At 28.3% G+C, this 57,671-nt stretch carries 53 protein-coding genes and 2 tRNA genes (1 of these 55 running past the window's edge); 22 read left to right on the top strand and 33 right to left on the bottom strand.

Going from position 1 to position 57,671, the window contains the following annotated elements; genetic code table 11:
* The 3 genes in view from J0H68_05580 to J0H68_05570 are tightly spaced (at most 3 nt apart) and all read right to left on the bottom strand, a layout consistent with a single transcriptional unit that may run on beyond the window.
* Window positions 1-63, bottom strand: partial view of a hypothetical protein gene (locus J0H68_05580; protein MBN8828159.1) — the start only. The gene continues 711 nt to the left of window position 1, outside the view; only the first 63 of its 774 coding nucleotides appear in the window; the start codon lies at window positions 61-63; its stop codon lies off the left edge, out of view.
* A 3-nt stretch (window positions 64-66) separates the two neighbouring features.
* Window positions 67-1,806: a secretin N-terminal domain-containing protein gene (locus tag J0H68_05575; protein MBN8828158.1), complete on the bottom strand. Its 1,740-nt coding sequence runs from the start codon at window positions 1,804-1,806 to the stop codon at window positions 67-69.
* Complete coding sequence (locus tag J0H68_05570; GenBank protein ID MBN8828157.1) at window positions 1,807-2,565, bottom strand: prepilin peptidase; 759 nt, start codon at window positions 2,563-2,565, stop codon at window positions 1,807-1,809.
* Between the two features lie 60 nt (window positions 2,566-2,625).
* On the opposite strand from J0H68_05570, the gene J0H68_05565 reads away from it, so the two are divergent.
* From J0H68_05565 to J0H68_05535, 7 genes are all read left to right on the top strand, one after another.
* A complete protein-coding gene (locus J0H68_05565; protein ID MBN8828156.1) occupies window positions 2,626-3,594 on the top strand; it encodes a type II secretion system protein in 969 nt (322 codons plus the stop codon).
* A complete protein-coding gene (locus J0H68_05560) occupies window positions 3,591-4,517 on the top strand; it encodes a type II secretion system protein (GenBank protein MBN8828155.1) in 927 nt (308 codons plus the stop codon). The genes J0H68_05565 and J0H68_05560 overlap by 4 nt, the downstream gene beginning before the upstream one ends.
* Before the next feature lie 46 nt (window positions 4,518-4,563).
* Window positions 4,564-5,694, top strand: coding sequence for an alanine racemase (alr, locus tag J0H68_05555; GenBank protein ID MBN8828154.1), 1,131 nt, complete (start codon window positions 4,564-4,566; stop codon window positions 5,692-5,694).
* Window positions 5,695-5,809: 115 nt separating this feature from the next.
* Complete coding sequence (locus J0H68_05550; GenBank protein ID MBN8828153.1) at window positions 5,810-5,977, top strand: hypothetical protein; 168 nt, start codon at window positions 5,810-5,812, stop codon at window positions 5,975-5,977.
* 113 nt (window positions 5,978-6,090) lie between these two features.
* Window positions 6,091-6,705 carry an orotate phosphoribosyltransferase gene (locus J0H68_05545; GenBank protein MBN8828152.1) on the top strand — a complete coding sequence of 205 codons (615 nt, stop codon included), beginning with the start codon at window positions 6,091-6,093 and terminating at the stop codon, window positions 6,703-6,705.
* The gene (locus tag J0H68_05540) at window positions 6,698-7,582 is read left to right on the top strand and encodes a septal ring lytic transglycosylase RlpA family protein (GenBank protein MBN8828151.1); all 885 of its coding nucleotides are present in this window, start codon (window positions 6,698-6,700) and stop codon (window positions 7,580-7,582) included. The genes J0H68_05545 and J0H68_05540 overlap by 8 nt, the downstream gene beginning before the upstream one ends.
* Before the next feature lie 22 nt (window positions 7,583-7,604).
* Window positions 7,605-8,723 (top strand): D-alanyl-D-alanine carboxypeptidase, encoded by a 1,119-nt coding sequence (locus tag J0H68_05535; protein ID MBN8828150.1) that lies wholly within the window; start codon window positions 7,605-7,607, stop codon window positions 8,721-8,723.
* Window positions 8,724-8,818: 95 nt separating this feature from the next.
* Here the strand turns inward: J0H68_05535 and J0H68_05530 are convergent, their stop codons facing one another.
* From J0H68_05530 to J0H68_05500, 7 genes are all read right to left on the bottom strand, one after another.
* A complete protein-coding gene (locus J0H68_05530; protein ID MBN8828149.1) occupies window positions 8,819-9,913 on the bottom strand; it encodes a hypothetical protein in 1,095 nt (364 codons plus the stop codon).
* 318 nt (window positions 9,914-10,231) lie between these two features.
* Window positions 10,232-10,603 carry an Mth938-like domain-containing protein gene (locus J0H68_05525; protein MBN8828148.1) on the bottom strand — a complete coding sequence of 124 codons (372 nt, stop codon included), beginning with the start codon at window positions 10,601-10,603 and terminating at the stop codon, window positions 10,232-10,234.
* A gap of 3 nt (window positions 10,604-10,606) precedes the next feature.
* Entirely contained in the window at window positions 10,607-12,139 is a 1,533-nt protein-coding gene (secD, locus tag J0H68_05520) for a protein translocase subunit SecD (protein MBN8828147.1), read from the bottom strand.
* 2 nt (window positions 12,140-12,141) lie between these two features.
* Window positions 12,142-12,549, bottom strand: coding sequence for a preprotein translocase subunit YajC (gene yajC, locus J0H68_05515; GenBank protein MBN8828146.1), 408 nt, complete (start codon window positions 12,547-12,549; stop codon window positions 12,142-12,144).
* 18 nt (window positions 12,550-12,567) lie between these two features.
* Window positions 12,568-13,011, bottom strand: coding sequence for a dUTP diphosphatase (gene dut, locus J0H68_05510; GenBank protein ID MBN8828145.1), 444 nt, complete (start codon window positions 13,009-13,011; stop codon window positions 12,568-12,570).
* Between the two features lies 1 nt (window position 13,012).
* Entirely contained in the window at window positions 13,013-13,879 is an 867-nt protein-coding gene (locus tag J0H68_05505; protein MBN8828144.1) for a DMT family transporter, read from the bottom strand.
* Between the two features lie 46 nt (window positions 13,880-13,925).
* The gene (locus tag J0H68_05500) at window positions 13,926-15,779 is read right to left on the bottom strand and encodes a heme lyase CcmF/NrfE family subunit (GenBank protein ID MBN8828143.1); all 1,854 of its coding nucleotides are present in this window, start codon (window positions 15,777-15,779) and stop codon (window positions 13,926-13,928) included.
* Window positions 15,780-15,951: 172 nt separating this feature from the next.
* Between J0H68_05500 and J0H68_05495 the strand changes: the two genes are divergently transcribed.
* Window positions 15,952-16,818 (top strand): pentapeptide repeat-containing protein, encoded by an 867-nt coding sequence (locus J0H68_05495; protein ID MBN8828142.1) that lies wholly within the window; start codon window positions 15,952-15,954, stop codon window positions 16,816-16,818.
* A gap of 11 nt (window positions 16,819-16,829) precedes the next feature.
* A complete protein-coding gene (locus tag J0H68_05490; GenBank protein MBN8828141.1) occupies window positions 16,830-17,699 on the top strand; it encodes an aminotransferase class IV in 870 nt (289 codons plus the stop codon).
* A gap of 16 nt (window positions 17,700-17,715) precedes the next feature.
* On the opposite strand, the gene J0H68_05485 is transcribed toward J0H68_05490, so the two are convergent.
* The 10 genes from J0H68_05485 to J0H68_05440 form a co-directional block, all read right to left on the bottom strand.
* A complete protein-coding gene (locus tag J0H68_05485) occupies window positions 17,716-18,015 on the bottom strand; it encodes an integration host factor subunit beta (protein ID MBN8828140.1) in 300 nt (99 codons plus the stop codon).
* A 16-nt stretch (window positions 18,016-18,031) separates the two neighbouring features.
* Window positions 18,032-18,931, bottom strand: coding sequence for a signal peptide peptidase SppA (sppA, locus tag J0H68_05480; GenBank protein MBN8828139.1), 900 nt, complete (start codon window positions 18,929-18,931; stop codon window positions 18,032-18,034).
* 1 nt (window position 18,932) lies between these two features.
* Entirely contained in the window at window positions 18,933-19,652 is a 720-nt protein-coding gene (fliP, locus tag J0H68_05475; protein MBN8828138.1) for a flagellar type III secretion system pore protein FliP, read from the bottom strand.
* Window positions 19,645-20,544, bottom strand: coding sequence for an EamA family transporter (locus J0H68_05470; GenBank protein MBN8828137.1), 900 nt, complete (start codon window positions 20,542-20,544; stop codon window positions 19,645-19,647). Before J0H68_05470 ends, fliP begins: the two co-directional genes overlap by 8 nt.
* A complete protein-coding gene (locus tag J0H68_05465; protein MBN8828136.1) occupies window positions 20,541-23,072 on the bottom strand; it encodes a valine--tRNA ligase in 2,532 nt (843 codons plus the stop codon). Before J0H68_05465 ends, J0H68_05470 begins: the two co-directional genes overlap by 4 nt.
* Window positions 23,056-24,861, bottom strand: a complete 1,806-nt coding sequence (dnaG, locus tag J0H68_05460) for a DNA primase (protein MBN8828135.1) — start codon at window positions 24,859-24,861, stop codon at window positions 23,056-23,058. The genes J0H68_05465 and dnaG overlap by 17 nt, the downstream gene beginning before the upstream one ends.
* Window positions 24,862-27,867, bottom strand: coding sequence for a hypothetical protein (locus tag J0H68_05455; GenBank protein MBN8828134.1), 3,006 nt, complete (start codon window positions 27,865-27,867; stop codon window positions 24,862-24,864). It lies immediately after the preceding gene.
* 19 nt (window positions 27,868-27,886) lie between these two features.
* On the bottom strand, window positions 27,887-28,582 hold the full coding sequence (locus J0H68_05450) for a hypothetical protein (protein ID MBN8828133.1): 696 nt from the start codon (window positions 28,580-28,582) through the stop codon (window positions 27,887-27,889).
* Complete coding sequence (locus J0H68_05445; protein MBN8828132.1) at window positions 28,579-29,058, bottom strand: hypothetical protein; 480 nt, start codon at window positions 29,056-29,058, stop codon at window positions 28,579-28,581. Before J0H68_05445 ends, J0H68_05450 begins: the two co-directional genes overlap by 4 nt.
* Window positions 29,059-29,120: 62 nt before the next feature.
* On the bottom strand, window positions 29,121-29,759 hold the full coding sequence (locus J0H68_05440) for a COQ9 family protein (protein ID MBN8828131.1): 639 nt from the start codon (window positions 29,757-29,759) through the stop codon (window positions 29,121-29,123).
* A gap of 63 nt (window positions 29,760-29,822) precedes the next feature.
* Here J0H68_05440 and J0H68_05435 point away from each other — a divergent pair, with 63 nt between their 5' ends.
* A complete protein-coding gene (locus tag J0H68_05435) occupies window positions 29,823-30,050 on the top strand; it encodes a 30S ribosomal protein S21 (protein MBN8828130.1) in 228 nt (75 codons plus the stop codon).
* 338 nt (window positions 30,051-30,388) lie between these two features.
* Here J0H68_05435 and J0H68_05430 read toward each other — a convergent pair whose 3' ends face one another.
* From J0H68_05430 to J0H68_05400, 7 genes are all read right to left on the bottom strand, one after another.
* Window positions 30,389-30,910, bottom strand: coding sequence for a hypothetical protein (locus J0H68_05430; protein MBN8828129.1), 522 nt, complete (start codon window positions 30,908-30,910; stop codon window positions 30,389-30,391).
* A gap of 345 nt (window positions 30,911-31,255) precedes the next feature.
* Window positions 31,256-33,340: a hypothetical protein gene (locus tag J0H68_05425; protein MBN8828128.1), complete on the bottom strand. Its 2,085-nt coding sequence runs from the start codon at window positions 33,338-33,340 to the stop codon at window positions 31,256-31,258.
* A gap of 93 nt (window positions 33,341-33,433) precedes the next feature.
* Window positions 33,434-34,348 (bottom strand): methionyl-tRNA formyltransferase, encoded by a 915-nt coding sequence (locus J0H68_05420; GenBank protein ID MBN8828127.1) that lies wholly within the window; start codon window positions 34,346-34,348, stop codon window positions 33,434-33,436.
* Between the two features lie 11 nt (window positions 34,349-34,359).
* Window positions 34,360-34,872 carry a peptide deformylase gene (locus J0H68_05415; protein ID MBN8828126.1) on the bottom strand — a complete coding sequence of 171 codons (513 nt, stop codon included), beginning with the start codon at window positions 34,870-34,872 and terminating at the stop codon, window positions 34,360-34,362.
* Window positions 34,873-34,965: 93 nt separating this feature from the next.
* Window positions 34,966-36,717: a hypothetical protein gene (locus J0H68_05410; protein ID MBN8828125.1), complete on the bottom strand. Its 1,752-nt coding sequence runs from the start codon at window positions 36,715-36,717 to the stop codon at window positions 34,966-34,968.
* Window positions 36,714-38,744 carry a hypothetical protein gene (locus tag J0H68_05405; protein MBN8828124.1) on the bottom strand — a complete coding sequence of 677 codons (2,031 nt, stop codon included), beginning with the start codon at window positions 38,742-38,744 and terminating at the stop codon, window positions 36,714-36,716. Before J0H68_05405 ends, J0H68_05410 begins: the two co-directional genes overlap by 4 nt.
* Before the next feature lie 49 nt (window positions 38,745-38,793).
* Entirely contained in the window at window positions 38,794-39,147 is a 354-nt protein-coding gene (locus J0H68_05400; protein MBN8828123.1) for a TrbC/VirB2 family protein, read from the bottom strand.
* Window positions 39,148-39,355: 208 nt separating this feature from the next.
* Here J0H68_05400 and J0H68_05395 point away from each other — a divergent pair, with 208 nt between their 5' ends.
* The 7 genes from J0H68_05395 to J0H68_05365 all read left to right on the top strand — a co-directional run bounded on the left by J0H68_05395 (window position 39,356) and on the right by J0H68_05365 (window position 48,616).
* Window positions 39,356-40,459, top strand: a complete 1,104-nt coding sequence (locus J0H68_05395) for an efflux RND transporter periplasmic adaptor subunit (GenBank protein ID MBN8828122.1) — start codon at window positions 39,356-39,358, stop codon at window positions 40,457-40,459.
* Between the two features lies 1 nt (window position 40,460).
* A complete protein-coding gene (locus J0H68_05390) occupies window positions 40,461-43,625 on the top strand; it encodes an efflux RND transporter permease subunit (protein MBN8828121.1) in 3,165 nt (1,054 codons plus the stop codon).
* Window positions 43,622-45,208 (top strand): SurA N-terminal domain-containing protein, encoded by a 1,587-nt coding sequence (locus tag J0H68_05385; protein ID MBN8828120.1) that lies wholly within the window; start codon window positions 43,622-43,624, stop codon window positions 45,206-45,208. The genes J0H68_05390 and J0H68_05385 overlap by 4 nt, the downstream gene beginning before the upstream one ends.
* Window positions 45,208-45,777: an aminodeoxychorismate/anthranilate synthase component II gene (locus J0H68_05380; GenBank protein MBN8828119.1), complete on the top strand. Its 570-nt coding sequence runs from the start codon at window positions 45,208-45,210 to the stop codon at window positions 45,775-45,777. Before J0H68_05385 ends, J0H68_05380 begins: the two co-directional genes overlap by 1 nt.
* Before the next feature lie 107 nt (window positions 45,778-45,884).
* A complete protein-coding gene (locus J0H68_05375) occupies window positions 45,885-47,273 on the top strand; it encodes an ABC transporter permease subunit (GenBank protein MBN8828118.1) in 1,389 nt (462 codons plus the stop codon).
* Entirely contained in the window at window positions 47,270-47,977 is a 708-nt protein-coding gene (locus J0H68_05370) for an amino acid ABC transporter ATP-binding protein (protein ID MBN8828117.1), read from the top strand. Before J0H68_05375 ends, J0H68_05370 begins: the two co-directional genes overlap by 4 nt.
* A 36-nt stretch (window positions 47,978-48,013) precedes the next feature.
* Window positions 48,014-48,616, top strand: a complete 603-nt coding sequence (locus tag J0H68_05365; protein MBN8828116.1) for an adenylyltransferase/cytidyltransferase family protein — start codon at window positions 48,014-48,016, stop codon at window positions 48,614-48,616.
* A 30-nt stretch (window positions 48,617-48,646) separates the two neighbouring features.
* Here the strand turns inward: J0H68_05365 and J0H68_05360 are convergent, their stop codons facing one another.
* Window positions 48,647-49,282, bottom strand: a complete 636-nt coding sequence (locus J0H68_05360) for a ParA family protein (GenBank protein MBN8828115.1) — start codon at window positions 49,280-49,282, stop codon at window positions 48,647-48,649.
* A 34-nt stretch (window positions 49,283-49,316) separates the two neighbouring features.
* Here J0H68_05360 and J0H68_05355 point away from each other — a divergent pair, with 34 nt between their 5' ends.
* On the top strand, window positions 49,317-49,940 hold the full coding sequence (locus tag J0H68_05355) for a threonylcarbamoyl-AMP synthase (GenBank protein ID MBN8828114.1): 624 nt from the start codon (window positions 49,317-49,319) through the stop codon (window positions 49,938-49,940).
* Here J0H68_05355 and J0H68_05350 read toward each other — a convergent pair.
* From J0H68_05350 to J0H68_05340, 3 genes are read right to left on the bottom strand one after another with little or no spacing between them, the layout of a single operon-like run.
* Entirely contained in the window at window positions 49,903-50,436 is a 534-nt protein-coding gene (locus J0H68_05350) for a chorismate lyase (protein ID MBN8828113.1), read from the bottom strand. The two genes, J0H68_05355 and J0H68_05350, sit on opposite strands and share 38 nt — an antisense overlap.
* Window positions 50,402-51,532, bottom strand: a complete 1,131-nt coding sequence (dapE, locus tag J0H68_05345; GenBank protein MBN8828112.1) for a succinyl-diaminopimelate desuccinylase — start codon at window positions 51,530-51,532, stop codon at window positions 50,402-50,404. The genes J0H68_05350 and dapE overlap by 35 nt, the downstream gene beginning before the upstream one ends.
* Window positions 51,525-52,343 carry a 2,3,4,5-tetrahydropyridine-2,6-dicarboxylate N-succinyltransferase gene (locus J0H68_05340; GenBank protein ID MBN8828111.1) on the bottom strand — a complete coding sequence of 273 codons (819 nt, stop codon included), beginning with the start codon at window positions 52,341-52,343 and terminating at the stop codon, window positions 51,525-51,527. Before J0H68_05340 ends, dapE begins: the two co-directional genes overlap by 8 nt.
* An 80-nt stretch (window positions 52,344-52,423) precedes the next feature.
* Between J0H68_05340 and dnaE the strand changes: the two genes are divergently transcribed.
* Window positions 52,424-55,879 (top strand): DNA polymerase III subunit alpha, encoded by a 3,456-nt coding sequence (gene dnaE, locus J0H68_05335; GenBank protein ID MBN8828110.1) that lies wholly within the window; start codon window positions 52,424-52,426, stop codon window positions 55,877-55,879.
* A 2-nt stretch (window positions 55,880-55,881) separates the two neighbouring features.
* Here dnaE and def read toward each other — a convergent pair whose 3' ends face one another.
* Both def and rlmB read right to left on the bottom strand, forming a co-directional pair.
* Window positions 55,882-56,397 (bottom strand): peptide deformylase, encoded by a 516-nt coding sequence (gene def / locus J0H68_05330; GenBank protein ID MBN8828109.1) that lies wholly within the window; start codon window positions 56,395-56,397, stop codon window positions 55,882-55,884.
* Window positions 56,398-56,401: 4 nt separating this feature from the next.
* Window positions 56,402-57,127 carry a 23S rRNA (guanosine(2251)-2'-O)-methyltransferase RlmB gene (rlmB, locus tag J0H68_05325; GenBank protein MBN8828108.1) on the bottom strand — a complete coding sequence of 242 codons (726 nt, stop codon included), beginning with the start codon at window positions 57,125-57,127 and terminating at the stop codon, window positions 56,402-56,404.
* A 168-nt stretch (window positions 57,128-57,295) separates the two neighbouring features.
* Here rlmB and J0H68_05320 point away from each other — a divergent pair.
* From J0H68_05320 to tuf, 3 genes are all read left to right on the top strand, one after another.
* A tRNA-Tyr gene (locus J0H68_05320) sits at window positions 57,296-57,381 on the top strand.
* Window positions 57,382-57,414: 33 nt separating this feature from the next.
* Window positions 57,415-57,488 (top strand) — tRNA-Gly (locus J0H68_05315).
* A gap of 54 nt (window positions 57,489-57,542) precedes the next feature.
* Window positions 57,543-57,671: elongation factor Tu (gene tuf / locus J0H68_05310; GenBank protein MBN8828107.1), on the top strand; the 129-nt coding region annotated here is incomplete at its 3' end.

Here is a 57,671-nt window from a genome sequence, read left to right as displayed (position 1 = left end):
TAAACCTAAAATAAATTTATCTCTTATTATTGAGTAATAAAAAAAACGTAATATCGAATTCATATTTTATTTTAAACTAAATGGGTTAGGGTCATGTGCAAATGTATTATAAAAGTCTTTATCACTTTGTGAATAACTATTTCCACCCGGAATTATAGTTGCTTGAATAAATATTACTGTTTGAATTGTTTTCTTAACTTTACCATTTGATTTAAATAAATTGCCGGCTATAAACATATCTTTTAGTAAAGGAATTCCACTCTCATTTGACATGAATCTGTCTTCCATCATTCCACCAATTACCATTATATCGCCACTTTTAATTTTCAATACTGAATCAAGTTCTTTTACCTCCACAACTGGAACGTTACTTTCGAGACCAGAATCAGAGAGGTCAGTACTACTCGTTGCCAATACATAGGTAACACTTGGGTCAGACTTAAATTCGGTTATACGAGAAATTGTTGGTCTAATACTCATTGTTATTTCATTAGTATCTGTGTTTATTGAAGGTTGTAAAGTTAGTATTATCCCAATAGGTACAGTTTTAAGATCAGAAGTAACGTTAGTTTGGCTTGTTGTTGTTGTGGCGCTACTATCATTATTTGTTTCGATATTTAATTTAAAGTATACATAATTTTGTGCAAAAGATAGAACTGCTTGTTGATTATTCATTGCATGTACACGTGGGCTTGAAAGAGTACGCGTAACACCAAATAGATCCATTAAATTGACAGCAGCTATAAGAGAACTTGCATTAGTTGTTGGATCAAATTTTTTACCTAATGTATTTTTTAACCCATTTAATACTCCTATAGTAATACCTCCTGGATTTGCAGTATATTCTCCTAGAACATTGGTAAAATCATTTTGTGCTCCAAGTAAACCATTTCTATCAAGTACATTCCAGTTTATTCCAGTTTTATACTCTTCGTTAAGGCTTACTTCAACTATTTTTGCTTCTATTAATGCCTGAGCAGAAATGCTTGTACGTACTTTAGCGAGGTAACTTTTTATATTAGTATGTGCCCTTGAATTTGTTACAACGTTAATAATACCAGCTTGCTTATTAATTGTTACGTAAGGCGCTGAACCAGTTGCAGTATAATTAACTGATTCAATCATTTGTTTAATGTCTTTAGAAATAGTATCCCATAGATCTTCTTTTTGTTCTGAGGTTATTTCAGTATTAGAACCACTACCGATAGAAGAGCTACCACTTGAACCTGAACTGCCATCTAATGATACGCTTACTTTATAATTAGATTTGTTATTTCTAACTAGATTTAAAAAATCTACAGGATAGCTTACCATGTATGGAGTATCTGGCTCAACATGTAATACATTATTAGTTATAGTATATCTTAAATATGCAAGTTCAGTAACCCTATCTATTACCTCTGTTAATGGACGATCGCTTACTTTTAAAATAATGCCACCTGAAACTTTCGGATCTATTTCCACATCAATTTCAGCAAGCCTTGCAAGTTCTAATAAAACATCTTTTACATCAACATCATTGCTAATTGATAAAGTTACTAGTTTATCTTTTTTAAATGATGGTGGGATAGGAGGTGCTATAAAAGGTTGAGGTTCAAATGATGAATCTAATTTATCTTCTGATAACGCTTTTTTACTATTTTTAAATAATTTTTCTTTATATTCTTCTTGGGAAAGTTTTAATTCAGGGTCATTATATTTACCTGTTATTCTATCAAATTTCTCGCGCATTCTCTCAGGATGAGCGCACGTAGTTGTAAGTAAAATAACAATTAATAATATAAACGGCTTTACCAAGTTTAACATTTAAAGAGCCATAATAATAAGATTCTGAACTATATTACAATTATTTAAACATATTAACAAAGAAAATGCAAGTGCTGGAATGAAAGGAAATCTTTGTTTTTTAAAAAAATATTTCCAAATGCCCCCTAACATAATTCCTAACAAACCAGAAAAGAAAAAAAACTGAGGTATATAAAGGCTAGGAATTGCTAGTGCAGCGATTGCCATAAATTTTATGTCAGCCATGCCTAAAATGTCTTTTTTTCCTGTAAATTTTTTAAACCCTAAACATATTAAGTACATCATTAACACTACAAATAATGACGTAAAAAACTGTGAAATAAAATTAAGATTTTTAATATAAGTAACAATTAAAATAAGAGGGAGCAGAATGATTTGAAAAATATTTGGAACCGAAAGTGTTTCAAGATCCGTAATAATCATGCAAAATAATATTAAATATATAGTGCTATACAGTATAAAATATTCACCATTTATTTTATAGCTTAAAAACAATATGCAAACAGTAAAGATTTCTATAATTAAATATCTTAAACTTATACTTTTCTTACAATTTTTGCATTTTCCTTTTTGTAGCAGGAATCCTAAAATTGGAATTAGCTGAATAAAAGATAAATTCTGTTTACACTTCGGACAATTTGAGCGTTTAAAAGTTATTTCTTTACCTCTAGGCAATCTATAAGTAATTAAACTTATAAAACTTCCTAATATTGCCCCTGATAGAATTAGTAAAATAACAATAAAATTTTCATTAAGCATAAATATGTTTGAAATTTTAAATATTTTTTGATATTTTCATTTTTATGGGTAATAGTCAAGATGCTTAAAAAATTAAAAAATACAAATGGATTTTCTCTTAGCGAACTATCAGTAGTTCTAGCTATTATTGGAACTATTTTAGGTGGCTCAATTTCAGTAGTGCTTTATCAAACTGAAAGTATTAAAGAAGAGCAAACTCTAAAAAAAATGAAAATTATTGAAGAAGCAATTGCATCTTTTGTAGCTTTAAATAGAAGGTTACCATGTCCTGCCGATGGAAGTTTGGATATTAATACCGCGGGCTCAGTAACATATGGTCAAGAAGCAATGGTGGCAAATGTTTGTAATGGTAATTATTCATATACTGTTAGTACTAATTTACCATCAACTACTCCAGCAATTTCTAATGCGGACATAATAACAGGTGCTGTACCTGTAGTAAGCCTAAGGCTACCGAAGGAAGTAATGTTAGATGGATGGGGGAGGAAATTTACTTATGTCGTTAGTAGAGGTTTATCAAGTAATTCTACAACTTCACCTTTTGATAGTGAAGAAGACGGTGTTATAAAAATTAAAAACTTTACAAACCCTGCAGGTGCAAATTACGTTACGAACAGAGCTGCATATGTAATTTTAAGTCATGGTAAATCAGGAGCGGGTGGATGGAAATCTAATGGTGGGACTAGATTAAGTAGTGGAACGGATACAAAAAAAGTTGAAAATTCTCATACTTCTGGTGCTATAAACGAAGTGTTTGTATTAAATATAAGTAATAATTCTGCAAATACATTTGATGACATTATAAAATATAAAAACAAAGAACAAATATCTTTAGAAATAAATACAATTTTATCAGGTCAAGTATGTGATGATGCGGTTACTGCACTAAATGATTCTAATCAAACAGTCCTTACTGCTAAATTATGTGGAGGTACAGGAGGTACTGGTAAAATAGCTTCTAATCCTGATTGTGCAATATATTTAGCCAGTTTTGGAGAATTAATAAGAAAGAGATGTATTCAAAGATGAAAAAGAATGCTTTTACTTTAGTTGAATTATCTATTGTGCTACTTATAACCTCAATTATTTTAGGTATAGTACTAGCTTTTGTTGCAGAAAAAACTGATGCTGATAAACTAGAAGAAACAAGATATAAAATAGAGCAAATTGATAAAGCAATACGAGCTTATTTTATTAAAAATCAAAAAATCCCTTGTCCAAGTGATGGAACTTTAGCCTTTACAAATTCAAATTTTGGAGTGGCTCTTAGAGATACTGTAAATAATTATCAATGTAGCAATACGCTTATTACATCCGGCAGTATGAAATTAGGAATGGTTCCAGTAAGAACTTTGAACCTTGCAGATGAATTTGCTACAGATTCGTGGGGAAGAAGATTTACATATGCAATAATTGAAAGTTGTAATTGTAAATCAAATGAAGCAGGATGTGCTACTCAAAATTTTGAAAGTGATTTTTGTGGAGTAAATGTAGCAGATAGAATAACAATTCTAGGTACTTCAGGTGGATCTACAATTATGTCTGATGCAGTATTAGTTATTATTAGCCACGGAAGAAATGGTCATGGTGCTTTCGCGCAAAATGGCGGGAGTTCACGTATAGTTACTAAAAGCGGTGGAATAAGTAATGACGAACTAGAAAATTCACATTTAAGTGCGGTGGGAGCTAACTTAGGTTTTGATAGAACATTTGTTGCTAGAAACCAATTGTATAATGATACACCAGCAAGTAATTTTGACGATATCGTTTATTATAAAAATAGAATTCAATTAGTAACTAGTATTAAAGCATTAAGGACATCGCAAGATCCTATTTGTACTTATAAAAATACTTCAAATTTTTCTACCAATATATGTGGAGATAAGACTACAGCGAATTGTGTAACAATATACAATTCATTACTAAATAATATATTATGTTTTGATTTTTAACATAAGCTAGGCAAGAAATTATTTTTATGCTAGAAGGGTTTTGAAAATGAAGGCGATAAATCTATCAACCGAAAGCAATTATATGACAATTTTAGATAGCATAAGTAAAGAGATATACTCAGTATTATTTATTAATTTAAAAAATATTCAGGATAATTATCTTTATTTAAAAACTTTGACTGTTTCTGAAGTTGCAGCAGTCGTTAAAGCTAATGCATATGGTTTAGGTGAAATAGAAGTTTCTAAAGCTTTATATGAGGTGGGATGTCGTAATTTTTTTGTAACTCATATTAATGAAGGTATAAAGCTTAGAAATATTATGGTAGACGCAAATATTTTTGTATTAAAAGGAAATTTGTCTGGTAGTGAAAACTTTTTCAGTATTCATAACCTTATTCCAGTTATTAATAGTTATGAGCAATTAGAAAATTGGAATAATTATTGTAAAACTACTAGTTTACCTCCTTCGTGCGCAATTCAATTTGATAGCGGAATGCATAGAAATGGCATGGACGAAGAAGATGTTAGAAAGTTAATGAATAATATTGAAATATTAAGTGAATTAAATGTTGCATATTACATTAGTCATTTAGCATCAAGTGAGAATAAAGAAGATGAGTTTAATAATATTCAATTAAAAAATTTTAGAAATATTCTAAACAAGCTGCCTGAACGAAAGATATGTTTTTCAAATACAGGAGGAATTTATCTTGGGAAAAAATTCCATTTTGATATGGTAAGACCAGGAATAGGTTTATGGGGATATTTCAATGATAATAATTTAAAACCTTCAGTAAATTTATTTGCTAAAGTTAATCAGATACATAAAGTTAAGGCTGGTGAATCGGTTGGTTATAATCAAACTTTTAAAGTTCAAAAGAATTCAAAACTTGCAACTATTGCAATTGGATATGGTGATGGGTTTCCTAGATCTTTAAGTAATAAAGGTACTGTTGTAATTAATAATATAAAACTCCCAATTTTAGGCAGAGTTTCTATGGATTCAATCGTGGTAGATATCTCAAGTAATAAAGTTTCTAATATTAAAGAAGGGGATTGGGTAGAGATTATAGGAGAAAATAATACAATTTTTGATCTTGCGAACGAAGCTAATACAATTCCTTATGAAATCTTAACCTCATTGGGTGAAAGGTATCACAGAATTTATATTTCGTAGGTTTAAGTAGGTTTAAATGTTATACCTCGAAATATCGCATCCACTTTTTCTTTGTATTATTAATAAATTTATCATATACTAAATTAAATAAAGCTTTTAAATTTAAGGGTTTACCATGTATAAAATATTGATGTTAGTAGCAATTTTAGCATTAAGTGGTTGTATTGAAAAGAAAATGAGAGATCTTGAAACCCCATGCGTTGCAAATGAGTTTAATGAAAAAGAAGATTTGAATAATCCTTGTATTAGAATCCCAGTTAACGCCAAATGGTTATTTGGTTAATAAGTTAAAATATTAACTTATTGATTTCTAATAAATATTTCTACTTGATTAATTTTTAATTATATTATATACTCACGCCTAATAACTCATGAAATTAGGCGAGTATTTTATTTATGAAAGAAGAAGAAGTATTTAATATCTTTCAAAATTATCAAGCAATCCTAAAAGGCCATTTTATTCTTACATCTGGTCATCATAGTGAAATGTACGTACAATGCGCGAAAATCATGTCACATGCAAATGTTGCAGCCCAACTATGTAAGGAACTCGCAAATAAAGTTAAAGAACAATTCGGTGAAAATGCTTTCGATGTAATAGTTTCTCCTGCAATGGGAGGAGTATTAGTTGGTTTTGAAGTTTCAAAACATTTCGATATTCCAAACTATTTTTGTGAAAGAGTAAACGGTAAACTCGAACTTAGAAGAAATTTTAAAGTTAATCCTAACGATAGAGTGTTAATTATCGAGGATGTTATCAGTACTGGCAAATCTTCTCTGGAAACATTTGAAGTTGTTGAGGCATTAGGTGGAAATATTATTGCTGAAGCGTGTTTAGTTAATAGAAGCGCTGAAAAAAAATTAGCAGATAAACCTATAGTCTCATTATTAAATCTTTATATACCTACTTATGATAAGGATAGCCTTCCGGAACACTTAAAAGACATTCCTGTATTAAAACCAGGAAGTAGATTTATTAATAACCCCATAAGAGAGGTAGTTGATGCCTAATAATCAATTAAAACAAATAATTTCCCTATTCTTATTGCTACTCCTAACCTCGTGCCAAACTCCCAAAGAAGAAAAAAACGAACAAGATTACAGTTACCTAGATAAGCCGTATCAAGGCCATTATAAAATAGGTGAACCTTATAAAATTAATAATCAGTGGTATTATCCAAATAATAACATGAATTACACTGAAATGGGCGTATCTTCTTGGTATGGAACAACCTTTGATGGTAATAAAACTGCTAATGGTGATAAATATAATAAGTACTCATTAACTGCGGCTCATAGAACTTTACCATTACCAAGTATGGTTAGAGTAACTAATTTAGAAAACGGCCATTCTGTAATCGTAATGATTAATGATAGAGGGCCATTTACAAATGATAAAAATAGGATAATTGACGTTTCAGAGCGTGCTGCAGACCTTTTAGGATTTAAACATAAAGGGATTGGTAAAGTAAGATTAGAATATTTACCTAAGCAAACCGAAGAATTATTAAATAAATTAGGTTTAAAACCTTCAAATTCACCGCAATCAACTGAAGTAAAAACTGAATATTCTAAGAAAAAAGATGATGAACCTAAAAAACAAGATATAGAAATTCAAGTAACTGCTAAAGATAAAGTATATTCTGAATGTGATTCTAAAGATGAATATTTTATTCAAATAGCTGCGTATAAAAATAAGCTAACTGCAAATAAAATGGTAACAAAGTTAAAAAATATTGCTAATGCTAAGGTTACTAAAATTAGTAAAAAAGGCTTAGATTTATATCGTGTTCGACTTGGACCATTTAAAAATTTAAAAGACGCTCAAGAAACACTTGAACAACTTAAAGAAATCGACAATATTAAACCTATAATTGCTCAAAACTAAAAAATTTATTAGGTTTAATATCATGAAATATTGGCTTGCTTGTCTTGCGTCGATAATTACTTTAAATACTGCTCTTTCATTTGAAACTAAAGCTCCTTATGCTATTTTAATGGATTATGAAACAGGTAGCATTTTATTTGATAAAAATGCTAATGAAAAAATAGCTCCTTCTTCTATGAGTAAATTAATGACAATCTATATTGTCTTTGAAAAACTTAAAAAAGGTGATTTGCAACTTAGTGATAAATTTACTGTAAGTGCAAATGCATGGAGTAAGCAAGGCTCAAAAATGTTCATTCAAGTAGGTTCTCAAGTCTCTGTAGAAGATTTATTAAAAGGGATAATAATTCAGTCAGGTAATGATGCTTGTATCGCTTTAGCTGAATCCATTGCAGGTAGCGAAGCAGAATTTGCAAATTTAATGAATATTAAAGCTAAAGAGTTAGGATTAACAAATTCTAATTTTGTAAATTCTACAGGTTGGCCTGATGAAGGTCATTTAATGAGTATGTTTGATCTAGCTATATTATCTAAACGACTTATTACAGATTTCCCGGACTATTACCATTACTTTGCTGAAAAAGAATTTACGTATAATAATATTAAACAACAAAATAGAAATGTATTATTAAATCGTAATTTAGGTGTAGATGGTTTAAAAACTGGTCATACAGAAACAGGTGGGTACGGAATTGCTATTTCATCTCAACAAAAAAATCGTCGAATGATAGCTGTAGTTAACGGCCTAAATTCTCAAACTGAAAGAGCAGATGAAGTTGAAAAATTATTAAATTATGGTTTTATAAATTTTGCTAATCTAAAGCTATATGAAAAAAATCAAGTTGTAGGTAACGTTCCAATATGGCTTGGTAATAAAAAAGAAGTACCTGTATATATTAGAGAAAATGTATGGTTTTCAGTACTTAAACATGAAATTGATAAAGTGAAAGTTTTAATTAAACATGATGAAAAAGTACCTTCACCGATTGCAATTGATCAAAAAATTGCAGAATTACATGTAATATTTCCTAACGGTAAAATAGAAAAATTTGATTTACTTTCTAAAGAAGAAGTTAAGGAACTTTCATGGTTCAGTAGAGTAATTCATAACTTAAAAAATAAATTAGGGATTAACGACTAATTATTAAAAAAACCCCTTTATGATTTTAAAGGAGTTTTTTGTTCTAGATAAAAATTCAAAGAAATTATTATGAAGCATTATATAGTTATATATAATTAAGCCGTAACAGCTGCGGTTAAACCTTTACTATTACTTTTTAAATCTAACGTACTTCTAATATTCTTATTGCCAAGAGCTGCTCTTCTAGCTTGAGAATGGGGATTAACAGCTAATTTTTCTAAACCTGCTCTATAATTAACATTATTAACTTCTAAGGTAGGCAGAATTACATTTTTTTGACGTTTAGCTTTTTTAACTTTACCAGACTTTTTAACTTTACTAGCAGCTTGAATGATTTCACTATTAAAATCGTTTGATATTACTGTATTATCAACGACAGATTTAACATATCTAGCATCACTAGAGCCTAATAATTTTGTTTGATCATCTTTTGTAGATGAAGCTAATAAAGAATTATTTTTGATGTTATTATCAAAGTTAGCTTTAAGCTTATTAATATTATATTTTAATTCTAATAAATTTTGAGCTTGTAAGGATAAAGCTTTAAATTTATTAGAATTAGTATCAGTAATTTTATTAAGTGATTTATTAATATTATTAAGCATTGTATTGATCGTATTAACATCAAGAATATTATCAAACGTTTTTCTGACCTTTTTAGTAATTTCTAACATTTGTAATGGTTCATTAATAAGTAAGTTTTCAAATAATCCTTTACTTGCTAATGAATTACATATTTCTGGTACTTGAGTTTTAAAATGCTTTATAATCTCAGCATTAACATTGGCAAAATGTTGTGAGGTAGCAGTAATAAAATTAATAATGGTCTGCAACTCATCAATTTTAAATTCTTTGTTAGGTCTAGTTTTATAAGTTTCGATAATGTTATAAAACTTGACAAATTCTTCTTTTAAATTTTGTGCAAAATTATTATTAAGCACGTTAACGCGATTTACAAATTTTACAAATAAAGCTTGTTTAAATTTATATATTTGTTGTTTTTGTATGTCATTGGCTGAATGTAAAATATGCTCATTAAAAGACTCATTAGCCATGTTAAATAAGGTATCCTGTTCCTTAAAACTTGAAGTAAAACTAAAAGTAAAATCTTTTAAAAATCCTACTAATATTTTTTTAAGTTCTATTTGATTTATATTCGCTTTTTTAGAAGAAGCGTTTTTATTCAACATTTTATCACCTTTAACTTATTACTAATTTAAAATCTATTTTACCATTTATTAATAAAAATGCAATCAAAATCTTTTTTACTATAAAAAAAGCATAGAATACAATTGATTAATTTAAAATTATTATTTTATCCTGAATTTAAGTTTAATATTTAATCCATTAAGCAATTTTTAAAATTACCTTCTAAATAATATCTATAAATATTTTAAGTGTATTTTCTATTTTTAATTTTGTAGAAAACTATTCTTTACAGTAGTTTAAGCTTGAACACTAATTTAAGTATAAGTTAAATATAACTAAATTTCATTATTTTATAAAAGCTATAAAAGAGAGATTAAAGCTGCAACTTTTCGATCTTCAAGTGTAAGAATATTATAGGTTCTAATTGCTGCAGATGAGGGCATAACATCTATTGAAATATTTAATTCTTTTAACTTACTTTTTATATCAAAAGAGATTGAGGTAATTGAATTACCTACTCCAATTAAAATAATTTCTGTATCTACATGATTATTAAAAAAAACATTAAAGTCATTTTCAGATAAATTAGAAGATGAATTCTCTAAACTGATAACTTGATCATTAATTAATAATATTTTACTACCATAAACCTCAGTATTAATAGTAAAAGAGTTTTCATTATAACTATTAATTATCTTTTTATTTTTAAAAGCTAATGGAGTAATATCCATTGTTTATACTCTAATAGATTTCTTTTTAGTAATATCAACCCAAGTTAATAAAAGATTTTTAGTTAAAAGGATATTAGAAACCATTGAAGATAAAATGCCTATAGTAAGACTGACTGCAAACCCTTTAACAGGTCCGGAACCAAAAACATATAGTAATAATGCTACAATTACAGTAGTGATATTAGAATCTAAAATAGCTGAAAAGGCATTTTTAAAACCATTTACAATAGCATAATTAAGGCTAAAATTATTTTTAATTTCTTCCCTAACCCTTTCAAAAATGAGGATATTAGCATCCACTGCCATTCCTATAGTTAAAACTATAGCTGCAATTCCAGGAAGTGTAAGGGTGGCGCCAAATAAGCTTAATGAAGCCATTATTAGTAACATGTTCATAATCAAAGAAATATTAGCAAATATGCCAAGTGCACCATATGTTAATAACATAAAGATGCACACAAGAATTAAGGCAATTATTCCAGCTTTTTTACCTGATTCAATAGAATCTGCCCCTAAACTTGGACCAATAGATCTTTCTTCTAAAATTAGCAATTCTGCAGGTAATGCACCTGCTCTTAAAAGTAAGCTTAATTCGTTTGCAGATTCAACTGTAAAGTTACCACTTATTATACCAGCCCCAGATAGTATTGGTTCACGAATATAAGGAGCGCTAATAACTTTATTATCTAACAATATAGCGAATCTCTTACCTACGTTTTCTTTAGTAACTTCGGCAAATTTTTTGCCACCAAAGGTGTTGAATTTAAAGCTAACTACAGGCATGCCATGATCAAATATTGCTCGAGCGTCAATAAGGTCATTACCACTAAGTAATATTTCTTTTTTAACTATATATTCTCTTTGTTCATCGTCACCTTCAACGATTATAGAATCATTAGGAGCAACGCGACTTGCAGTTGATGCCTCATCATTAACAAGCTGGAGAGTTAATTTAGCAGTTTTACCTAATAATTTTTTTAAGTGTTCAGGAGATGAAAGGCCAGGAACCTGAAGATCTATTAAATCAGCACCTCTTGGTTGAATGCTTGGTTCAGTAACGCCAGTTTCATCAACTCTTCTCCTAACAATTTCAATAGATTGTTCTATTAAAGCTTTGCGCATTTTTATAATGGCATCGTCATTATAGGTTAAAATTAAATTATCATCTTGTTTATCAATAGATAAATCCGATGATATTTTTCTTACAATTTTTTTAAATTGAGAGTAGTCATTATTATTTCTTAAATCTATAGATATATGTTTAAGAGTAGATTTTAAATTAACATACCCAATTTTTTCATTTCTTAATTCTTTTCTAAGTTGAGATTGAACAATATCATATTGTTCCCTTAAATATTGATCAAAGTTAATTTGAAGAAGTAGCTGAGAACCACCTCTTAAATCAAGACCTAAGTTAATTTTTTGTTCAGGAAATCCAGGCAGTTTATTACCAAAAAAACTTGGCACTGCAAAATAGGTTGCAAGTACATATATTATTAGTAAAAATACAGACTGGAATTTCCTATTATTAAACATTGCTACTCTTTATTTTCTTCAATTTTTTTATCTTTAGCTTTTTCGTCTTGCATTACATCTGAAATTGCACTTTTAAGCATTCTTACTTTTACATTTTGTGCTATTTCAACTTGAACATAGTTTTTGTCATCTTCAATTTTTACAAGTGTACCAATCATTCCACTATTAAGCACAACTTTATCACCAGTTTTTAAGTTTCCAAGTAAATTTTGATGTTCTTTTTGTTTTTTCATTTGAGGGCGAATTAACATAAAATAGAATAAAACAAAAATAACTATTAATGGTAAAAAATTAGTAAGTGTTTGATCGATTGCAGGTTTTGGACTTTCTGCAGTTGGTTTCACTGTTGAAGGTGTTGCAGCGCCTATTTCTACAGCATCTGCATAAGCGTTTTTAATGATAAAATTCATAAGTAATCTCCTATATAATTAAATTCCAGTTGAACCAAACCCACCTGTTCCTCTTTCGGAATCAGCAAGTTCTAGGGCTTCTAAAATTTCTACTTTTTCATATTTGTTAATAATCATTTGGGCTATTCTCATACCTCTGGTAACAGTAAAAGCTTTTTGCCCAAGGTTAATCAACATAACCTTAATTTCACCCCTATAATCAGCATCTATAGTACCAGGAGTATTTAATACAGTTATCCTTTCTTTTAACGCAAGACCAGAGCGAGGCCTAATTTGCGCTTCATACCCTTCAGGTAATTCAATTGCAAGTCCAGTAGGAATTAATTCTACTTCACCAGGATTAATAACTATTTCGTTTGCAACTGCAGCCATTAAATCCATTCCGGCACTAGAAGGTGTAGCGTAGAATGGTAAATCTAATTCTTGTGCGTGATCTAATTTTTTTATATACAATTTTATCATATTAACCCTTTCTTCTTGATGCTATGTAACTTATAAATAATGTACTTGGAATAATTAATAATGAGCCAAGTAAGGTATTAAATCCAGGTATTTCTCCAAAGAATAAATATCCAAAATAACCTGAAAATAGAATTTCAAAATATCTAAATGGTACTAACGCAGAAGCATCAGCCATTGAGAAAGCTTTAAGCAAACAATATAGTAATAAGTTTGCACCGACTCCTAAAACTATAAGTAACAAGAAATCTTCATTACTAGGTGTAACAAATTCATTTATTATAAAAGGTACGCTACATAACATTGTTATTATGTTTGAATAAAATATCATGGCAATCATCGATTCTTTTACCACATATTTTTTATTAACTACATCAAGTAACGCAAACATAAACGAAGCTAAAAGTAGAACTACAGCTGTAATATCAATAGCTTCTGGTTTAAAAGCTACGATAAATACTCCTACGAAACCAATTAAGGTTGCAACAGCCCTTGCAGAACCAACTTTTTCATTAAGAATTATTTTAGCTAAAATAAGAACAAATATTGGAATAGTAAAATTTATGACAGTTGCAGTAGCTACGTGGATATTGTTTAAAGAATGAGTCCAAATCCAAATGCCTCCAAATAATAAAGTACCTCTAATTACATGAATAATTTTATTACTAGAATAAAGAGATTTTTTACCTACTTTTATTATAAAAGGAATAAGAGCAATTGTCCCAAAAAAGAACCTAAAGAATACGATCTCAAAGCTGTTTATATTTTTCCCTAATTTCTTAGTAACAATATCATTAGCAACACCAATAATTATGCTACAAAGAAACCAAAAGACGCCTATAAAATATTTGTTTGAAATTTTATCCATCATTTATCTCTTTAATAATTGAGTAAAAATATATAAACTTTTTTGAATATTAGGACAAGGTAAATTTATATTTCTTATTTTTAAATGATAAAATACCACTTATACCGAGTAAAATTACTGATAACCAAATAAAATTGATAAATTTTCTTTCATAAAATCTAATAAATAGAGAATTTGTAGTGGTATCATAACTACCCGTTACAATATACAGATCTTCAAATATATAATGTTTAATTGCAGCTTCACTAATAGTAGTTTTCTCAATAGGGTATAACCTTACTTCCGGTTCAAGAATAATAGATTTTACATCATTAGAAATTTTAATTTGAGCTATTTGGCTAAGATAATTTTTACCATGAGAATATTTGATGTTTAAAAACTTAATATTATTGTGATTAAAAGATGTTTCACTATGTAATTTTAAATTTGCTTCATAATATGTACTATATTTAAAAGCGATTATCGCAGCAAAAATAAGTAAACCAAACCCTAAATGCCCTAATATTAATGCATAATTTTTATTCTTAAAGGTTAAATATTTTAATAATGTAGTAATTATTAAATTTAAGGAAAATAATAGTCCTAATGTACCAAAAAAGGTAGTAGACCCATAAATTTCTCTTACAAGTAACAATAAAATGCTTGATAAAAATAGTGTAGAAATAAATTTAGGTAAATAAAGCTTAATTTTATTCTCTTTCCAAGCGATTATCATGCCAATACTTGCAAATAAAAGTATAGGGAGCATTAACGGTAAAAAGGTTTTTTCATAATATAATTCTCCAACTGAAACAGCTTGATTAAATACAATATAGCTAAATACGGGGTAAAGAATAGCCAGAGTTATGATAAGCGCTCCGGATAGTAAAAATATATTATTTAAAAAAATTAGTGATTCTCTCGAATTAACTTTGAATTTATCAGGCAAGGATTTATTTTTTGTTATATAAATCAGTAAAGAAAATAGAGAAATTAATGAGATCAAAATTATTAGATAAATACCTCTGTCTGGGTCTGTGGCAAAACTATGAACTGATGTTATAATGCCAGACCTTACTAAGAAAGTTCCTAAAAGAGAAAAAATATAAGTTAAAATTGATAGAAGTTTAAACCAGGAATCAAAAATTTTTCTTTTTATATTAACTATAACTATATGTAAAAGAGAAGTTGCAGCGAGCCAAGGAATTAATGAAATATTTTCTATAGGATCCCAAAACCAAAAGCCGCCCCAACCTAATTCACGATAAGCCCACCAACTTCCTAAACCAATGCCTAATGTAAGAAAAGACCAGGATATATTTATCCAAGGCTTTAGATTCCTTCCGAAGGTATTTGTGGAACTATTTATTAATAATGCAAGAGTAACAGCAAATGGTATAATAAAACCCCCATATCCAAAATATAAAATAGGAGGGTGAATGGCTAATGCAATATCTTGCAATAAAGGGTTTAATCCTAAACCTTCACTTGGAGTAGGGGAAATAATTCTAAAGGGATTTGATGTAAAGAAAATATAGCTAGTAAAGCTCATAATAATTATGTAAGCAATTATATTTGCGTACAATTTTATTTTTTCATCTATTTTTGAGAAGATATTAAAAAGATTTACGTAAATGATTTTTACAAAAATAATAAGAATTAGCGAACCTTCATGGTTACCCCATGATCCTGAAATTTTATATATTAAAGGTTTTAGCTGATGTGAATTTAAATAAACATTTTCTACGGAAAAATCAGAGATAATAAAACCGTAAATTAAATTTAAAAAACAAAATAAACCTGTAAAAAATAAAATTTTACTTGCAATTTTATAGATTTGAGGTTTAAAATATATTAAAAAAGAATTAATTAGGCAAATTAGTATTATTAATATAAGACAGCTATTGCCTATAATATTTATCATAATTGTATGTTCTAAGATATTGTTTTGCAGATAATAATCTATTATTTTGTTAACACAAGCTAGAATTTATGATATGTATATTATATAATTATATTAACCTTTTTCATCAATTCTCAAGTTTAAAATGATTGACCGTAAAAACAAAATTATAGAGTTTTACTCGAGTTTGACAATGGAGCAACGAAAAAAAGCTAATTTACTTCGTGACCATTTGGATGTGCTTATTACGGCTTACAATGAAGAAGATGATTTAATCAGAAATATGTTATCTGAAGATAACAAATTAGATTTATCAAATTTTAATATTGTTGATCAGGATCTAAGAGAAGTAAACTTTAGTAATTGCATTTTGAAGAACTGCAATTTTAAAAGAAGTAAATTTGATAATAACTCTATTAAAGAAATAATTAATAGAGCTTCAAGCGATCATTTACTTATAGAAGGTATTGATTTATCGAGTACTGATCTTTCAAGTAAAACAATTTATGAGAGAGCTTTAGGAGATAAAGTAAATATACCGTACTATTTTAAAGGATTAATGTTAGATAAATCAAGTTTTGAAAATTCTGATCTTACTAATGCTAATTTTGATGAGACATCTTTAAAATATGTCAATTTTTCATATGCAAATCTAACTGGTGCAACTTTTATTAAAAGTGACATTTTTCAAGCTAATTTTACTGATGCTATATTTTTCCCAAATCAATTAGCTCTTTCAACAAATTTTAACCAAGCGATTTTCTCTGAGCCTAAAATTATTGATGAAATATTGGAATGCTATAATGAAATTATAAATCCTGATAATCCATTAATTAAATTTATGAAAGATATAATACGATGGAATAAATTTGCTATTAAAAATATGCTTATTAAATTTATCAATAAAAGAAAAATTTCTGCAAAATCTCAGCGTCCTGTTCAAGCCTCAGCTAATATCGAAAATCAAACAGTGCAGTTTCAAAATTATGTGGCGGATAAATCATTTGTTGACTCTGTACAAGCCAAAAGTAATAATACAGATAAAATTATTAAAAAATAAGATCGATTGCTATGCAAGAAAACCAATATATTTGGTTTGATAACAAACAAATTTTTTTATCAGAAGCCAAAATTCCTTTATTAACTCATGGATTACATTATGCAAGCAGTGTTTTTGAAGGGATAAGAGTATATAACGGCACTATTTTCATGTTAGAAGAACATATTGATAGATTATTTATCTCTTCTCAACTCCTAGATATGAAAATTAATTTCTCTAAACAAGAAATTTTAACGGCTTGTCATAATATTGTGAAGGCTAACTTTATAAATAATGGCTACATAAGACCTTTCGTTTGGAGAGGAAGTGAAAGAATTCAAATAGCTGCTCCCCATAGTACAATTCATGTAGCAATTGCAGCATGGGAAGCTGGAGAAAGATATAAAGCACCTCTTGATTTAACAAAAGGACAAAGACTTATAACGGGTGATTTTAAAAGACCACCTGCAGAATGCATGCCATATAAAAGTAAGTGCGCTGGTAATTATACTATTGGTACAATCGAGAAACATAAGGCTATCGCTAAAGGTTATGATGATGCTCTATTATTAGATTACAGGGGTTATATAGCTGAGAGTACAAGTGCAAATATTTTTTTGATTATAAATGATGAATTGCACACTCCTATCCCTGATTGTTTTTTGAATGGTTTAACTAGACAAACGATCATTCAATTAGCTAACAAAATTGGAATAAAAATTGTAGAAAGACATATTATGGGTGAAGAACTAAAACAAGCTAAAGACGTATTTATTACTTCAACAACCCTTGAGATAATGCCTATTAATGCAATAAATAATTATATATTTTCGCGTCATCAAATTACTAATAATTTAATGAACGAATTTATTGCTCTCGCTTCTATCAAATTTGCTGTATAATAAAAAATTATCTAAACTATATTACTTGTTTAGGTTTTTTAGCATTAATACGCATTAAAAGTTCTTTGCTAGGACGGAAATAAACATAACCCATATCAGTAACATCAACCATGATATTTGTTTTTGGATTACGTGCTGTGCGAGCTTTACGTTTTCTGACAGAAAAACTACCAAAGCCTCTTATTTCAATTCTACGCCCTGTAAGTAAAGCGCTAGATATTTCATTAAAGAAAATATCAATTATATTTCTAGCTTCATCTTGAGTAATGCCCGCATGAATTTTTACTAATTCTAGGCTTAACATATGTTTATTCATAAAATAACCTCATTGCTTACGACTTAATCTTAAAACTAAAAACTTCTCTTACATAAGAAGTAATTTTGTTAGTGAAAGAATCCAAAAGTAGCTCTAATTCATTTTTGTCAGCTTCAATTGAATAATCTTTAACTTCCAAATCAAGTTTCTTTTCATTTTTGAGCCATTCGAGTGCTTCTTCTTCACCGCCGATAGCATCCGTAAGCCCTAATTTTATAGCATCACGACCAATAAATATTTTGCCGTTAGCTACTTGTGCTAATTGTGCGTCATTAAAATTTCTTCTCTTTTTGACAATATCCTTGAATACGTCAAAGGATGTCATTAAAGAGTTTTTTAATTCAGCTTCAATTTCCGGTTCTAATTTTTCAAAAGGCGATGGTGTTGCCTTAAATTTGGATGATTTAATAGCTCTTGGGGTAATACCTAATTTGCTTAACATTTCGGTAACCTCAAAACTTTCAAAAATCACTCCTATAGAACCAGTAATTGTTCCTTCATAGGTAAATATTTTATCACTCCCTAAAGCCACTAAGTACCCACCAGAAGTAGCAATATCACCCATTACAGCCACAATAGGTACTTTTTCACCTATTTTTCTTAAAGCTTTATAAATCGCCTCGCTTCCTACTAAAGTTCCGCCAGGACTGTTTATGTGTATAATCAAAGCTTTAACATGGCTATTATTTTTAAGTATAGTTAATTTTTTAACTTTTTCAAGATCATATCTTAAAATTTCAGCTATTTTAATTCTAGCAATATGATCACTTTGAAAGTTTGCTTTATTTTTCAATAAGATATTAGAAGTTTTAGAAAGAACGATAAATAGAAGAAGTATTGTGAAAATGCGCCAAATTAGTAAGTTTCGTTTTAATTTTTTACGCTCAATTAATAAATCATTATTTATAAATTGCATTTTAGCCACCGTAGCTTCTGATTAAACTCCCGCTTATCATATACCAACCATCTGAAATTACAAAGAAAATTAGCTTAAAAGGTAATGACACTACAACCGGAGGTAGCATCATCATACCCATAGCCATAAGAATTGAAGCAACAAGCATATCAATTATAAGAAAAGGTAAATATAAAAGAAATCCGATTTCAAAGGCTCTTCTAAGCTCACTTATCATAAATGCGGGGATTAATACTTGATAAGGAATATCTTCTTTTGTAATTTTTTTATCTTGATGCGTAAAGGTCATGAAAAGTTCAATATCTTTATCTCGTGTATGAGTAATCATAAATTTATGAAAGGGTTTGGCGATAATTGGTAATGCTTCCTTTTCAGTGATTTTTTCTTCAATAAGCGGTAAAATTCCATTGTTATAAGATTCATCAAAAACAGGTTTCATTATAAATAATGTTAAAAATAAGGCTAAGCTTATTAAAATAGTATTAGGAGGGGTTTGCTGTAATCCAATAGCACTTCTTAAAAAGGATAGAATAACGATAATTCTGGTAAAGCTTGTCACCATTATAAGTATAGATGGTGCTAAGCTTAAAATTGTTACCGCCAAAATTAATTGAATAACTTTAGCAGTAAATGCTCCACCTTCCATATCAAATGGCATATCCGCCGCCAAAGCATTAGGAGCTAAAAAAAATAATATTATTGATACAAATATTTTAAGCATTTGGTTTTATAAGGTTTCGTAGCTTATTAAATAATTTATTTATTTTTATACCTTTTACATTAATAATTGCAATACCTAAAATAGTAATTAAACCACCAATTGCAATATTCCAATTTAATTTTTCGCCTAAAAATATTATAGAACAGATAACTCCAAAGATTGGGGCAAGTAGAGAAAAGGGTGCAATTTGATGTACTGAATAGGTATGTAGCATTTGAGTCCATATACCAAATGCAATAATTGTTGTAGGAATAGCCATGTATAATATTCCTAACCAAACTGAAAAAGAAAAGTTTGGTAAATCTTGCAAACTTGTATCTTCTATCACAAGGCTCATTAATATTAAAAAGGGAAAACTAATTAATGAACCTACTGCTATAGTGGTATTAGGATTTACATAATGAACTTGTTTTAAAATAATATTATTTAATGCATAAAAGAAAGCAGCACTAATTGCGAGTAATACAAAAGCCATATTTACTTGGTTAACATTAGGTCCACCTACTACTATGATCATACCTATAAAGGCAATAATTAATCCTATTAATCTTCTTATTCCTAATGTATCTTTAAACAATAGAGATCCAAGCAAGCATGTAAAAGGAACTGACATTTGCTGACAAATAATTGTTGTTGCAACATCAAGGTTTTTGACAGCAGTTACAATTAAAGCTTGAAAGCCAAAAGCCATAATAAAAGCAGAAGCTACAATTTTTTTCCAGGGTAATTTCCATTTAAAGAAAAAGGGGCACATGATAGCAGCTACTATCATAAATCTAACCCCTGTTAACATTAATGGAGATGCATATTTTAATATAAATTTTGTTACTACATAACTTGAACCCATTAAAAAACTGGATAACGTTAAAAGTAATGCATCTCTAAGTATCATGTTAAAATAACCGCAAAGCTTATTGAATTATCAATTGATTCAATCATGTTCTCAATTGTACCGAAAGATATTTTCTCAGCTTGTGTTACATTTTGCAAATCTTTTATTATTTTAACATAATTTTCTTTTATGTTATTATCCTTAACATTAATAATAATTTCTTTTACAGGTGTTTTTAAAGATAAATTATTTTCTGCTTTAATACGTCTTACTTCCGCCAATATTTGAATAAAGTTCTCACCAATTACTAAAGCATTATCGTCAATAAATAATTCCTCTGAATTAGGCCAATTATTTTTTGCATGTATAAAGTTATTGGGATTATATATCGCACTATATAATTCTTCTGTAATGTGGGGAATGAAAGGTGCAAACAGCTTTAAAATATAATTAAGAGTAAAATAAAGGCTGCTAATAGCGCTTTTCTGACCTTCATTATCATCATTATTTTGATTATAAGCACGAGTTTTAACAATCTCTAAATAGTTATCACAAAATACATTCCAAAAGAAATCTTCTATGGCAGTTCTTGCAAAAGAATATTCGTAGTTTTCAAATTCTTTAGTAGCAAGTTCAACAGTTTGTTTTAATTTTGAAAGCATCCATAAATCAATTATATTAAAAATAATTTTATTATTTTTAGCTTCTAACAATGTTATATTATTTGGTTTGAAAATTTCAAAATATTGGGAAGAAAATTTTGCAGCATTCCAAACTTTATTTATTAGCTTACGGCCAATTTTAAATACTTCTTCAGAATAAGCTATATCTGCTCCAAGCCTAGAATTTGAAGCCCAATATCTAACTACATCCGCTCCCTTTTCTTCAATTAAATTTACAGGAGTTACAACATTTCCTTTTGATTTTGACATTTTTGTTTTATCTGCAGCCAAGCACCAACCACTAATCATTAAATTTTTCCATGGAACAGAATTTTCATGAAAATGAGATTTAACTAATGTGTAAAAAGCCCACGTACGTATTATTTCATGTGCTTGTGGTCTCAAATCAGCAGAGTAAAGTTTCGTGTGACGATCATAATCAATTGCAAGATCTTTATTAATAGCAAGACTATTAAGTTGTGGAGTTACAGAGCTGGTAGCCCAGGTATCCATTACATCTTTGTCAGGCTCAACCTCATCCCGTGAATATCCTTTTGGTAAATCAGTAAATGGATCTACTGGTAACTGGTCAGTGTCTGCTATGATTATTTTTCCTTCTTCGCCTTTACGTTTTGAATACCATGCAGGGAAGGGAACGCCAAAGAAGCGTTGACGACTAATACACCAATCCCAGTTTAAGCCATTAATCCAATTATCCATTCTATGCTTCATATACTCTGGATACCAAGTACATTCATTAGATTTCTTCAATAATTCTTCTTTATGATCGATAATTTTTACTGACCATTGTTCAGTAATTAAAATCTCTAAAGGTGTTCCTGATCTTTCAGCGCATTTTACCACGTGAAGAACTTCTTCGCTTTTTTGTAAAAGATTATTTTCTGTTAATAGAGTCACTACTTTAACTTTAGCATCTTTAACTTTTAAATCTTTTAATTCGTCTAAAAACTTTTTAGTAATATTTAAATCTAAAGCATCATTTGAGTAATCTAAATGTTCAAAAGTAAGTTTCCCATATCTATTAATGACTTGTCTAAGAGGAAGATTATGCTTTCTCCACCATTGAATATCAGTGATATCTCCAAAGGTACAACACATTACAAGTCCACTACCTTTTTCCATTTCAACTTTATCATCAAATATGACAGGAACTTTTATATTGAAAAGTGGAGTGATTAAATGTTTTCCTTTTAAGTGGCTAAAGCGAGCGTCATCTGGATGAGCAAGGACTGCACCACAAGCAGGTAATAATTCAGGGCGTGAAGTTGCTATTATATGATCATTATTATTTTCATCTTTAAAAATTATATGATGCATATAGCCTTTTAACTCTTGATCAACAATATCAGCTTGAGCTAAAGCAGTTTGATCGCTTGGATCCCATAAAGTGGGTTGGGGGCTACGGTAAACTAAATTTTTATTATATAAATCTATAAAAGATAATTGCGATATCTTACGAGATGTAGGACTTATAGTTTGGTATTCTTGTCTCCAATCAAAACTTAAAGCGGCTGATTTAAATAATTTTCTAAATTCTTCTTCTGCATCTTTCACGACTTCTTCGCAAATCTTAATAAATTCTTCACGAGACATTTGAGAGCCACGAATATTTCTACTTTTTTCAACTAATTTTTCAGTAGGTAATCCATTGTCATCAAAACCAATTGGGTAAAATACTTCAAATCCACGCATTCTTTTATACCTAGCTATAAAATCAGCTTGCGTGTAACTGAAAATATGACCCATGTGAAGCAATCCTGAAACAGTAGGAGGAGGAGTATCAATTACATAGCTTTGTTCACGTGATGCATTTTCATTCCAATGATAAACATTACTTGTAAACCATTTTTCTTGCCATTTTTTTTCAATTGTAAGGTGATCGTATTGATTAGGTAAATTTGTCATAAATATATTCCCACTCGTCATTTATAATATTGTATTTTTTTTGCTTTAAAAAATCTAAATATGAATGAATTTCTTCTCTTAATAATCTTTCACGATTTTTTCTAGCTAATAATTCCTCATTTAAGTTTCTTAATATTTCATGTAGGTTTTCAATTGACCCACTATTTAATTGAAATACTTTAATTTCATTAGTAATTTTATTTATTAAGTAATGATTTATTGCATCTTCAAATAATAGCTCACCATGGTAGTCATCTGCCACAGGTGGCAGTTTAACTAAATAAGGCGCTTTTTCTAAAAATGAGATATCTACACTTGTATCTCCACTTATAATTTGGTTTATTAAATTATCAAGTTCAAAATTATCTGTTTGAAGCATAATAATATGATCAAAATATTTATCTACTAAATGAGGTTGTAAAGTAAGAATACCAATGGTAAAGCCAATTTGTCTATCTAATTGAGCTTCTGGATTTAGATCAATTCTGTGCGTAACCGTATCTTGCGAATGTAAATTTGAGCGTTCACCGGGTTTAGCTCTATTGCTTTTTACTTCTTCCCAAAAACGCTGTTTAATTGCACTATAGAAATTGCTACAAACAATTCTATCTTTAATTTTACTAACTTCTTTAAATAGATTACTTTCTACTAGCGCTTTACCTTCATGATCTAAAGTTTTGGCATTAGAAGGCACAAACTTACGCCAAATCATATCTAATAAAGAAATAGGATTTTCAATCAATGAATGTAAAAGTTCAGTTTGTCCGCTCTGTACCATTTCATCCGGGTCTTTACCTTCAGGTAAGACTATAAATTTAACAGTAAAACCTGGGGTAATATTAGGTAAAATAACATCTTCAATAGCTCTATACATTGATTTCTGACCAGCGTTGTCGCCATCAAAGCATAAGATAGGTTCATTCGTAAATTGCCAAATAAGTTTTAATTGATTAATAGTTAGAGCTGTACCTAGAGGTGCTACAGCATAGTCTATACCTGCTTTATATAACCCTATTACATCCATGTAACCTTCGGTTACAATAATTTTATTTAGCCCCTGACTTTTGATGTAATTTAAATTATAAACTATATCTCCCTTTTTAAAAATGTCAGTTTCAGATGAATTTTTATATTTTGGTAAATTATTATTAGATTCAATTAACCGACCACCAAAAGCAATTGGTTGATTTTTAAGGTCAAATATTGGGAACATTACTCTATCAAAAAAGCTATCAAGGATTTTGCCTTTATCATTTTTCCAAGCAAGACCCACTGCTATAATATCTTCTTGTTTAAACCCAAGATTTAATAAATATCTATTGATTGAATCATTAGATGGAGCAAATCCAATTTTAAAATGTTCTTCAATCTCCTTAGAAATCCCTCTTTTTTGTAAATAATTTTTTGCATTAGTAGCTGATGATAAATTTTTTTGATACCACTTTACGGCTTGCACCATTATTTGGTTAAAAACATCAAATTTTTGAAAAAAACCTGGGCTATATTTTTCAGGAAGTTTGACATTAGTAAGTTTAGCTAAGTAACGTAAAGCTTCACCAAATTCCATGCGTTCAAATTGCATGATAAAATCAAATGCATTACCATGCGCGTGGCAACCAAAGCAGTGATAAAATTGTTTATCATCATTGACTGTAAATGAAGGTGTACTTTCTGAATGAAAAGGGCATAAGCCAGAATATTCCTTACCTTTACGTTTTAAAACTACTTTTTTGCTTATAATCTCGGATAGTTTTACCCTAGATTTAATCTCTTCTAAAATGTTGGACATTTAATTTAAAATGTTAGAAGTATCTAAATTATAATTATTTACTAAGTTTTTCTTATATTCTTCTAAGAAAAACTGTATTGTATCTAAACCCATGGATTTATCAATATCTCTTAAAGATAATAAGTTACTTTTTTCTAATATAAAATCTATAACTTTTTTATTAAAAGGGTTATTTAACTTATCATAGAATTGTTTTTTAATTACTTCAACCGCTTGTAAATTGCCAAGCATATTTTGAGCTACAGCTAATTTTATGACCAATTTTTCCTTTAGACTGTCTAAAGGTAACCCATTAGCAGCCCAAATTTCTGTTAACATATTTAATTCTTCTTTTAGCTTTGTCCAATTTTTATTTCGCCAATAAATTTCAGCCCTTACAGCACTTGCATCTGTGCTTAAATCTGCTTTAGTTAAATTTAAAGCATCAGTTTCTTTACCAGCATCTATAAGAGCTTTTACAAGAAGAAACATTCGTTCTCTTTCTTTCTCATAAGTTAAAGATGAATCAAGGGGTAATTTAAGAGTTTCAATAGCTTTTTCAGGTTTATTATCAAGAACATAGATAAATGCTAATTGTGAAATTAAATTTGTTCTAAAATCACCTTTCGTTCTATATTTTACTTGATGCTCTAATAAAATCGAGGCTTGATCTAATAAATCTAGGACAATCATTTTATTAATCATTGTTTGAACTATTTGATCCCCTGCTTTACCAATAGGAATTAACTCTCTGAATTCAAAAAAAATTGTAGTTAATTCTAAATCACTTAGTCCTTTTCCCATTTCGCCGTTAAATATATTAACAAAATTGTTACTTAATTCTGTTGCAATATTAATAGTACCAGGCCAATTTGGAAAATTATCTACAAGTGTTTGCCAAGCTTGAAAGGCAGGTACAAATTTTCTAGTCTCTAAGTTTAATCTACCAAATAATTCTAATATCTCAGCCTCAACAAAATCTCCTCTCCAAACCATATCAAGTTTTGAAAGTTTTTTTATTGCTTCCTCTTTAGTAATTTTGTTAGTTTCAATTTCAATTTTTGTTAAATCAAATATAGCTCTTGCTCTGTTTTTTGGATCTAATAATTTTTTATCAGTTAAAATTTTGAACGTCTTTTGTGCGCTTTCATAATCTTTTTGTTCTTTTGCAAGTAAACCAGTGTAATAAGTTAAATCATTTTTATATTGCGGAATAATTTCTTTATTTAGTACCTCAATCAAATTTTCAGCAGCTTTATAATCTTTATTATCAATTAAATCATTTAACTCAATTAGGGCTAATTGCTGTTTAATTAAATTAGGATATTTACTCATAAATAAATTACGGTTTTCTAAGTAATTTATTTTATATTTAGAAAACTCATCATTAAGCGTTAAATTTGCAGCGGTTATCCAGGATTTAATTTCATTATGAAATTTAGGATGAATTTCTGCTAAATTAATGTCATTCCACAGATTACGTGAAATAACATGTTCACCGTCAAGGAAATATAAAAGCGCTTCTAAAACTTTATATTCAATTTTGGAGGCAAGTATAGGTTCATAAAATCTTGCGTTTTTTAAAGCAGATAAAGCTTCTGTAGGCATGCCATTTGTAAGGAAAAAATCAACAATCTTAAGCCTTATCTTAGTTTTTTTAAAACTTTCTGCAAATGTTAGTTCAGAAAAAAGTTTTTCAAGATCTTTTTTAAAGTTTGGATTGTTTATAGTTCTCCAATTTCCAAAGTTAAAAAAACTATCTTTAGTTTGATAATCTAAATTCTTCTTTTTAAAACTTGGTGAATCTAAAATTATTTTATTTTTTTCTTGTAGTATTTTAACTGAATCATTTTTCTTTAAAACTACTATACCAAGGCTTGTTGGAATAATTTCAAAATCAGTTTTACTAATTTTTTGTTCTACGTTAATTGTATCATTATCCACTGTAAAAATGGTTAAATCATCTCCAACAATCTGATCTACATAATTTAAAGCATTGCTTAAGCCAGGAACTTGGTAAAAGATATTAAAATCAGATGAAATTTCTCCTTCACCCATTTCATAAGCATCAGAATTTACCTTGTCTGGTGTTAAAGTGATTATCCAAGAAGTTGATTCACGATTAATTTTTATATTTTTATCAGATTTAATTTTATAAATAGCAAAGTTATTCTTAACTTGGAAAGTCATGCCTATTGTATTTTCCGTTGGAACTAAAGGTATATTTTGACTTTCGTTAAAAACAATATAAATAAATCCTGATCTTTTAAATACTGCTGCACTTACAGGTTTATTCCATTCAAAAGTTAAAATATCATCTTTATTTAATGAAATTACTTTAACAAAATTTTCATTTAAATTAGTACTTTCAACATTTAAGATCGGGGCTTTTATAGTTTTGTCGATTACAATTTTTTTCTCAGTTTTTTCTATAACTTTTGGATTTTCAGCTTGATTAACTGTTTTAGATTTTTCTACAGAAGTAATTATTTGTTCAGCAAAATTATTAAACTGGTTTTTAGAATTACTTGTTATAGATTTTTTTGTTTCTTCCTTTATTTTTATTATTTTTTTCTCATTTTTTACTTTACTGTTTTTGCTTTCATGATTTATTTCTTTTTTAACTTCTTTCTTTTCTTTAACAGCTTTTTTTTCATCTTTGTTTTTAGTTTCTTTAGGGGCTGAAATTTTAGGTTTAGTATTTAATTCTTTAATTAAATCTAACCCAAGAAAATTATCGCTTAAAAATTTTCTATAACGATAATTCTCATCTTCTAAAATTATAATAATTTTATTATCTTTTATCTCAATATTTTTGATACCATTACCTGTAATAGAAGGTATTTCAACTTTTGATCCTGCAGGAATATTAATAATAATTTTACTATCTAACTTATAAACCTTTAAATCATTTGATTTAAAATTTGATAAAATTATTCTTGTTAGATTAGGGCTTACAATTTTTTTTTGTAAACTAATATTATTAGCTAAGCTTGTAAAACTAAAGCTAATTAAAATAAAGGTCAAAAATATAATTTTATAGAACTTAATCATTAATAATTATCTCAAAACTGTGCGTAGATTCATCTGCCGCTTTTCCTTTTAAATTAGATATTCCAAATTCAATATTATAATTATATTGAAAAATTCTCAAGAAATTTGCAATTTCTTTTGTTCTTTCAATTAATAGTTCAAAATCAGAATCTAAATTATCATTTGTTTCATAATTAATTCCTAAAATTCTTACATTGTCTTGAAATTTCGAAATACTATTTGCAATTACAGTTAAAAAAGCTGTTCCAAGTTCAGTTAATTTTTTACTATCAGGGTCAAAAATTATTTTATGAGGTACAAAGATTTTTATAGATTTATTATCATTGGTAAGTTCTAAAGCATTGAGTTCCTTAATTTTTTTAAATTGGTTTTTTAATACTTGCTCTAAATACACAGTTTTTATCGAGCTTTCTTTAACCTTAAAGTCAGAGCTTTTTTTAAATATTGACTCAATATCATTAAAATCCTTATGTGAATACTTCATATTAACTGAAGTAACGATATGTTGCCATAATTTTTCAACAGGAATTTTATCAATGTAAATTAAAATAAAAAATGCGAGTAATAATGATAATAAATCACCTAAAATTAACATCCATACTAGATTGTTTTCTGATTCTTCTTTTAATAATACAGAAAAATTACCGTATTTAATTTCTTGCTTTTCGTAGTAATTTAAAATTTTCATGAAGTTTTAATTCTAAAAAAAATAGTTATAAAAGGTTTTTCTTGAAATAATACAGTAAAGTTTTCTTTATCATTTATCACATGGTTAAAAAATTTATTTATGTACCAAATTCTATCATTAATTATATTTTTTAAACTACTGCCGATATAAATGTCTAAATCTATTATTTCTTGTTTCCTATTTAAATAATTTGCCAAAGTCTCAAAAAAAAGTTTTTTATCTTTTAAAAATTGAGCTTTGTTATCTTCAAAAATTTCTTCTTCTGGAATATCTATTCTTACAAAACTAGGTTCATTAGTAATTTTAAAATTTTTAATTTCAAATTGCGTTATTAGTTGGCGAGCATCTTTTTCAAGGGTAATTAATAAATGATTGGCTGAAGCCCAATTATTTATAGGGAGATTATGATTATGACTATTAGCATTTGGAATATAATCTACATTTGTTTTATTTAAGCGTGATTGAGCGATTATCATTATAAAAAAGCTATTTAAGAGTAGATATAAGCTTATAGTTACAATTAACCGATTTCCCATGTTTACCTGTTAAAAATTAGCCTTATAAATGGCAGTTTAGTAAACTTCAGTGGTAAGTTTACTATATTATTACTAAATTTACCAAATTTTAAAGCATCGTCAATTCTATTTTGTAAAAATATTATAGTATCTTTTTGAGCTTCTGAATAATCTTCGAACCAATATAGTAATGTTGAGGCGTAGACAGCAGATAAAATGATTCTTTTAGAGTAATAATTAAAATCTAATGAATTATCTCCAGCAAGTTTCCATATTTTATCGACTGATAACCATAATTTTTTTGAGCCACGGAGAGTGTTGCTTGGAAGTGAAAGAAGACTTGATCCTGTTTTTAAAGTTTCTTTATATTTTTTTGAAATTTCTAAACGTGTTTTTATCAAATAGAAAATTTTTTCTCTAACTTTCAAAGACTTAAGATATTCGAAATCAAGTGATGAAGTATGTTTATAATCAATTATTTCTAACAGTTTTTCATAAACTGAAATAAGTTTATTAGGGAAATAGATAGATATTAAATTTGGGTCAATATCTGCTTTTTTCATGGAAAGCTTTAAAGCATGTTCTGTCCATCCTTCAAATGGAATGATTGTAGTGGCAATTTCTACAATTTTCTGTCTTTCCCTCTCAATTTCTGCTTGCATAAATAAAACTATATGATTAGTATTAGGCTTTAAATTTAACATTTGTTATAAAAAATAGCAAATATTCTAGGAAATGAAAAGGGGGTAAGAAATTTGGTAGTAGTAGTTTTACGTGATAACAACGTTGATCAAGGCTTAAAAGCTTTAAAAAAGAAAATGCAACGTGAAGGTTTGTTTCGCGAAATGAAAAAGCGTCGTGACTATGAAAAACCTTCTGTAAAAAGAAAGCGTAAGAAAAATGAAGCTATTAGGCGTTATAGAAAATTAATGCGTAAGCGTGATAGCGAGTAAACCCTAAATAAAAAAGCGTACTATTAATAGTACGCTTTTTTATTATAATTCTTAAAATTATAGAATAAGTTATTTTTTTACTAATCATTTACTTATTTTATCTTAAATAAAAATTAATTTAAAATCGTATAATACACTTCCAGCCTATATTAGTAGAAGGGTTATAAGTTATAAATTAAGCATTGCGATTAAAAAAGGTTGTAGATTGATTTTGTTCAGTTGATTGTTCAATTTTTTAATCTAACTTAAGCCGAAACACTTAGAATCTTTATAAAAAATTTAAAATAAATGACAGTTTTTGTTAAATAAGAATAATAGTTTAAATTATAACATAATTTTTATAAACCTGGATTACTATTTAAAATTCTGCTTTTAGAAAGCTCTACGTTAGTTCTATTGTTAGCATTTACTTTAATAAAATTAAAAACATTTTGAGTAATATCAGATAATTTTACATTACTTCTATATAGCTTTATTCCAATAAATAAACAAATCCCTAAAATTATAAAATTACAGAATTTCTTAGTGAACGCTCTTTCTTGCTCAGTTTTAATACTCTCGTCGACTAATGCTGTTTTGTATAAATTAGCTATTTCTATCAATCTATCGTCATCTGATTTATCCAGAGTTTTAAATATATCAGAAGGTAAAACTGCCAGAGTACCTTCAAATCCACATTGTTTTAAAAAACTAATCTCTTTACCTGCTTCTATAAAAAGATATTTACACTTAAGTGTGCCACCTTTAATAAAAAATTTAGAATTCTTACTAATAATAATAACATCAGATGTTAAATTTGAACAAGAAAGATAACAATTGCTATTTATATATTGTATTCTTCCCATTCTTCTACTTTTCATCTCTTACCTTCAATAAACAAATAAAATTTTTCTATAGTTCAGATTTGACCATAATGTTCAATTTAATAGAATGCGCTCTTATTAAATATTCACTTTATACTTCATAAATTAATTACATAACGATATTATAATATAATTAATAAAAGATTAAAAGTCAAGATAAAGTTTGTAAATTAATAATTATTAAGAAAAATTGGCTTTTGTCTCAATAATTTAAAGCAGTTAAGTGACAATTATCATTAAGAATAAAGTAGTTTTCTTTGTATAACTTACCTTACACTTGGCAAATTCATTTTTTGAAAGTTTAATCCATGGTACTTGTATAAAACAATTTAGGATATGAATTTATTCAAAGAAAATTCTAACAAGTAGAATTGCCACCATAATTGTACAAATGAAATAAGATAATAACATAGCAAGTCTTAAGCCGTAAGTGTATCCTAAATCGAATATTCTTTTACTATTGCTTGAGCCTTGAATAAGTTTTTCTAACTCGACAAATCTTTTATGAGCTAATTCAAAGCCTTTTTGATCTTTCATAATTACTAAAGGATCACACATGATATTTAAAATCTCTTCAAGATTTCCATTCTCTGCTACTTTATCCAATTTTTGTATTAACTCATTACGTAAAGTTTTGCTTCTAATATAACTTAAAATATTTTTTAAATATAATACGTACTTTGAAGATAAATTCTTTAAGCTACCGGTTCTAGATTCTCGTTGAGCAATAGCTAAAACTGCTAAAGATTTTATTATTCTATTATTTTCGATTTCTGGGAATTTTGCTAAGCTATTGAGTTTGATTTCTTTTTTTAAACCTATTCTTTGACCAATAAAGGCTGCAATATGCCTATCAATGCTATAAACCTCTTGGTGTTTTACAATTTCATTTAATTGAGTTAAAAGCCTAGGTATGCTATGGCAGTAGTAATTTACAACAAGAGGGCTTTGACAAGGAAGTTGTGGATTTAATTCATATATTACTCTTTCAATACCAAAGCATAAATCAAGTTTTTTTATAAACAACTTACATTTTTCAAAATTTATCATAAATACAGGATTTAAGCCTCTTCCTACGTTTATTCTAGAGTCATTTGCAATGCTTATAATAGCGCTATCTATAATTTGTTTAAAATAATTAGTAATTTCTTGATTATTTTTAACTATAAAATATGTTAGAGCTGTGGGTATTCCTTCAATATTTACAGATAAATCTTTATATCTTATACCCCCGTCAGGGTCAATTAAAGCAAGACTTCTTGACACTATTTCATCTTCATCAACACTTATAAAAATACTGTTACTAGCTCCAATCTTAACTGTATAACTTAACCTATCAGCAAGTTCTGAATTACCTACGGAAGTCTCAATCCATTTAACAATTTTAAAATCCTTAAAGATTTTTTTTGCTGAATCCCATTCTTTCCATAAAGCGTAACAAAGTGTACCAAGATTATAATATTTATTATCGCCGACAGCAAAAAAACGATACGCTTGTTTATAAACTTTTATAAGAGCAATATTATATTTCCTTCCTTTGAGCCACTCTATAATTTTTGGAGTTCCCCAACGATCTGTTTTACGATCACATAATAAACCTTTAAGTAAACTTTTGAAGTTTGGAGTTAAAGGAGAATCTTTAATGTAAATATCATAAGAACCCTCAGTAACTCTTAAATTAATCAAATCGCTTTCATTAAATCCATCTGTAGGTAAAGATCCTCTTATTAAGTATATTATAAGAACACCCATAGCAAAGTAATCAATTGAAGTGTCAGAGTTACCTTTGCCAATCGGCAATGCTTGCATTCTTTCAATAGTTTCATATACTAAATTTTGTGTGAAACCACATGATTCTCTTACAGAATCACCAATAGTAATTTGATCGCCATTAATATAAATATTATCTGGATTGATTAATCCATGACAAATATTATAACTTTCGTAGATATTTATTACCTTTATTAAAATAGGAATAATTTTATCAAAAACAAATTGCTCACTGACTGGTCCATTATTCATTATATGTTCACGGAGAGAAACTCCTATTGGTCTCTTCATTATCACACATAAAGCAAAAGTTTCATTATTATTTATAGGAGTTATTTCTGCAGCAATAGGCTTTATAATTAAATTTGTAGTATAATCTTTTAAGGAAGTAATTACATCTAAACGCTGTACATACATGTTGTCATATACAAAAGCAAAAAACTCACTATCGCTATTAGTTTTCTTATCTTCTACAACATACGCTTGACCGAATTGAGTAGAAAAACTTTTAAGAGGTTGATCTGTTTTAATTGCATATCGATTGCTAACTAAATTTGGAGTAGTAGAAACATTAAAAGAGTTAAAAGCTTTTTGATTATTTTCATTAATACTATCTGAAAGTATATCTTCTGAGATATTTGTAGTATTTTGATTCATGTATTTAACATAACAAATTAATTAAATTATTAATTTGATGTTAAGCTGTATAAAGTGTAAAGTCAAGGTTAGGGTATATAAATAATTATATACTTAAGATAGTTTAATACCAGGTGACCAATTTTTAAAACCGTTTAAAAACTGCTTTAAATTTACTGGGTTTTTTCCAGCTCTTTGAAGAATTAATGGGTTAATTGAAGTAAAATCTCCGCAACTTATATTAAAGTCAGCATCTAAAATAATACCTGGTTCCGAGTTTACCTGTGGGCCTAGATGAGCTTTAAAAATTTTGATATTTTCATTATTTATTGTTATATAGCATCCGTTTTCCGAAAGTGCATTAATCTGGCGTACGACAAGATGAGCAGGGTTTTGCCAATTAATTTTATGCAATTCTTTATTAATTTTAGAAGCGTAAGTAGCTTTTGAATTATCTTGTTTTTCAAATATTAAATTTTCATTATTTAATATTTTATTTACCACCTTTAATGTAAGCTCAGAACCTAATTTGGCTAAAATATCATGTAAATCTTTAAAAGAAGTTTTATCGTCAATTATAAGGTGTTCACTTTTTAAAATAATATCTCCAGTATCCAAACCTTCATCCATTTGCATAATAGTAACACCTGTAGAAGGGTCACCTGCTAAAATTGCATGATGAATAGGAGCGGCTCCACGCCACCTTGGTAATAAGGAAGAATGGATGTTTATGGCACCGTATTTTGGAGTATATAGGATATCTTTTGGTAAAATTAGCCCATAAGCTGCTACAATGACTAAATCAGCATTAAGCGATTTAAAAAAATTTATATCTTCTTGATCTTTAAAATTTTTTGGACTGTAGACAGGAATATTATGTTCTCTAGCATAAATTTCAACTGGTGTAGGTTGTAGTTCTAACCCCCTACCTTTTGGTTTAGGGGGTTGGGTATACACTGCTATTAAATTACAGTCAGGTTGAGTATGTAACATTTTCAAGGATGGAATCGCAAATTCCGGTGATCCCATAAATATAATTTTCATGCTTTATTAATTTTTAATCTAAGAAGTTTATCTAATATTATTTTACGTTTTAACTGAGGTATATGGTCAACAAAGGTTATTCCATTAGTATGATCAATTTCATGTTGAATACATTTAGCGAATAATCCTTCGGCTTGGATAATATGCTCTTGCCATTCAAGATCTTTATATTTAACTGTTACAGTAGAAGGTCGTATTACTGAGGGGTATTGATTTGGAAATGACATGCATCCTTCATTAAGCGCAGTTTTTTCTTCAGAAAACTCAATAATCTCTGGATTTATCATTACAATAGGATTTTTATCTTTAGTTCCCCATTCAACATCAATAACTACAACTTTTTTATGAACCCCTATCTGTACAGCAGCAAGTCCTATGCCATCCTTTTGATACATAGTCTCTATCATATCGTTGACTAGTTGCCTAATTTCTTCATTAACTTCAGAAACGTGTTCGGAAGGTTGTTTTAATCGTGGGTCAGGGGCTACAATTAATGGTAAAACTGCCATTCAAAACTCCTAAAATTGAATAGGTTCACATTATAACAAATAATACTAATAAAGCAATAAACCAGTAGTTGTTAAATTTCTTATAAATAATTATTACTGCGCATTTAAACAAAGCGGGTTATCGCTCTCATCATGTAATGGTAATAATTCTGAGATAAAATGTTCTTCTGGTTTAAACTCTAATTCATAAGCTTCAGATTCTGTTAATTCATCGTTATCTTTAGCTATAAAACCATCCTTCCAAAAAACAGAAGATTTTACTATAAAATTAAAGGCGCTTATTGGAACTATAAAATCATCAGGGGATCTTTTTGTAATAGTATTTCCAATTTTACTGCTATAGCCATATAAGCAAAATTTATCAGCACTTTTATTTGTGTAGCTACCATCTGCTTTTAAAGCAATTTCCTTTTTAGATGTATTAACTGGTAAAATCATGAATTCGTGATTAAATTTAGCTTTTATTTCACCAGCTTTTATAATTAAGACATTATTCTCATTTTTCTTAGTAGGAATAGTTACTTTGAATATAGGATTGTTTTCTGTATAATTTTCTTGGCAGCCAATATCAATATTACACTTTTCTAAAATTGGCTTAGGCATTATAGGCCGTTTGACGCAACCTAAAGGCAATTTTTTACCGTAATCACCTGTAAAGCAAACATAATCATCATTTTTATAATGAACACCTGTTATACTCATATTAACTGTTTTCCAATTATTATCGACAAACGGTAAAGATATTCCGCTGTATTGCTCTTTAGAAAAATCAATTTTAACTTTTATAAAGCCATTTCTAATGACACCTATAGGTTTAAAGTTAATAGAATCTGGAGAGTAATTGGTGCTAGAAATATTAGGCATATAAACTACTTTAGCAGGGCTTTGTACTATTGTTGTAGCTTCAGCATTATGTTCTGAAGAATAAGTATTATTCAATTTAATACAATGTTTAGTAATATTATTAGAATTTAAAGGACAAAAATTAAGTACAGAGTCTGGATAAGTGTTAAGTGGATTAGAAGGAGTTGCAATAAAAACATTTAGATTTCCATTTGCTGCAGCAGCCTTATCAAAGTATCCGTCCATTGGTATAAAATTAGCTGGAGTTATTAAATTAATGTATACATACATTTCATCAAAGCTAGATTTATCTGTATTATCAATGGCACATGGAGCAAAGGATTTAGAAGTTTTACCTTCTTCACAAGTTTTTTCAACATAAGAATTTGGGAAAATTAAATTTTCTTCGTAATTATTATTATATGTTGCATCATTTATAAAAGGAGGAACAGGAAGATCTGCGCAAGCGTAGCTTACAGTTTCATTATTAAATCTTTTTTGAAAGGCGCCTTTTAAATAATTATATATATAAGATGCTCCGCTAAAAGCATAATAATCGGAAAAAGTATACTTATTTATATAACCGTCTAATTTTATTCCTATTTCGTCTAAATAGCTTTTTAAGCTATTGTCTCCAGTAAATGACTGAAAATTATTTAATGGTTGAGCAAACGGATGAAAATCATTCAAATCTTGGTTATCTTGATATACGCACGCTCTTACTTTACCATTATATTTATCAATTCGCGCACAATACCTTAAAGGATAAGGTAAAAAAGTACATTCTCCAAATATACTTAAGGTTTTAGTGTAAGTAAAATTTTTATTAAATAATTTATAATTTGAGTTAACTTGTAAATAGGGTGAATAAAAACCTAAAAAGGTTTGATAAACCTGAAGAGAATTAAGTTTTAATGACTCATAAGGGTTATCAGAGGCATTTTCAGCCATTGTCATATGAGTTTGTAAAAATAAAATAATAATTATAATATATTTTTTCATAAATTTTCTTCGTTAATATACTTATCAATATTTGCTTTAGGATCATTATTTAAAATATTTGCCGCTTCTTCAAGCCCAGCTATATTAAGCTCTGCAATTATTACATCTTTATCTTGTTTAATTAAGAATTCTTTAAGTAAGAAATTTAAATTTTTAATTGCCTTCAATTCATTAGGGTTTAGAATTCTTTTAAAATTATTTTTTTCCAATATATTAGGATCTGTTGTAAAAATTTTTGTTCCAAAGCTATTTATATAAGTAATAGTGTCTTCTTCTAAATTTTCTGAATTCATAATGGATACTAAAATTTTATTTGAATTTGTTTTGCTAATAATATTTTGGCAGTCATTTAAAGTAATACCAGTCATAGAACATAGTGAATTTAAATCATCAATGATTAAAATCGACCTTTCATGAGTTATGCTTTCAAGAAATGAATGAATATATTTTAATAATAAGTCTTTACTAAAATTACTATTAAAACTTATATGGCTTATTTTCTCATCAGAATAGTTATTATTTTCTGACAATTCGCTAATTATATTACCCTTTAATACTTTGGTAATTAGATTAGGTATAGTACTTGGAGAAACAAAAAGTATGCTGGGCTCAAATTTTGTTGCTTCACAAATTATAAAATTAGCAAGAAGAGTTTTATAAGATTCTTTAGGACCTAATATTAATAAATTTCCATTATTATTTATGTTATGAAAATTAAAGAAATATGGAGTACCAAATTTAGTTCTAAAAATTGTTACAGCATTTTCCCATACACCTTTATGTTTACCAGCAGGATAATTGTTTAAAGATAAAAAACCTCCAGCTAAAGCTGTATTAATAGGGAAAGTTCTTTTAATGTGATTAAAATTAGCTGGTAATTGAGACCAAAATAAATCTTCCATATTCAAATCTTCTCTAAAAGCAGCAAAGCCGAGATTTTGAATAGCTTTAACACATCTCTCAACCTGTTGATTTAAAAGGTTTTGATTTTCAGCGCTTAACATAATTGTAACTTGAGTAGCTCCAAAATCGGTTTCTTTTCCTTGGGCGGTTGAAAGAATTTTTTTAAGTCCTGAAAACTCTCTAAATTCATCATCTAAACTTACTTCCAAAATGTAATCTTGAAATTTAAAATTTTCAGTAACTTTCTTTGGCTCAACAAAATGAAGTGTCTGAGTTATTACCATCTCAGTAGGGAGAAGTAATAAATTGTTTAGTAGTTTTGTATTAATTTCATGATATTCTTTAATACTTAAAATTGTTCCAAAATATTTTCCGCTACGACTAGCTATTTCAAATGAATTATTTCCAAAAGCTACTTTATGATTTATTAAATATTTTGATAAATCTACCACTGGTAAGGGTAGTTTTTGATCTTTTAAATTAACAATTTTACTTAAAAAATCTACTATTTCAGATGTTACAAGAGATTCATCTGACTTTAATTGTAAAATCTCGGCTCCACACTCAGCTAAGTCTTCATAAATTTTATCTACTGCATATGTAAGAATTTGTATTATATTATTAAGATATTTGGCATGCTTTTTTTTAATAGAATTAAGAGTAGTTGTAGAAAATAAATCTCCAATACTATTAAATTTAAAATTCATTCCAGCATACGCAATTGTTATATAAATTTCATTAATATATTTATCATCCCAGTAATTCTTTTTATTCCAAAGATTATGTAAAATCTTAGTAAATTTAAAAGGATAGAACCCTCCTGGGTCAATATTTCTTCTAGTCCTAATAGTATGAAACCAAATAGCAAAATTTTTAGAATCTATGTGTGATAAGATAGTTTGACGTATTTTATCTCTTATATCAATTCCCTCTGAATTGAGAAGTTGATCTGAAAATCCAACAATTTTAATAGATTGGAAGATGTCGCCATTTTTTGTAAGAATTGTACGAGGATTTATATGACAAGCGTATGGAATAAAATCAGAGGACGGAAGTTCTAATTTAAATTGATTTAACTTGTTATTTTTTAAATTTCCAAAAAATTCCTTAAGTTTGTCAATCATGTTAAATTAAATTTAATTTAAAAAAAGGGGAGAGAACTCCCCTTAGAGATTACGATTTAGCGAAGTTACAGAAACTAGAGTCACCCATACTTGAAAGGTACATAACTACCATTGGGGCCGCAAATACAATTACTATGCCTGTTACTACTAAAATAACAGCACCCCATTGCATTTTACCAAGTAACGCACCAATACCCACTGCAATAATTGCAGCTGTAGCAATAGCTTTACCATATGTACCAGTAATAAAAATTACTGCTCTACATAAAGCTTTAGCTAAAGGATTGTTATCAGCGGTAAAATCGTCAGCAGCCATAGAAGCTTCAGGAAGTGCTACTACTAATGAAAATACAAATGAAAAAATTAAAATAATACGTCTTAATTGTGCGATAATTGTCTGCATAAACAAGGCTCCATTAAAATTACATAAGCGTTTTAATGCTTTTAATACATTTTATTATTAAAAAAATCTTTTGTCTACAACGATTTAATAAAAATTTTAATTATTTATAAAAATAACAGTAAAATTTATAAATAATAAATATGTACAATTAAGAATTTTATTTTAAAATTGCACATATTAAGTGCGTATATATCAAAGGTTTTAATAAATGCAATACAGAATTGTAAATAAGCTATTATATTTTTTCAATGTTATAAAGGAAAAATTTAACATTTTAAAAACTTGGCAAAAGATTCTTAGTATTTTAATTATAATCTTTATACTTATATCGGTTAGTAAAAAAATTCTTAGGCAGTCAGAAAATTTATCAGAATTAAATGACGAAGTAACAGTTAAGGTTGCAGAAATAAAATTAGAAGATTCAGATGTATCCTTTTTAGGGTATGGGTTTATAGAAGCTAATAATAAAGTAAGCTTAAAAGCCGAGGAAGAAGGTAAGGTTACAGAAATAATTATAGATGAAGGAAATAAAGTTAATAAAGGGGATTTAATAGCAAAATTAGATATAAGAGATTTTGAATTAAAATTACAAGAAGCTGAAGCAAATTTAAGAAAAAAAAGAATAGAATTAGATTCGGTGCGTGCTTTAAAAGCAAAAGGATTAAGCTCTAATTCCACTTTTGCAGAAGCTGAAGCTAGTTTTGAAGGAGCTCAAGCTAATTTAGCGCATGCGCAAAGAATGTATGAAAATAGGTTCATAAAAGCACCATTTAATGGAATTCTTTCAAAATTAAATTTAAAAGTAGGGCAAATTATTTCTGACATGCAAGAAATTGGAGAAATAATTACTACTGAAGCTTATAAAGTTAGATTAGGTGTCTCAGAAAAATATATTAAAAATATTAAAGACGGTAATAAAGCTGTAGTTAGTTTGAAAGATGGAATAAAATTAAATGCTTATGTAAGTTTTGTAAGCCAAGTAATAGAGTCTGAATCTAAAACTTTTCCTGTTGATGTAACTATTATTAATAATGAAGAAAAGTTATATGATGGTATGGTTGCAACCGTTAAGATTACATATGATAAAGTAAAAGCATATAAAGTTCCATCATCATCTTTAACTCTAAATGATGAAGGTGAACTAGTTATTAAAATAGTTAGAAACAATCATATTGAAAATTTAAAAGTCGAAATTGTAGGTGAAGAAGAAGACAATGTAATTATTACAGGGGATTTACCTGAAAAAGCTACCTTAATTATTATGGGGCAAAATTTTGTGACTTCAAATTCAAGTGTAAAAATTAGTAAATAAAATGCATAGCCTTATAGATTATTGTTTGAATCATACAAAATTAATAATTTTCTTATTCATATTAATTATATTTTCAGGTAACTCTACCTATAAACAAATACCAAAAGAAAGTACTCCAGATATTACTATTCCTATAATTTGGGTATATGTAGGTTATAATGGCGTAGTACCTGATGATAGTGAAAAATTCCTTGTCAAACCTCTTGAAAAATATCTTAAAACTCTCGAAAACTTAAAAAAAATAAAAAGTGTTGCAGGTAGAGGTTACGGATATGTTGAGCTAGAATTTTTTGCAGGATTCGATAGTAAGAAAGCTTTAAATGATGTTAGAGAAAAAGTAAATCAAGCTAAAAGTGAACTGCCAATAGGAGCAGATGAGCCACAAGTAAATGAAATCAATTTAAGTCAATTCCCAGTATTAAATGTAATTTTAACAGGCAATATTCCTGAAAAAACAATGAAAAAAATTGCAAATGATATGAAAGATAAATTGATGCAACTTACTGATATTTTAAAAGTTGAATTAGTAGGAATTAGAGAAGAAATCATTGATATAACCATAGATCCTGCAACTTTAATCACCTATAAAATCGATATTAATTATTTAAAACAATTAGTTAGTTCAAATTTAGATTTATTATTAGCAGGAGATATTTTTCAGCCTACTGGAAAATATTCAATTAATCTTGTATCTAATGTTAATAAGTTTGCAGATTTAAATGAACTAGGAGTTCATGTAAAAAATAACAAAGTGCTTAAACTGAACGATTTAGTAAGTATAAAACGTACTTTTGAAGATAAAACTAGTATAGCCCGCGCTAATAATCGTCCAGCGTATGTATTAGAAATTTCTAAAAGATCAGGAAGTAATATTATTAAGACTGCCCAAGAAGTTTATAAATTAGTTGAATTAGAAAAAGAAAATTGGCCTGAGAATTTAAATGTAATTTATACGCAAGATAAATCAAAAGATATTTTAGATATGTTAAAGGAATTAGAAAATAATATTTTTCTTGCAATTATTTTAGCGCTAGCACCGGTTTTGGCCACGATGGGACTTGCTTCTTCAATATTAGTTACATTAGCAATTCCAGGTTCGTTTTTAATGGGGATATTATTTCTGGATTTTATGAATTACTCCTTAAACATTGTAGTTTTATTTAGTTTAATACTTTCTGTAGGAATGTTAGTTGATGCTGCAATTGTAGTATGTGAATATGCCGAAAGAAAACTTATTGAAGGATATACACCAAAAGAAGCCTATGCATTAGGTGCTAAAAGAATGGTGTGGCCGGTATTATCTTCTGTTGGAACCACTATAGTTGTGTTCGTGCCTTTATTGTTCTGGCCAGGAATTACTGGTGAATTTATGAAATATTTACCTATTACCTTGATCGCAACGCTTACTTCTTCTTTAATAATGGCTTTCATATTTATTCCGGTAATAGGAGCAATTACAAGAAAAAAAATTAATGCTTCAGAAGAACAAATTCAGCAAGTTATGGCAGCCGAAGAAGAAGGAGATCTAAATAATTTAAATCCTTTTACCAAAAAGTATATAGAATTATTGAATAAAGTTTTGGATAAGCCAGGTAAGTTTTGCGGCTCTATTTTAGGGTTTTTATTTGTTGTCTATATATTTTACTTTATTTTTGGTACAGGATTTGAATTTTTCCCGGATGTTGAACCAGACAATTTTGGTATAACTATACATTCAGAAGGAAATTATTCTATAGAGCAAATGGATAAAGTGTTAAAGGAAGTTGAGAAAAAAATAACTCCTTTATTAGGTAAAGATTATAAAGTTCAGTATTCTAAAATTGATACTCCAAAAGGAATGATGGCGAGCCAATATGCTAGCGATGAAATTGCTAGAATAACTTTTGAATTAAAAGACTGGCGAGATAGAAGAAAAGTCAAAGATATTACAAAAGATTTATTATACCTTACTAAAAATATAGCTGGAATTAAAGTTAATACAATAGTTGAAAGATCAGGACCAAATCAAGGTAAACCATTTGAACTTCAACTTGCAAGTTCTAACAAAGAAGCATTAGAAAAAACCTTTGCTCAAGTAAAAAAAGAAGTAAATGAATTAGGATCTCTTAAAAATATTGAAGATAATAGCCAGGTTAAAATTATTGAGTGGGAATTAAAGGTTAATAAAAATATAGCAAATCTTTATAAAGTTAATTCTCAGACTGTTAGTGATATTGTACAAATGCTTACACAAGGTATAAATTTAGCTAAAATAAGATTATCAGATTTAAATGAAGAAATTGATATTAAATTTAGATTCCCTAAAGAAAATAGAGTGTTTTATAACCTAAATTATTTAATGGCACCTGCTAACGGAAATTATGTACCTATAATTGATGTAATTAATATTAACCCTCGCTATAAAATAAGTAATATTCAAAGAATAGAGGGTTATAGGACTTTATATTTAAAGGCTGATTTAAAAGATGGATATTTATTAGATACTGAATTAAATAAACTTAAGGAAAGATTAAAAAAACTGAATATATCAAATGACATACAGGTTAAATTTAGTGGTGATGAAGAAGAAAAAGATGAAACTAGTGATTTTCTAAAAATTGCTTTTTCTGTAGCTTTATTTGGAATTTTAATTATATTCCTTATAGAATTTGATAGTTTTTATTATAGTTTCGTTATTATGAGTGCAGTAATATTTTCTACTATTGGAGTATTATTAGGTTTAATTATTACAAATCAGCCATTTGGTATAGTAATGTGTGGGGTAGGAATAATTGCCCTTGCTGGAACTGTAGTTAATAATAATATTATTTTCATCGATACATTTTTACAAATGAATCCAAATATTAGTTTAAGAGAAAGATTGATAAGAACAGGAGCGCAAAGAATTAGACCAATTTTATTAACTGCAACTACTGCAGTATTAGGTTTACTTCCTATGGTGTTTAAGTTAAGTATTGATATTTTAGGTTTTGATATTTCATTTGATTCCCCATCATCACAGTGGTGGACACAATTATCAACGTCAATTGCAGGCGGCTTGACTTTTGCAACAATATTAACATTATTTTTTACGCCAGCACTTGTACTTTATGGGGAAAATATTAAAACTAAATTAAGTTTAAAAAAGCAAAATTTGAAAGTTAAGGTTATAGGGTTAATGTCATGATAGGAAATTTTAAAAACGTTTTTAAAAGTATGATTGCTAAAGTATTTTTAATACTCATTATTGCAAGCTTTGTATTGTGGGGTATTGGAGATATTATAAAACATGATTTTAATAACTTTGCGGTCAAAATTGGTGATCAGACAATTACTCGTGAACAATTTAATAATAAATATATTGAAGAGAAAAACAGACTTGAACAATCAATAGGTAAGCATTTAAGTGAAGAAGATCTAAAAAGACTAAATCTAAAATCTTACGTTCTAAATAAACTTATTGATAATACTTTAATTTTAAATGAAGCTAGAAATTTAGGAATTTATGTTGGAGATGATAGCGTTATAGCTGAAATTAAAAAGTTTAGCTTATTTCATGATGAAAAAGGTGAGTTTAGTGTAAAGCTTTTCAAGCAATTCTTAAGTAATAAAAGAGTAAATGAAAAATTATTTTCGGAAAATTTAAAAAGAGATTTAACACTAAATTTATTACTTTCTGCTATTTCTTCAAGACCTATAAGGCTTCCAAATGCAGAACATATAATTAATGATTATATAAATACTACTTATCAAGTAGGATTAATTAAAATTGATTTAAACAAATTGATAGTGAATAAACCTGATGAAAGTGAACTTAAAAAGATTTATGAAAAAAATAATGAGCTTTTTATGACACCGGAAGCTAGAGATTTTACTTACATTTCATTTGATAAAAATGTGCTTAGGTCTTCTATTAACATTTCTGAAGATGAAATTAAAGATGCATATGAAATAAGAGGTTATAAAGAAAGAAAGAATTCATATGAAGATTTAAAAGAAAAAATAAAAATTGATCTTATGAATAAAAAACTGGATGAAAAACTTTATACATTTGCTGAAGAAATTGATGATATGGTTGCTTCAGGAAATACAATAGAGGAAATAGCAAAAAAAACAGGCTTAAAAATTAGCAAACTTGATAATATAATAAAAACAGATCCAAAATTAAAAATTTTTGAAAATAAGGTCGAAAACATATTTAATTTAAGTGTAGGACAAGAGATTGAAGTAATATTTGATCAAGATCATAAAAAATACCATTTAGTAGCATGTACACAAATAATAAAGCCTATTCTCAAACCTTTTAATGAAGTAAAAAAAATTGTTACAGAAATTTATGAAACCAAGCAAAAAAATGAAATAATAAATAAAGAGTATTTAAAAGTATTTTCGAGCACAGATATAAATGCTGCATTAAAAGATTTTATTAATCTTACTAATGCTGAAGTTGAAGAGAAAGAATTTAGTTTAGATGAAACAAAGATTTCTCCTCTTATTCCAAATGAATTAATTAGAGGAATAATTAATACTGAGATTGGAAGGATTACCCCTGTATTTGATAGCTTAACTGATAAAAAATATTTTGCTTTAGTGAAAGGAGTAAAAATTAATAATGCATCTTATGGTAAGGAAGAAAAAGTATTTGATGCAATAAAAACAAAGATCCAAAATGATACTAAGCATGAAATTATTTCTGAATATATTGAATTTTTACGTAATAAAACAAAAGTAAAAATAAATAAGAAATTTTTAGATAGTTTTGATAGTTAATGTTATTAGTAATAGATAATTTTGATTCATTTACTTATAATTTAGTGGCGTATATAAAACAATTAACAAATATTGAAATCATTTTACAAAGAAGTGATAAAATAAGTAAGAAAGAAATTGCTTTAATGGCGCCTTCTAAAATATTAATTTCTCCAGGCCCTTCGCATCCAAAATATGCAAAAGGTAGTTTAGACGCAATAGACTACGCTTATGCTAAACATACACCGCTATTAGGAATATGTTTAGGGCATCAAGCAATAGGGTATTATTTTGGTTATAATATCATTAAATTGCCTTATCCAATGCATGGAAAGGTTAGTAAAATTTGTACAAGACAACAGGGCTTGTTTACTAACTTACCATCTGTTTTTAATGCAACTAGATACCATTCACTTGTAATAGAACAAACCGATAAATTAAATGCATTAGAGATAGATGCGATATCAGAAGATGATAAATCTATAATGGCTGTACATCATAAAACTGCACCTTTGTATGGAATCCAGTTTCACCCTGAAAGTATTTTAACAGATAATGGTCTTAAAATTATTAATAAATTTATAAATTAGTATTTTTTATAAAAATTACTTTTTAAGGTGCAATTAATAAGTAATTTTCCTTGACAAATGTGAATTATATCTTAAAAATCATCAAAAAATTAATAAAAATTATAGCTATGTTAAGAACTCTGATTGTAGCGTTTCTTTTAATCTTAAATTCTTGTAAAAGTGATGATAACAACAAAATATTAAAAGTTGGAATTTCTGCAGATTATCCACCATTTGATATGATGATTGAAGGAGAAGTGACAGGGATTGATGCTGACGTAGCAAAATTAATAGCTAATGAACTAGGATATAAATTAAAAATTATTGAGATGGATTTTGCTTCTCTTATACCTGCAATTAATTCAGGAATTATTGATTTCGCTATCTCGAATATTTCTAAAACCGACGAAAGAGCTAAAATAGTAGATTTTACCATACCATATTATGAAGCAAAATCAGCGTTTATTTATAATAAAAACCTTAAAATTAGTAATTTAACAGATGCTAAAAAACTAATAATAGGTGTTCAAACCGGCACTGTTTTTGAATCTAGTTTATTAACTAAGGGCTTTACGAAGATTAAATCGCTTTCACGTATTCCAATGCTTTTAGAAGAATTGAAGAGCAATAGAATAAACATACTTTTCTTAGATAGAGTGCAAGCGGAATCAATTTTAAAAAATAATCCTCAATTTACTTTATATGAGGTTACAGAAATTATTAGTGGGCAGGCTGTAATTGCATTACCTAAAAATTCTTCATTAACAAAAGATTTTAATCAAGTTATTGATAAATACCAAAAAAATGGTGAATTAAATAAAATTACTCAAAAGTGGTTTAAATTTAACTTTGAAGATTCAAAGCTTTTCCTAGGGATATTTAATGTTAAACACATAGAATTTATTGCTAAGGGAATACCTTTAACTATTGCATATGCAATTTTATCTACACTAATTGGTTTAATAATAGGATTAGTAATTACTGCATTAGCGAATTTAAATAAAATATGTAATTTTTTTATTAAAAGTTATGTTTCTATTTTAAGAGGTACTCCACTAATTTTACAATTAAGTTTAATATATTTTGCGCTACAAAAAATTTTAGGAATTCAAATTTCTATCTTTACAGCAGGTGTTATAGCTTTTTCAATTAATTCTTCAGCTTACATTTCGGAGCATTTGCGAGCTGGTATTAATGCAATAGATAAGGGGCAACTTGAAGCGTGTAAGGCTTTAGGAATGACTAAGTTCATGTCTTTAAGGCTAGTTATTATACCACAAGCTTTTGTAAATATTATTCCTTCATTAATTAATGAAATGATAAATATGATAAAGGAATCTTCAATCATATCTGTTCTTGGTGCTTTAGATATTATGAGAAGAGCTCAACTAATTTCTTCTGAAACATATGATTACTTAACACCATTAATTATTGCAGGTTGTTATTATTATATTTTAGTTACGACTTTAAACTTTATTTTATCCATTGCAGAAAAAAAATTAAAAAATAGAATATGATTGAACTTAAAAATATTAACAAGTTTTTTGGAAACAAAAAAGTATTAGAAGATATTAACCTTCAATTTAATAGCGGAGAAGTAATAGCTATAATTGGTAGTTCTGGAAGTGGTAAATCTACTCTTTTAAGAATAATAAATCAATTAGAACTTCAAAACAACGGTGATGTTATTGTAGATCAGGTTCGCTTAAATGAAAAAAATATAAGTGAGCAAAGACAAAATATTGGAATGGTATTCCAAAATTTTAATTTGTTTAGCAATATGAGTGTTATTGAAAATATTACCTGTCCTTTAATCAATGTAAAAAAAATATCTAAAGAACAAGCTATTGTAATTGCTAAAGAAAAATTAGAAAAAGTTGGTTTGCTTCATAAAATGCATGAAATGCCGAAAATGCTATCAGGTGGGGAAAAGCAAAGAGTTGCAATAGCAAGATGTATAGCTATGGAACCTAAAATATTACTATTTGATGAACCTACATCCGCTCTCGATCCTAAGAATGTAAAAGAAATTATTGATTTAATTAGAGAGATAATATTTAAGGATACAATAGTGATTTTTATTACTCATGAAATGTATTTTATGAAATCAGCTGCTACAAGAGTGATATTACTTGAGAAAGGTAAAATAATTGCTGATATGCCTAAAAATGAATTTTTAAAATCAGAATTGGACCATATAAAAGATTTTATGAATGAATAACCTAATTTAATAATTAATATAAATTTAGAGAGCAATATGTCAAAATTTAAAATAACTATATTAATATTTTTCTACCTAATTAATAGTGCTATAGCTAAAACAGTAGAGAATAAAAAGTTCACATACACAGTGTTTATCGGAAGATTTCAACCATTTCATGATGGGCATCTAAAGGTAGTAGAAAGCGCTTTACAAGTTTCTGAAAAAATAATCATTCTTTGCGGTTCAGCCAATAAGCCAAGATCGTTTAAAAACCCACTTACATTTTCTGAAAGAAAAGAGTTGATAAGTAAAGTATTAGAAGATAACTATAACAATAGATATTTTATTGAGGCGCTAGATGATTATGAATCAGATGACGATTGGAGAAATAGTGTACTTAATTCAGTAAAAAAAATTGCTGGGAAGGGTAAGACTCGTGTAGCTTTAATAGGACACCAAAAAGATGCAAGTTCATATTATTTAAGTTTATTTCCTGAGTGGAGATATCTAGAAGTTGAAAACTATCAAGGAATTAATGCTACTGACATTAGAAAACTTATTTCGCAAAATAAAATTGATGAGGTGAAGCACTTCCTTCCTCCTCAGGCCCACGAATTTATACCTTTAATTAAAAAATACGTTGGAGAATTTAATTGATAACTGATGAAGAAGTAATTAGCTCTTTTGTTAATCTACTTCTTCAAATACTTTAGTTATTTCTTCAACAAGTTGCTTAATTTCTGTTGCAGCTATAGAAGATGGTTCAGTTTCAGTTACTGTTTTACCGTCTTTTAAATAGTTTGCATACGCAACCCTATTGCCTAAAGTTGTTTTAGCTAAATTATTAATTCTATCAAATATTTCTTTAGCAGTTTTGGAATTAGCATTAACTCTATTTGGAATTACTAGATAGTCGATTTTTTCTTTTTCACAAATTTTCATAGTAGTTTCTAATGCCCATACATCCATCTGACTAGGTTGAACTGGTAACAAAACTAAATCCGCTTCTTTAATTGAAACTTTTGCGTCTGTTTCTGCATGAGGAGGGCTATCTATTATTATATAATCAAATTTATTTCTAAGGCTTGAAAGCTCTGAATTAATTCTCCACCCTACACCATTAACTAATTTAATGCCTGCATAGGTTTCACCAAATTTTTGTTTCCTAGCGTTGAACCATTTTGAAAATGAACCTTGAGGGTCAATATCGATAACAGCTATTTTATTTCCTTGTTGGAAAAGACCAACCGCTAAATGTATAGCTAAAGTTGTTTTTCCTGCTCCACCTTTTTGTTGTGCAATAGTTATTATTTTGGTATTCATATGTTTTAAACAAAAATAAAAATTAAATTAACCTATGGTTGAAATTATCGCAGAAAATAATAGTTTAGCAATACAAAAAGTTTATGAATATATTAAACAAGGTGAATTAGTAAGTTTTCCTACAGAAACAGTATTTGCTCTTGCATGTGACGCTACGAATTCCTTAGCAGTAGAAAAAATTTATCAAGCAAAAGATAGAAGTAATGATAAACCATTATCTATACTGGCTTATAATTTAGAACAATTATCTGAATTTTGTGAAATAAACGATCGAATAATAAAATTAGTAAAAGCTTTCTGCCCTGGACCTTTAACTATAATTGCTAAATTAAAACAAAATAATATATTAGCTAAAAACATTAATAATAATAGTGATAATATAGGTTTTAGAATCCCTAATCATAATTTTTGTTTGGATTTACTTGCAAAATTTAAATACCCTATTATCGGTACTAGTGCCAATATTTCAGGTTTTCCGGATAGTAAAAATGCCGAAGAAATTAAACGATCTTTAGGTGATAAAGTTAAAGTTATTATAAATGGAGATATATCAGAAAAAGTTCAAGCTTCTACTGTAATAAGCGCAGTTGATGAAATAAAATTACTAAGAAAAGGTCAAATTACTTTTGATGAAATTTTAAAAGCTCTTGGTGAATAGTATAAAGTGAGGGTTTATAAAACCCTTCATTAATTAAAATATTACCTAAAGGATTATTAATTATTGATCTCCTAAACAAAAAATCTTTATTTTCTGCAAAGCTAAACTTACTTCTAATAGTAGATTTAGTAAAAATGATATTACCTATAGGTTTATTTCCTAAATCATAAATTTGTTTATAAAATGTTTTGTCTAATAAATTTTCTACTATGCAAATTCTAGAATAAATAAGCTTAATATTATTTATAGACATTATAGTTTTTCTAATATAGGCATTTTTTTCTGTAGTTTTGAGAAGTCTTATTTCAGAATTTAAAAGTGGCTCAATTTCAGAATTAAAATTTATAATATTAACAGAATTTTTTCCAAATTGATCACTAAAAAATTTAGTAGTTGAGTTTGGTGAAGTGAACACCGGATCAATTACAATTTTAGGAGGTAAACTATTCCAAGTGATATTATCAAAAGTTGGAAAGTCGGTTAAAAATTTTTTCATAAGTTAAACAAAGTTGATGTAATTCCTCTAAACTTACAAATTCATCTGCATGATGAGCTAATTTAAAGCTTAAACCATATTCTATTACCGGGAAATATTTTTGAATAAACCGTGCATCTGAAGTTCCACCAATAGCAGCTACCCTTGGTTTATCTCCATGTATTTCTTCAATAACTTCGGTTACAGCGTTTATTAGCTTTTCATTAAAACTTATAAAAGGTAAAGCAGAATTATTATATTCAATATCATAAGAGGCTTCACCAATATTTTCTTCGATAATTTTTGTAACATATGTAACTAAACTTTGCTCATTTTGAAGCAAGCTATAGCGGATATTAAAAAATAATTCACAAACACCGGGAATAACGTTTCGAGATAAATTACCTACATTAATATTAGTTACTTCTAAATTAGAGGGTATGAAATGTTCGTTTCCATTATCAATTTGACTGGTATAAAAGCCATTTATAATTTTCGCTGCATATTTAATAGGGTTAATCGTATTTTCAGGATGAGCAACATGACCTTGTTTACCCTTAATTTTTACAATAAAAGAAATTGAACCACGTCTACCGATTTTTACCATTTGCCCAAGTTTTTCAGGATTTGTAGGTTCACCAACTATTACATAATCAAGATTAATATTTTGTTTATCCAGCCATTTCAAAATCTCTTCGGTGCCATAATTGTTGCCATCTTCTTCATCACCAACAAGCATTAAGCTAAATTTACCTTTTTTAAGCTTAGAAAAGTTGACTCCAGCTATAATTGCTGCAGCTATAGCTCCCTTCATGTCTACAGCGCCACGGCCATAAATATTATCATTTTTTAAAGTCGCTTGAAATGGTGGGAAAGTCCATCCGCTGCCTTCTCTGACGACATCTAAGTGACCTGCAAAACAAATGTTTTTATTTCCTTCACCAATTTCACAATATAAATTATTAGTAGTTTTAGAAGTTATTTCAAAACATTTGAAACCTAGGTTTTCTAAGTAATTTTTAGTAAATTCAATTACTTTATTATTGGAAGGTGTAATGCTTTCAATTGAAATCAGATTGCTACACAAATTAATTAAATTCTGGTTGCTATTAATCACGTAATAACTCATTAATTTGGGTTTTTGTTCTCACTTGAGCATCTACTTTTTTAATTATAATTGCACAATTTTTATTTAAATTATCGTTAATTTTAAGACTACCAGGAATTACTACAGAATAGGGTGGGACAAATCCTTTATATTCTTTTCCTGAATTTTTTTCAATTATTGTTGTACTGGCTCCTATTTGTGTACCCATTGCTAAAACCGAGCCTTCGCTGATAATTGCGCCTTCAACTATTACTGATTTAGCTCCTATAAAACAATTATCTTCAACAATAACAGGATTTGCTTGTAATGGTTCCAATACTCCGCCAATACCCACACCTTCTGATATATGACAATTTTTACCAATTTGTGAGCAACTACCAATAGTAACCATTGAATCAATCATTGTATTTTCATCAATAAAAGCTCCAATATTAATAAAAGAAGGCATAACAACTACATTCTTACTAATGAAAGCCCCTTTTCTAACAATTGATCCTGGAACTATTCTGAATCCAGCTGTAGTAAACTCTGTTTCACTCCAATTAGAAGTTTTAAGTGGTACTTTGTCAAAGTGATTTAAAGAACTACCTTCTAAAGTAATATTTTTATTAAAGAAAAAATATAGCAATACAGCTTTTTTAGCAAATTCGTTAACTTGCCATTTGTCATTTATTTTTTCAGCTATTCTAATTTTACCGCTATCTAATAAGTTGATAATATCATTAATAACTTTTTTATTATCTTCAGTAGGTACTAAAGAATTAGAGTTTTTATCATTCCATAAGGTTTCAATAAAATTTTTTATATAATCAATGTTCATTTTTTCATTCTAATATTGTAAAATTTATGTCATTGGATTATAAATTTTTTTTAGCCTCTTTCAATAAATAACTTAAGTTCATGAATAAATTTATCCATTTACGCGTTCATAGTGCATATTCACTTGCACAAAGCACACTAAAAATTAATGATATTGTAGCTTTGGCTAAGAAAGAGCACATGCCTGCAGTTGGGATGTGTGATCAAGGTAATTTGTTTGGTTCGCTAGAATTTTCAGAAGAAGCAATTAAAAAAGGAATTAAGCCAATTATTGGTTGTAAAATGAAAATACTGAACCCCTTTTATAAAGAATTTGATAGCATTAATATTTTTGCTAAGAATAAAATTGGGTTACAAAATTTAATAAAACTTAATAGTGAATCGTTTTTAAATTTAACAAATACGAATGTTGATCCCCATATTAATTACAATCGGTTAACAGAATTAAAAGAAGGTTTAATAATTTTAAGTGGTGCTTCTGAAGGAACTTTAGGAAAATTATTATTAAAAGAAGAGAAAGACAAGGCTATTAGTTTTATAAAAAATTTAAGTGATATATTTAAGAATAATATTTATATAGAATTAATCAGACAAGATAACATTGATGATCATAAAATCGAAGAAGATCAAATTAACTTTGCTTATGATTTAAATTTACCTCTCGTGGCTACTAATCCAGTATTTTATCCTTCTGAAAAAATGTATGAAGCATTTGATGTACTAAGTTGTATTTCAACAAATGATTTTGTGCAAAATGAAAAAAGACAAAAGCCTAAAGTTCAGGCTTATTTTAAAAGTATTAGAGAAATGAATGAATTATTTTCTGATATTAAAGAAGCTATTGAAAATACAATAATAATAGCTGAAAGATGTTCTGCTGTTATGCATTCACGAGCTCCTATGCTTCCTAAATTTACCGATAACGGTATAGATGATGAAGAAGAATTATTTGCTAAATACGCTAAGGAAGGTTTAAAGGAAAGATTAGAGAAGAAAAAAATAATTGAAAATCTTAATGAAGAACAATTTGCTGAACTTGCAAAAACTTATTTTGAAAGATTAGAATTTGAAATAAATGTAATTTCTAAAATGAAATTCTGCGGATACTTCTTAATAGTATCTGATTTTATAAAATGGAGTAAAAAGAACAATATACCTGTAGGCCCAGGGAGAGGTTCGGGTGCCGGTTCATTAGTTGCTTGGAGTTTAGAAATCACGAATTTAGATCCAATAAGATTTGGGTTGCTATTTGAAAGATTTTTAAATCCAGACAGGGTTTCTATGCCAGATTTTGATATAGATTTTTGTCAGGATAAACGTGATGAAGTGATTAATTACGTTAAAATGAAATATGGTGAAGATAAAGTTGCGCAAATTATTACCTTTGGAAAGTTACAGGCGCGAGCTGTTTTAAGAGATGTTGGAAGGGTGCTTCAAGTAGAATTGGCGCAAGTTAATGATATTTGTAAAATGGTACCTTTTAATCCTGTTAGTCCTGTTACGCTTGAAGAAGCCTTAGATCTTGAACCGAGTATAAGAAAGCGAATGGCTGAAAGTCGGGATATAGATCGTATGGTTAATATTGCGCTTAAATTAGAAGGGTTGTTCAGGCACGTTTCTACTCATGCAGCTGGTGTAGTAATAGCTGACAAACCATTAATTGAATTAGTTCCTTTATATTACGATGAAAGATCAAGCATGCCAGTTGTGCAATATTCAATGAAATATGCTGAAATGGCTGGATTAGTAAAATTTGACTTTTTAGGTTTAAAAACGCTTACGGTAATTCAGCATGTTGTAAATATGCTTCAAGAACAAGGAATTGAATTAAATATTGATAACATAAGCTTTAAAGATAAAAAAACTTATGAATTACTTTCTAATGGTGATTCCACTGGGGTTTTCCAATTTGAGAGTGGTGGAATGAAAGATGCTTTGCGTAAGCTCAAACCTGACGCAATTGAAGATCTTATAGCTCTTGGCGCGTTATATAGACCGGGCCCTATGGAGAATATACCAACATATATTGCACGAAAACATGGTTTAGAAGAACCTGATTATATACATCCAAAATTAGAAAACGCTTTAAAAGAGACTTTTGGGGTAATAATCTATCAAGAGCAAGTAATGCAGATAGCTCAACTTCTTGCAGGTTATACATTAGGAGCAGCGGATTTACTTCGTCGAGCGATGGGTAAAAAAATTAAGGCAGAAATGGATGCGCAAAGAGAGATTTTTGTAAAAGGATCAATAGAAAATGGTATAGATGCTGACCAAGCAACTCAAATTTTTAATTTAGTTGATAAATTTGCTGGATATGGTTTTAATAAATCGCATGCTGCTGCTTATGCTGTAATTTCGTATCAAACAGCTTTTCTTAAAGCAAATTACACTGTTGAATTTTTGATTGCCTCTCTTAATTATGACATACATGATACTGATAAAATTTCTATATTCATTCAAGAAGCGAGAAATTTTAATATTAAAGTTTTGCCTCCATCAATAAATTTTTCTTATCCTTTATTTAGTCTTGAATTTTATAATGGAAAAAAATGTATTCGATATGCGCTTTCAGCTCTTAAAAATGTTAGTAAGCAGGTTTCTGAAACAATTATTGAAGAAAGAGAAAAAAATGGGAAGTTCAGTTCATTAGAAGATTTTGCCAAGCGAATGAACGATAAACCAGTTAATAAAAAAGTTGTTGAAAATTTTGCTAAGGCAGGTGCATTTGATGAGCTAAATCCGAATAGGAATCAAATTTTTGAAAATACTGAAAATATTTTAAATTTTATAACTCGACATGAAAATAGTAAAAATGATAATACAGATCAGTTTAGCTTATTTAGTTCGTCAGTAATAAAATCTTCAATTGGTAAATTAAATTTATCACAAGTTGAAGAGTGGTCGCCTTTAACAAAACTTTCCTATGAATTTGAAGTGTATGGATTTTACTTTTCTGGTCATCCGCTTGATGAATTCAAAGAGTATATTAAAAGATTAGGGGTATCTAACTTAAAAAATGTTTACGAAAATTCGACGGAAAGCTTACAAACCTATTATGTAGCTTCAGTGCCATTAGATGTTAAAATTAAAGCTTCTAGAAAAGGTAGGTTTGGTAGTTTGCTTGCATCTGATCAAACAGGAAATTATGAAATTTCTATGTTTAATAAAGAAGTAATCGATATGTATGATGAAAATAAATCATTATTTAATAACGGAGCTCCAGTAATTTTAAAAATCGAAGCAAAAAAAGATGAGGGTGGTGTACGATTCTTTTTAAGAGATATTGATTATTTAGTTAATAAAATTATCAATGCTACACGTGAAATCATATTTGAAACTTCCAGTCAAAGTATTACAGATTTTATAAATAGATTAAAAGAAATGGATCATTCTACTACAATTAAAATTAAATTCTATTTACCAGAGGAAAAAAGATTTGTCCTTATTAAACTTCCAAAAACTTATAAAGTTGATGCACTTGCAATTGATTTAATACAAAAAAATATTCAGGACCTTAAAATTATTTATAATTAAAATTATTTAACTTTTCTTTTTAATAATTTTTCTAAAATTATTCTCTTTTTAAGAGGAGAAGCTAAATCTAAATAAGTTTTACCTAGTGTATAATCTATTTCATGTTGAATGCAGACCGAAAATAAATCTTCAGCCTGAATTATATGTTCACGTTTTTCTAAATCTGTATATTTAACTTTTATTTTTCTAGGTCGTGAGGTTTTAACGTAAGCCTCGGGAAAAGAAATTGAGCCTTCTGTAAATTCATAAGTTTCTGTAGAAAATTCAAGTATTTCAGGGTTAATCATTATAATAGGGTTTCTTGTAGTGGGATCATTTTTATTATAATTAATATCAACTACAATGATTCGTTTTAGAACTCCTATTTGAGTTGCAGCCATACCAATACCATGTTGAAAATAGACTGTATCTATCATATCGCTAGCTAATTTCCTGATCTCTTCATCTATTACTAATATATCAGTAGATTTTTTGCTATAAATTGGATCAGGAGCTATAATTAACGGTAAAATTGTCATGTTTTTAATTAGAATTTTTATTTAATTCATAAAATGTAATAGCAGCAGCGTTAGAAACATTTAAACTTTCTATATTAGAGTTTATAGAAATTTTAGCTAGTTCATCGCAATTTTCTTTCGATAACCTTCTAAGTCCTTTTCCTTCAGCGCCGAGTAATATTACCTTTTTTTCAAATTTAGGTAAATCTGTTAAGTCTTTTTTAGCTTCACCATCCAGACCTATACACCAAAAACCTTTGTCTTTTAAAAAGTTTAAGCTTCTCGATAAATTTATTTCCTCAATAATTTTTATGCTTTCTAATGCTCCAGAGGCAGATTTTGCAACTATAGGAGATTCATAATTAGAATTGCTCTCCGTGATTAGAATTGCATTAACATTAAAAGCTACAGCGCTTCTGATTATTGCTCCTATATTATGCGGGTCAGTTACTTGATCTAAAGCTACTATAGTACATATTTCGCTGTTTAATTCTTCGACAAATTCATTTACTGAATATGTCTTAGGTAAACTACATTCTAAAGCATATCCACCATGTACAGCGCCTTCTGGTAATAATTTAGATATCTCACTATTACTTAAAAGTTGTGAAGATATAGATTTAGAATATTTATCAAAATCATACTTTTCAGTGGTAAAAAATCTGTAGATTTTTCTTTGAGAATTTGTGATAGCGCTTAATACTGGATGCTTACCATATATTACTTGTTTATTAGCTTTATGTTTTTGCATATGTTTATGATCTATTAATTGACTTTTTAATTTTTTGCATTTATTAATCTATAAAACTAAAATATAGATATTTATTTTTCAAATGTCTAATTAATTTAAGTTGACTTAATTTTTCTAATTGATAATTATATAGTGCTAAAGATATAGGCGGTATGTTCTTAAGATATTGGAAGGGTGGCCGAGTGGTTAAAGGCAGCAGACTGTAAATCTGCCCGCGAATGCGTACGTAGGTTCGAATCCTACCCCTTCCACCATTATTCTTAGGGATAAGCTTTAAAAGAACAAAAGCGGGTGTAGCTCAATGGTAGAGTCCCAGCCTTCCAAGCTGGCTGTGTGGGTTCGATTCCCATCACCCGCTCCAATTGTTTTAAGATTATTGATTTTTTAAGAATAACTTAGTAATGGAAGGGAAGAGATGGCTAAGGCAAAGTTTGAGCGGAATAAGCCGCACGTAAACATAGGGACTATAGGTCACGTTGATCATGGTAAGACGACATTAACAGCGGCTATCACGAAGGTATTAGCGGAAGCTGGTAGGGCGGAG

It is taken from the genome of Sphingobacteriia bacterium (assembly GCA_017304685.1).
Classification (GTDB): domain Bacteria; phylum Pseudomonadota; class Alphaproteobacteria; order Rickettsiales; family 33-17; genus JAFKLR01.
The sequence above is the reverse complement of the archived record's forward strand: the minus strand, read 5'-3'. Positions and strand labels throughout refer to the sequence as shown.

Coding starts and splice junctions, on each gene's coding strand:
- J0H68_05575 (MBN8828158.1), bottom strand. CDS start 1,806: ATGTTAAACTTGGTAAAGCCGTTTATATTATTAATTGTTATTTTACTT.
- J0H68_05570 (MBN8828157.1), bottom strand. CDS start 2,565: ATGCTTAATGAAAATTTTATTGTTATTTTACTAATTCTATCAGGGGCA.
- J0H68_05565 (MBN8828156.1), top strand. CDS start 2,626: ATGCTTAAAAAATTAAAAAATACAAATGGATTTTCTCTTAGCGAACTA.
- J0H68_05560 (MBN8828155.1), top strand. CDS start 3,591: ATGAAAAAGAATGCTTTTACTTTAGTTGAATTATCTATTGTGCTACTT.
- alr (MBN8828154.1), top strand. CDS start 4,564: ATGAAGGCGATAAATCTATCAACCGAAAGCAATTATATGACAATTTTA.
- J0H68_05550 (MBN8828153.1), top strand. CDS start 5,810: ATGTATAAAATATTGATGTTAGTAGCAATTTTAGCATTAAGTGGTTGT.
- J0H68_05545 (MBN8828152.1), top strand. CDS start 6,091: ATGAAAGAAGAAGAAGTATTTAATATCTTTCAAAATTATCAAGCAATC.
- J0H68_05540 (MBN8828151.1), top strand. CDS start 6,698: ATGCCTAATAATCAATTAAAACAAATAATTTCCCTATTCTTATTGCTA.
- J0H68_05535 (MBN8828150.1), top strand. CDS start 7,605: ATGAAATATTGGCTTGCTTGTCTTGCGTCGATAATTACTTTAAATACT.
- J0H68_05530 (MBN8828149.1), bottom strand. CDS start 9,913: ATGTTGAATAAAAACGCTTCTTCTAAAAAAGCGAATATAAATCAAATA.
- J0H68_05525 (MBN8828148.1), bottom strand. CDS start 10,603: ATGGATATTACTCCATTAGCTTTTAAAAATAAAAAGATAATTAATAGT.
- secD (MBN8828147.1), bottom strand. CDS start 12,139: ATGTTTAATAATAGGAAATTCCAGTCTGTATTTTTACTAATAATATAT.
- yajC (MBN8828146.1), bottom strand. CDS start 12,549: ATGAATTTTATCATTAAAAACGCTTATGCAGATGCTGTAGAAATAGGC.
- dut (MBN8828145.1), bottom strand. CDS start 13,011: ATGATAAAATTGTATATAAAAAAATTAGATCACGCACAAGAATTAGAT.
- J0H68_05505 (MBN8828144.1), bottom strand. CDS start 13,879: ATGATGGATAAAATTTCAAACAAATATTTTATAGGCGTCTTTTGGTTT.
- J0H68_05500 (MBN8828143.1), bottom strand. CDS start 15,779: ATGATAAATATTATAGGCAATAGCTGTCTTATATTAATAATACTAATT.
- J0H68_05495 (MBN8828142.1), top strand. CDS start 15,952: ATGGAGCAACGAAAAAAAGCTAATTTACTTCGTGACCATTTGGATGTG.
- J0H68_05490 (MBN8828141.1), top strand. CDS start 16,830: ATGCAAGAAAACCAATATATTTGGTTTGATAACAAACAAATTTTTTTA.
- J0H68_05485 (MBN8828140.1), bottom strand. CDS start 18,015: ATGAATAAACATATGTTAAGCCTAGAATTAGTAAAAATTCATGCGGGC.
- sppA (MBN8828139.1), bottom strand. CDS start 18,931: ATGCAATTTATAAATAATGATTTATTAATTGAGCGTAAAAAATTAAAA.
- fliP (MBN8828138.1), bottom strand. CDS start 19,652: ATGCTTAAAATATTTGTATCAATAATATTATTTTTTTTAGCTCCTAAT.
- J0H68_05470 (MBN8828137.1), bottom strand. CDS start 20,544: ATGATACTTAGAGATGCATTACTTTTAACGTTATCCAGTTTTTTAATG.
- J0H68_05465 (MBN8828136.1), bottom strand. CDS start 23,072: ATGACAAATTTACCTAATCAATACGATCACCTTACAATTGAAAAAAAA.
- dnaG (MBN8828135.1), bottom strand. CDS start 24,861: ATGTCCAACATTTTAGAAGAGATTAAATCTAGGGTAAAACTATCCGAG.
- J0H68_05450 (MBN8828133.1), bottom strand. CDS start 28,582: ATGAAAATTTTAAATTACTACGAAAAGCAAGAAATTAAATACGGTAAT.
- J0H68_05445 (MBN8828132.1), bottom strand. CDS start 29,058: ATGATAATCGCTCAATCACGCTTAAATAAAACAAATGTAGATTATATT.
- J0H68_05440 (MBN8828131.1), bottom strand. CDS start 29,759: ATGCAAGCAGAAATTGAGAGGGAAAGACAGAAAATTGTAGAAATTGCC.
- J0H68_05430 (MBN8828129.1), bottom strand. CDS start 30,910: ATGAAAAGTAGAAGAATGGGAAGAATACAATATATAAATAGCAATTGT.
- J0H68_05425 (MBN8828128.1), bottom strand. CDS start 33,340: ATGAATCAAAATACTACAAATATCTCAGAAGATATACTTTCAGATAGT.
- J0H68_05420 (MBN8828127.1), bottom strand. CDS start 34,348: ATGGGATCACCGGAATTTGCGATTCCATCCTTGAAAATGTTACATACT.
- J0H68_05415 (MBN8828126.1), bottom strand. CDS start 34,872: ATGGCAGTTTTACCATTAATTGTAGCCCCTGACCCACGATTAAAACAA.
- J0H68_05410 (MBN8828125.1), bottom strand. CDS start 36,717: ATGAAAAAATATATTATAATTATTATTTTATTTTTACAAACTCATATG.
- J0H68_05405 (MBN8828124.1), bottom strand. CDS start 38,744: ATGATTGACAAACTTAAGGAATTTTTTGGAAATTTAAAAAATAACAAG.
- J0H68_05400 (MBN8828123.1), bottom strand. CDS start 39,147: ATGCAGACAATTATCGCACAATTAAGACGTATTATTTTAATTTTTTCA.
- J0H68_05395 (MBN8828122.1), top strand. CDS start 39,356: ATGCAATACAGAATTGTAAATAAGCTATTATATTTTTTCAATGTTATA.
- J0H68_05390 (MBN8828121.1), top strand. CDS start 40,461: ATGCATAGCCTTATAGATTATTGTTTGAATCATACAAAATTAATAATT.
- J0H68_05385 (MBN8828120.1), top strand. CDS start 43,622: ATGATAGGAAATTTTAAAAACGTTTTTAAAAGTATGATTGCTAAAGTA.
- J0H68_05380 (MBN8828119.1), top strand. CDS start 45,208: ATGTTATTAGTAATAGATAATTTTGATTCATTTACTTATAATTTAGTG.
- J0H68_05375 (MBN8828118.1), top strand. CDS start 45,885: ATGTTAAGAACTCTGATTGTAGCGTTTCTTTTAATCTTAAATTCTTGT.
- J0H68_05370 (MBN8828117.1), top strand. CDS start 47,270: ATGATTGAACTTAAAAATATTAACAAGTTTTTTGGAAACAAAAAAGTA.
- J0H68_05365 (MBN8828116.1), top strand. CDS start 48,014: ATGTCAAAATTTAAAATAACTATATTAATATTTTTCTACCTAATTAAT.
- J0H68_05360 (MBN8828115.1), bottom strand. CDS start 49,282: ATGAATACCAAAATAATAACTATTGCACAACAAAAAGGTGGAGCAGGA.
- J0H68_05355 (MBN8828114.1), top strand. CDS start 49,317: ATGGTTGAAATTATCGCAGAAAATAATAGTTTAGCAATACAAAAAGTT.
- J0H68_05350 (MBN8828113.1), bottom strand. CDS start 50,436: ATGAAAAAATTTTTAACCGACTTTCCAACTTTTGATAATATCACTTGG.
- J0H68_05340 (MBN8828111.1), bottom strand. CDS start 52,343: ATGAACATTGATTATATAAAAAATTTTATTGAAACCTTATGGAATGAT.
- dnaE (MBN8828110.1), top strand. CDS start 52,424: ATGAATAAATTTATCCATTTACGCGTTCATAGTGCATATTCACTTGCA.
- def (MBN8828109.1), bottom strand. CDS start 56,397: ATGACAATTTTACCGTTAATTATAGCTCCTGATCCAATTTATAGCAAA.
- rlmB (MBN8828108.1), bottom strand. CDS start 57,127: ATGCAAAAACATAAAGCTAATAAACAAGTAATATATGGTAAGCATCCA.